The organism is Micromonospora sp. NPDC005324, assembly GCF_040607155.1.
Classification (GTDB): domain Bacteria; phylum Actinomycetota; class Actinomycetes; order Mycobacteriales; family Micromonosporaceae; genus Micromonospora; species Micromonospora trifolii.
Map to the genome: position 1 here is coordinate 57672 of NZ_JBEXGE010000025.1, position 50543 is coordinate 108214.

Here is a 50543-nt window from a genome sequence, read left to right on the forward strand (position 1 = left end):
ACGTCGGGGGCGGTGGCCGGACCTGGCCGTGGCCCAGCGGAACGCCCTGGCCGGGGCGCAGCGGGCCGGCGACCGGCCAGGGCAGGCGAACGCCCACCGCGACCTCGCCCGGGTGCTGTCCCGGCTGGGTCGGGTGAACGAGGCGGCGCGGAACTACCGGCAAGCCCTGGTGATCTTCGCGGAGCTGGGTGACCACACCGGGCAGGCGCGCACCCACCGGGCATTCGGCGCGATGCTCGACGGGCTCGGCCGGCACGCCGAGTCGCTGGAACAGAGCGAGCGGGCCCTGGCGCTGTACCGGGCCGCCGGACACGTCGCCGGGGAGGCCAGCGCCCGCAACGCTGTGGGGTGGGCGTACGCCCAGCTCGGCCGGTACGAGCCGGCGCTCGGACACTGCCGGGAGGCGTTGGCGCTGCTGCGGACGACAGGCGACCGGCACGGTGAGGCGAACACCTGGGACAGCCTCGGTTTCATCCACGCCCGGCTGGCTGAGCACCGGGCGGCGATCCGCTGCTTCCAGCGGGCCCTCGGGCTCTACCGGCGGGTCAGCGACCGCTACGACGAGGCGGACACCCTGTCCCGCCTCGGCGAGAGCCGGCAGGCGGTGGGGGACGCGGCCGGCGCCACGCGTACCTGGCGGCGAGCCCTGGGCATCCTCGACGATCTCGGGCACCCGGACGCCGAGCGGGTGCGGGAGCTGTCGGCCGGGGAGCCGGTCGGTGACGCTGGGCACACCGGCGGTGGTTGAGCGAGGTGCGCCGCCCGGCGCCCGGCCGGGCACTCCGTAGACTGGTACGGCACCGCTCGTCCGCCCGAAGAAGGAGCCGTCCCGCGTGACCGTCCAGCCCATCCGTCTGTTTGGGGATCCGGTGCTGCGCACGCCGGCCGATCCGGTCGTCGACTTCGACGCCGAGCTACGTCGGCTCGTCGCCGACCTCACCGACACGATGCGTGAGCAGAACGGCGCCGGCCTGGCCGCGCCGCAGCTCGGTGTGAGCCTGCGGGTGTTCACCTTCGACGTCGACGACGTCCTCGGGCACCTGATCAACCCGGTGCTGGAGTTCCCCGACGAGGAGGAGCAGGACGGCCCGGAGGGCTGCCTGTCCATCCCCGGGCTCTACTTCGACACCAAGCGTCGGCAGAACGTGGTCGCCAAGGGCTTGAGCTCGTTCGGCGACCCGATGCAGATCGTCGGCACCGGCCTGATGGCGCGCTGCGTGCAGCACGAGACCGACCACCTCGACGGTGTGCTCTTCCTGGACCGACTGGACCCGGAGGGGCGCAAGGAAGCCATGAAGGCGATCCGCCAGGCCGAGTGGTACGACGCCGCGGCACCGCCCACTGTCAAGCTCAGCCCGCACATCAGCGACCCCTTCGGTCTGGGGCGCTGACCCGGATGCGCGTGATCTTCGCCGGTACGCCGGCCGTCGCCGTTTCCGCCCTGGCCGCCGTCGCCGCCTCCCGACACGAGCTGGTGGCCGTGGTCACCCGGCCCGATGCGCCCGCCGGTCGCGGACGGGGCCTGTCCCGCTCCCCGGTTGGCGCGTGGGCCGACGAGCACGGCGTCGAGGTGCTCACGCCGGCCCGCCCCCGTGACCCGGAGTTCCTCGACCGGCTGCGTGAGCTGGAGCCGGCCTGCGTGCCGGTGGTCGCCTACGGCGCGCTGGTGCCGCCGGCGGCGCTGGAGATCCCCCAGCACGGCTGGATCAACCTGCACTTCTCGTTGCTGCCCGCGTGGCGCGGCGCCGCACCCGTGCAGCACGCTGTGCTGCACGGTGACGAGCTGACCGGGGCCAGCGTCTTCCAGCTGGAGGAGGGCCTGGACACCGGCCCGGTCTACGGCACGCTGACCGACGAGATCCGCGCCGCCGACACCTCCGGTGACCTGCTGGGGCGGCTCGCCGACTCCGGCGCCGGGCTGCTGGTGGCGGTGCTCGACGCGATCGCCGACGGCACCGCCCGCGCCGAGCCGCAGCCGGCCGACGGGGTGTCGCTGGCGCCGAAGCTGACAGTTGACGACGCGCGGGTGCGCTGGAACGACCCGGCCTTCGCCGTGGACCGGCGGATCCGGGCCTGCACGCCCGCACCGGGCGGCTGGACCACGTTCCGCGACGAGCGGGTGAAGCTCGGCCCGGTCGTCCCGGTGCCCGACGGCCCCGAGCTGAAGCCGGGGGAGTTGCTGGTGGAGAAGTCCCGGGTGCTGGTTGGCACGGCGACCGTGCCGGTGCGTCTCGGCGAGGTCCGTGCCGCGGGCAAACGGGCGATGGACGCGACCGACTGGGCGCGCGGCGTCCGGGTCGGCACTGGAGAGGATTTCGCGTGACGGCACCGGAAGGAACCCGCCCGACGCGCTCCGGCTCGTGGGCCGATCGTGGCGGAGATCGTCGTCCGGTCCGGCCGCCGATGGACCGCCCGCGTCGCGCCGCGTACGAGGCGGTGGCGGCGGTGCACCGGGACGACGCGTTCGCGAACCTGGTGCTGCCGCTCATCCTGCGGGAGGAGGGGCTGTTCGGTCGCGACGCGGCCTTCGCCACCGAGCTGACCTACGGAACCCTGCGCCACCTGGGCACGTTGGACGCGATCCTGACCGACGCGGCCGGCCGGGACGTGGCCCGGATCGACCCGCCGGTACGCGACGCGCTGCGGCTCGGGGCGTACCAACTGCTGCACACCCGCGTGCCGGCGCACGCCGCGGTCTCGTCGACGGTGGACCTGGTCCGTTCGGTCGCACCGGGCGCTACCGGTTTCGCCAACGCGGTGCTGCGCGAGGTGTCCAGCCGTGACGCGGACGCCTGGGTGGCGAAGCTCGCCCCACCGATGGAGACCGACCCGGTCGGGCACCTCGCGTTGGCGTACAGCCACCCGCAGTGGATCGTGCGGGCCTTCTCCGAGGCGCTCGGCGGCGATCTGGGTGAGACGGAGCGCCTCCTGATCGAGGACAATGAGCGCCCCCCGGTGCACCTGTGTGCCCGGCCCGGGTTGATCGACCCGGTCGAGCTCGCCGATCAGGTCGGCGGTGCGCCCGGTGCCTTCTCGCCGTACGCCGTCTATCTTCCCGGCGGGTCACCGGGCGACATCCCGGCGGTGGTCGACGGCCGGGCCCACGTGCAGGACGAGGGCTCCCAGTTGGTGGCCACCGCGCTCGCCGACGCGCCGCTGGACGGCCCGGACGGGCGTTGGCTGGACCTGTGCGCCGGCCCGGGCGGCAAGGCCGGGTTGCTCGGCGCGCTGGCCGCGCAGCGAGGTGCCCGGGTGACAGCGGTGGAGGTCGCCGAGCACCGCGCCCGGCTGGTCTCCCTGGCGACCCGGGACCTGCCGGTCGCCGTGCTGACCATGGACGGCCGCGAGGTCGGCGGCGACCCGAAGCTGCCGGAGCAGCACTTCGACCGGGTGCTGGTCGACGCGCCGTGTACCGGTCTGGGCTCGCTGCGTCGCCGACCGGAGTCGCGTTGGCGTCGCCAACCGTCCGACCTGCCGCCGCTGACCCGGCTGCAACGGGAACTGCTCGGCGCGGCGCTGCGGGCGGTCCGCCCGGGTGGCCTGGTCGCCTACGTCACCTGCTCGCCGCACACCGTCGAGACGCACGTGACGGTGACCGAGGCGGCCCGCCGTAGCGGGGTCGCTGTCGACTTCGTGGACGCCCGCCCGCTGCTGCCGGCCGGCATGCCCGGTCTCGGCGACGGGCCGACCGTGCAGCTCTGGCCACACCGCCACGGCACCGACGCGATGTTCCTCGCCGTCCTGCGCCGAGGCTGACCCGTTGCACGCGTCCGGCCGGTCGGTGACCCGGCTGGCCGGACGCGGTGACGCCCTAGGTGACCGGAAGGCCCTTGGTGCCGGCATTCCTCATCGAGCGGGTCAGGTTCCGGTCGGAGATCCAGAGGAAGCACTGCACGCCCCGGTTCCCGTTGCGCCACTCCTCCTCGTACGGCTGGTAGTAGATCGTGCCGGCGCGGAAGTCGAGCTGGGAGTTGTCCGGCACCTTGGTGTACTTGGCGATCATCGTCTGGCAGGCCCGGTGGGTCCGCTTGGTGTTGCGGGTGAACTCGGTGTAGCTGGTGTCCGGCGCCTGCCAGACGCCGACGAACTCGGCGTGGTGCTTGGCGGTGCAGGAGACCGGCGCCATCTCGTCGATGTCGTCCTTGACCATCTTCGGGTTGAAGCAGCGGTACGCCAGCGGGGCCGCTCCGGACAGCGCGCCCCGGAGGCTGCCGGTGCGCAGGTCGACAGCGGTGTCGTCGATGCTGGCGATCTCGGTGACGTCGCAGCGGTACCAGCGGGCCCCGCCCGACCAGGCCTGCGGCGACGGCAGCACGACGGTCAGGCCGAGCCGCCCGGAACGCCAGTCGGCTCCCACCGCCTTGTTGACCGCCGTGTCGCACCCGGTCTGCGCGGCCCGCATGCCGGCCGAGCCGGGCTGCGGGGGCGTGCCGCCCTCGGCGCCCGGGCCGGTGAGGGTGCCGACGTGCATGGTCTCCACCCGGTGCGCCTCGGTGCACGCCGTCGGGTTGTAGCCGGTCAGGAAGCCGACCTGCTGGGAGCTCTGGTGGCAGACGTCGGCAGCGGGGACGAACTGCTGCGCCGCGACGGGCGCCGGCCAGTCGTCGATGAGGTCACTGTCGACTCCGGCGGGTGCGCCGCAACCGGCCAGCGCCAGGGCCAGCGCCCCACCCCCGGCGAACGCCGCCAACCACCGTCGCATCCCGACCTCCCGCCGCTGCTGGCCGCCGACCGGACCCAGCCGGTCGATAGCGCCACGGCGCAGCAGCATACGGCAACGATGCTCAGATCGCGGGCAGTCCCTCGGGGCCCGCGCCGCGCATCGAGCGGGTGAGTTTGCGGTCGTCGCTCCACAGGAAACAGCGCACCCCACGGTCGCCCTCCTCCCACTCCCGCTGCGACGGTGGGTAGTAGATGGACCCGGCCCGGTACGGCAGCTCGCTGTTGTTGGGCACCGCCGCGTACTCGGCGATCAGCGCCATGCAGCGCCGGTGTGCCTGCTCGGCGGACTTGGCGAACTCCGCCCAGCTCATGTCCCGCTCCTCGTAGACGCCCACGAACTCGGCGCGGTGCGGCTCGGTGCAGAGCACCGGCGCCATGTAGTTGAGGTTGTCGCCGATCAGCTTGGGGTCGAAGCAGCGGTGCGTCAGGGGCGTGTCGCCGATCAACGCGCCGCGCAGGCTGCCGGTGCGGTTCACCGGCCGGGTGTTGTCGATGCTGCCGGTCTCGCTGAGGTCGCAACGGAACCAGCGGGCGCCCCCGGCCCACGCGGGCGCGGACGGCAACGCGAGGGACAGTGCGAGTCGGGCCGTGTGCCAGTCGCCGCCGAGCACCTCCCGGGCCCGCTGGTCGCACTCGGCGCGGGCCGTGCGCAGCGCCGACGATCCGGGTTCCGGTCGGGCCTCGGTCAGCGCGTCCGGCCCGACGAAGGTGCCGACGTGGATGCTCTCGGCCAGGTGGTTACGCGCGCAGTCCACCGTCTCGTACGTGCTGGCCTGCACGACAGTGGTGATCCGCGGCAGGCAGGTGTCGGTGGCGGGGGTGAACGGCTTCGGAACCCGCAGCGTCGGCCAGTCGTCGGTGAGGTCACCGTCCGCGCCTCGCGCCGGCGCGCAGCCGGCCAGCAGCATCGTCGTGACGCTGGCCAGCACCAGCGCTGGAAGCCACCGTCGCATCGTCCGCCCTCCCGGGAGCTGGCGGCCGGTCGCCGCGCCCCGCGGCGAGACCCCGGCGGGCGTGCAGCCTATGGCACCGTCCCGGTTGGAGTGTCGTCGCGTTTCCGTCGATCGGCCAGTGGCTGATGTCTGTTCGTCCGGATTCGGGGGTCCGGAGCGTTCAATTCTGCACCAGTGGTCACCGCTGGGTCACAGCGCGTCCCCAACGGTGCCGCGATGCGGGTGGCGGGTGGCCACGTTCGTACACTGGCCCCGTGACCGTACCGCCGCCGATCGTCGCGCCAAGCATCCTGGCCGCCGATTTCGCCCGCCTCGCCGAAGAGGTCCGTGCCGTCGAGGACGCCGCGGACTGGTTGCACGTCGACGTGATGGACAACCACTTCGTGCCGAACCTGACCATTGGGCTGCCCGTGGTGCAGAGCCTGCGGGCTGTCACGGCGATGCCCTTCGACGTGCACCTGATGATCGAGGACCCGCGCCGGTGGGCCCCCGGGTACGCCGACGCCGGGGCGTACAACGTCACCTTCCACGCGGAGGCGTCCGACGACCCGGTGGCGCTTGCCAAGGACCTGCGTTCGGCAGGTGCGAAGGCGGGCCTGGCCATCGACCGGGACACCCCGATCGAGCCCTACCTGGACCTGCTGCCCAGCTTCGACACCCTGCTGATCATGACGATCAAGGCGGGCTTCGGTGGGCAGCGGTTCATTCCGCAGCTGCTGGAGAAGGTGCGGACGGCTCGGCAGCACGTGTCGGCCGGGCACCTGGAGCTGCGCATCGAGGTGGACGGCGGGATCGCCGCCGACACCATCGAGCAGGCGGCCGCGGCGGGCGCCGACGCGTTCGTGGCCGGCACCGCCGTGTACGGGGCCGCCGACCCGGCGGAGGCGGTACGGCACCTGCGGGCACTGGCGGAGCGCGCGGCGCCCGGGGCCTGAGGTGGAGCCCGAGGCCGACCGCAAGGACATCATTCTCGTCGTGGACGACGACGAGGACATCGCTCGCTTCGTCGAGTTCAACCTGCGGTTGCACGGCTTCGAGGTGATCCACGCCAGCGACGGCCAGGAGGCACTGGAGGTCATCGAGCGCCAGCGGCCGGACCTGGCCGTGGTCGACCTCATGATGCCCCGGATCGACGGGCTGGAGCTGACCCGCCGGTTGCGCGCCGACCCGATGACCTCCGCCCTCCCGGTGATCATGCTGACGGCCAAGGGGATGACCGTCGACAAGGTGCACGGGCTCAGTGCCGGCGCGGACGACTACCTGGTCAAGCCGTTCGACACCGCCGAGTTGGTGGCCCGGGTCTCGTCAACGCTGCGCCGCAACAAGGAGTTCCGCGAGGTCTCCCCGCTGACCGGGCTGCCCGGCAACAGCCGGATCCGTCGGGAGATCAGCGACCGGGTCCGCAACGGCGTGGACTACGCCGTCGGCTACGTCGACATCGACCGGTTCAAGAGCGTCAACGACCGGTACGGCTTCGTGCGTGGCGACGACTTCATCTCCGCGCTGGCCCGCAGCCTGCACCGGGCGGTGGTGGGCGTCGGGCTGCCACCGGCCTTCCTCGGTCACGTCGGCGGCGACGACTTCGTCATCGTCTGCGCCCCGGACCAGGTGCGCCCACTGACGTCCCGGGCGGTCGTCGATTTCGAGAACGCCGCCGACACGCTCTACGACCCGACCGACCGGGAGCGCGGCTTCGTCGAGTTGAAGGATCGACGCGGCAACATCCGGCGGGCGGCCCTGGTCACGCTCTCCATCGGGGTGTCCCTCTCCGACGCCGGCAAGCGCTTCACCGACCCGCTCGAAGCGATAGCGGTGGCCTCGGAGATGAAGACGGTGGCCAAGAGTCAACCGGGCTCGTACGTGGCCGTGGACCGGCGTCGCGGCGTCACCTGAGCGTGATACCGCTGTGAAGTAGCTCGCCTAGGTGGCGGCAGAGCCGGATCGGCGTGTAAGACTTCCCGTGTACCCACCACGCGCTGGCGGGACTCGGTGAAATTCCGAACCGGCGGTGATCCACGGTCCAACCGTGGTCAGCCCGCGACCCGGACGGCTCTGCTGTCCGGTGGACCTGGTGAAAATCCGGGGCCGACGGTTGGGGGCGGTTCGTCCGCGCCCAGACAGTCCGGATGGGAGACAGCGCGCGGGACGGACGGGTCCGAGCCGGCCGCTGGCTTCAGCGTGCCGTGCCGACCCCCCGGGGCGGCTGTGCCGTTCCCGGAATCCGCCACCGCCTGCCCGTGGCCCCATGGCCACCGCCTCCCTGACCGCCCGCGCGCGGATCGGCGAGTGAGAGGGCAGGGGCAGGGCGATGGCCAGCGTCTCCGTTGATGAGGCGATGCGGCGTGCGATCGAGTTGGCAGCGCGCGGGCTCGGCACCACCAGCCCCAACCCGGTGGTCGGGTGCGTGCTCCTCGACTCCGACGGCGAGGTCGTGGGCGAGGGTTTCCACGCGTACGCCGGGGGGCCGCACGCCGAGATCGTCGCCCTGGCGCAGGCCGGGCGGCGGGCCAAGGGCGGCACAGCCGTCGTCACTCTGGAACCCTGCGACCACACCGGCCGCACCGGCCCCTGCAGTTCCGCGCTGGTCCAGGCCGGGCTGGGCCGGGTCGTGATCGCCGTACCCGACCCCAACCCGGTCGCTTCCGGGGGCGCCGCCACCTTGCGTGCCGCCGGGGTGCGGGTCGATCTGGGGGTACGCGGCGAGGAGGCCGAGGCCGGCAACGTCGCGTGGCTGACCTCGATGCGCCGGGGCTGGCCGTACGTGATCTGGAAGTACGCCGCCACGCTCGACGGGCGCTCCGCCGCGATGGACGGCACCAGCATGTGGATCACCTCGGAGGCGGCCCGGATCGACGTGCACGCGCTGCGCGGCACTGTCGACGCGGTCATCGCCGGGGTGGGCACCGTGCTCGCCGACGACCCCCGGTTGACCGCCCGCAACCTGCGCGACGGCAGCCTGGCCATCCGGCAGCCGCTGCGGGTGGTGGTGGACAGCTCGGGGCGTACCCCGGCTGACGCCAAGGTCCGCGACGGCGCCGCACGCACGTGGATCGCGACCACCGACGAGGTCGGCGCCGACCCGGACGGCCGGGTCGACCTGTCGGCGCTGCTCGCGGCGTTGCACCAGCGCGGGGTCCGCGCGGTGCTGCTGGAGGGCGGCCCCCGGCTGGCCGGCGCGTTCCTGGAGGCCGGCCTGGTCGACAAGATCGTCGGGTACGTCGCGCCGCGGTTGCTCGGCGCCGGCCCGACAGCTCTGGTCGACGCGGGAGTGACCACCATCGCCGAGGCCATCGATCTGGAGTTCGTCGACGTTACGCAGATCGGTCCGGATCTCCGGATCACCGCTTTGCCCCGCAAACGGGAGGGCTGACATGTTCACTGGCATCATCGAGGAATTGGGCGAGATCGTCCGGGTAGCGCCGACGGCAGGCGATTCGGCGCTGCTGGGTGTACGCGGCCCGCTGGTCACGTCCGACGCCCGGCACGGCGACTCGATCGCCGTCAACGGTGTCTGCCTGACCGTTGTGGAGGTGGCCGACGGGGTCTTCACCGCCGACGTGATGGGGGAGACGCTGCGCCGCTCCGCGCTGGGCGCGCTGCGCCCGGGCGACCCGGTCAACCTGGAGCGGGCCGCCGCGCTCGGTAGCCGCCTCGGCGGGCACCTTGTGCAGGGCCACGTCGACGGCGTCGGTGAACTGACCTCCCGGGAGCCGGCCGAGCAGTGGGAGACCGTCCGGTTCCGGCTGCCGGCCGCCCTGTCCCGCTACGTGGTGGAGAAGGGCTCGATCACCATCGACGGTGTCTCGTTGACAGTGGCCTCCGTCGGCGCGGACGAGTTCGCCGTCGGGCTGATCCCGACCACGCTCAAGCTGACCACGCTCGGCGCCAAGGGCGTCGGCGACCCGGTCAACCTGGAGGTCGACGTGCTGGCCAAGTACGTCGAGCGGCTGCTCGGCGACCGGCTCGCCGACGGTTCCGGGGCGGCCTCGACCACGGGTGGGGTGGCCTGATGGGCCCGCTCAGCTGGCTGTTGGACGCCCAGGTGCAGGTCGCCGGCTCGCCGGTGCTGGCCCGGGAGATCGTCGGCAACGCGTTCGGGCTGGTCTCGGCGCTGCTCGGGCTGCGCCGGCTGGTCTGGGCGTGGCCGGTCGGCATGATCGGCAACGCGCTGCTCCTCACCGTCTTCCTCGGCGGGGTGTTCGCCACCCCGCAGGCTCACGACCTGTACGGGCAGGCCGGCCGGCAGGTGTTCTTCTTCGCGGTCAGCGTCTACGGCTGGTGGCGCTGGCAGCGCAACCGTCGCAGCGACTCCGGTCAGGCCGCTGTCGTGCCGCGCTGGGCCACCGGACGGGAACGACTGACGCTGCTGGTGGTCGCCGTGATCGGCACCGCAGCGGCGTACCCGCTGCTCAAGGCCCTGGGCTCGTGGGGTCCGCTGCCCGACGCCTGGATCCTCACCGGCAGCCTGCTGGCCACGTACGGCATGGCCCGCGGCTGGGTGGATTTCTGGCTGCTCTGGATCGCTGTCGACGCGGTCGGCGTGCCGCTGCTGCTGCGCGGCGGGTTCTACCCGTCGGCCGTCATGTACCTGATCTACGGCGCCCTCTGCGTCTGGGGCTTCGCCGCCTGGTGGCGCACCTCGCGCGCCACGGCCACCGTCCGTACGCCCATCTACCGGGAGGCTGTCGCGTGACCAGCTTTGGGGATATCGAGCAGGCGATCGCGGACATCGCGGCCGGCCGGCCGGTCGTCGTTGTCGACGACGCGGACCGGGAGAACGAGGGCGACCTGATCTTCGCGGCCGAGTTGGCCACGCCGGAGCTGATGGCGTTCATGGTGCGCTACACCTCCGGCTACGTCTGCGTGGCGCTGACCGAGAGCGAAGCCGACCGGCTCGACCTGCCGCCGATGCACCACACCAACCAGGACCGGCGCGGCACCGCGTACACGGTGACGGTGGACGCCCGCGAGGGGGTCAGCACCGGCATCTCGGCGGCCGACCGCGCGCACACCAGCCGGCTGCTCGCCGACGCGGCGACCGACCCGACCGATCTGGCGCGCCCCGGGCACGTGGTGCCGCTGCGCGCTCGCGAGGGCGGGGTGCTGCGCCGGCCGGGGCACACCGAGGCGGGGATCGACCTGACCCGGCTGGCCGGGCTGCGTCCCGCCGGCGTGCTCTGCGAGCTGGTCAACGACGACGGCACCATGATGCGCCTGCCGGACCTGGAGAAGTTCTGCGCCGAGCACGGCCTCACGCTGGTCACCATCGCCGACCTGGTCGCCTACCGGCGGCGTACCGAGAAGCAGGTCGAGCTGGTCGCCGACGCCCGGATGCCGACGCGGCACGGGGTGTTCCGGGCGCTCGGCTACCGCGCCGAGCACGACCCGGCCGAACATGTCGCGATGGTGCTGGGTGACCTCGGTGACGGCCAGGACGTGCTGGTCCGGGTGCACTCCGAGTGCCTGACCGGGGACGTGTTCGGCTCGCTGCGCTGCGACTGTGGGCCGCAGCTGGAGGCCGCGCTGGCTCGGGTCGGGCAGGAGGGCCGGGGCGTGGTGCTCTACGTCCGTGGGCACGAGGGGCGCGGCATCGGGTTGCTGCACAAGCTGCAGGCGTACCAGTTGCAGGACCTGGGCCGCGACACCGTCGACGCCAACCTCGACCTGGGCCTGCCCGCCGATGCCCGCGACTACGGCACCGGCGCGCAGATCCTCTACGACCTGGGCGTGCGGTCGATGCGGCTGCTGACCAACAACCCGGCCAAGCGGGCCGGGCTGGAGGGGTACGGGTTGACCATCACCGGTCGCGAGGGGCTGCCGGTCGGCGCTCACCCGGAGAACATGCGCTACCTGCGCACCAAGCGGGACCGGATGGGTCACCTGCTGGACGAGTTGGACGAGGTGTCCGAGGCGCCGCTGGGGCGTCCGGTTGCCAACGACGAGATCGGAGCATGACGATGGCGGGTTTCGGTGAGCCGGGAGTCGAGGCGGTCGACGCCGCGGGGCTGACCGTCGGGGTCGTTGCCGCCCGCTGGCACGGCGAGCTGACCGACCACATGCTGGAGCGTGCGGTGGCAGCCGCCGAGGCGTGCGGCGCGCGTTCCGTGGTCGCCCGGGTCGCCGGCTCGGTCGAGCTGCCGGTGGTCGCGCAGGCCCTCGCCCGCCGCTGCGACGTGGTGGTCGCCCTCGGCGTGGTGGTCCGTGGGTCCACCGCCCACTTCGACTACGTGTGCCGTTCGGTCACCGACGGGCTGACCCGGGTGGCGCTGGACGAGGGCAAGCCGGTGGCGCACGGGGTGTTGACAGTGGAGACCATCGAGCAGGCCCGCGACCGCGCCGGTCTGCCCGGCTCGGCGGAGGACAAGGGCTGGTCCGCCACGGTGGCGGCGCTCGACGCGGCGCTGGCCGTGCGGACGGTGGCGGCGGGCAACGCCCAGCGGGTCGGCTTCGGCGGCTGACGCCTCTGCCGCCTCTGAAGGCGGGCCCTCAGAGCCGACCGGCCTCGATGATCCGGCGCAGGAACTGCCGGGTACGAGGCTGGGTCGGCTCGCCGAGCACCTGCTCGGGCGGGCCGCTCTCGACGACCCGCCCGGCGTCGAGGAAGCACACCTCGTCGGCGACCTCCCGGGCGAAGCCCATCTCGTGGGTGGCCAGCACCATTGTCATGCCGTCGGCCTTCAGGTCGCGGATCATCGCCAGGACCTCGCCGACCAGCTCCGGGTCGAGCGCGGAGGTGACCTCGTCGAGCAGCATCAGCCGAGGTGAGTTGGCCAGCGCCCGGACGATCGCCACCCGCTGCTGCTGCCCGCCGGAGAGCCGGTCCGGGTAGGCGTCCGCCCTGGCGCCGAGCCCCACCCGGTCGAGCAGCTCCCGGGCCTGAGCCTCGGCCTCCGCCCGGCCCCGCCGGTGTACGCGGCGCGGCGCGAGGGTGATGTTGTCCAACACGCTCAGGTGTGGAAAAAGGTTGTACGCCTGGAACACCATGCCGATCCGCCGCCGGACCCGGTCCGGGTCCACCCGGGGATCGGAGATGTCCTCCCCGTCCAACTCGATGGTGCCGTCGTCGAGTTCGTCGAGCAGGTTGACGCAGCGCAGCAGCGTCGACTTGCCGGACCCGGACGCGCCGATCACCGCCACCACCTGATGCTCGGCGACGGTCAGGTCGAGGTGGTCGAGCACGGCGTGCCCGCCGAACTCCTTGCGCAGCCCTCGACAGCGCAACAACGCCATGGGTCAGCCTCCCGACTGTCGGCGGGCCGAGCGCAGCGTCACCCAGTCGGTGACAGCGATCAGCGGGATCGCGAGCAGCACGAAGAGCACCCCCGCCACGACGTACGGCGTGTAGTTGAACGTCTGGGCGGTGGCGATCTGCGCGGCGCGGACCGCGTCGATCGGCCCGGCCAGCGACACCAGCCCGACGTCCTTCTGCAACGCGACGACGTCGTTGAGCAGGGGTGGCGCCACCCGGCGGACGGCCTGCGGCAGGACCACGTGCCGCATCGTCTGCCGGTAGGTCAGGCCCAGTGAGCGGGCCGCGGCGAGTTGGCTGGAGTGCACCGACTCGATGCCGGCCCGGAACACCTCGGCGAGGTAGCCGCCGTAGGTGAGGACCAACGCGATCCCACCCAGCACCAGCACCGGCGGCATGCCCTGCAACCGCAGCCCCGGCACGCCGAGGGTGAGCAGGTACAGCACGATGATCAGCGGTAGGCCGCGGAAGGTGTAGGTGTAGCCGGCGGCCAGCGCGCGGACCGGGAAGAAGACCGGCCCGCGCAGCGTCCGCAGCACGGCGATCACCAGCCCGAGCAGCAGCGCGCCGACCGCACAACAGACCAGCAGTCGTACGTTGAGCCAGAGCCCGCTCAGCACCGTCGGCAGCGCGTCGCGGGCGATCTGCGGATCCAGGAACGACCGCCGGACCCGGTCCCAGCCCGGCGCCCCGGTCACCGCGATCACCAGCAGCGTGCCGAGCGCCGCCGTCGAGGACGCCGCGACGAGCACGCTGTGGATGGTCTGCCGACGCCGGTACGCCGACCGCCGCAGCTGCGCCTCCGACGGCACATGATCCAGATGCGTCACCGCAGCTCGGCCGCCCCCGCCACCTGGGCGAGCCACTTCTGCTCCAACTCCTTCAGCGTGCCCGCCGTGGTGAGCTGACCGACCGCTTCGCTCACGCAGGAGGTCAGTGGGGAGTTCTTGTCCAGCAGCAACCCGAACGCCTCGGGCGTACCGACCTGCGGCACCTGCCCGACGATCACCGCGTCGGTGATCTCCGCGCCGGTGATGTAGAAGGCGGTCGGAAGATCCACCACCAGACCGTCCAACTGCCCGTTCTGCAGGGCCTTCTTGGCGTCGTCGTTGCTGTTGTAGACCTGCGGCTTGGCGGTCGGCCTGATCACGTCGGTGATCGCCTGGTAGCTGGTGGTGCCGACCTGCGCGCCGAGCCGTGCGTCCCGCAACTCGGCCAGCGACCTGCGGCCGGCGATCTTCGAGGACTTCAACGCGATGACGGTCTGCCGCACCAGGTAGTACGGCGCGGAGAAGTCGACCGCCTGCTTGCGCTCGTCGGTGATGGAGAACTGGTTGATGTCGAAGTCGAAGTCCTTCGGTCCCGGCGCGATGGCGGTGTCGAACTTGACCCGGGTCCAGGTGACGTCGCCGCGGGCGTAGCCGAGCTTCTCGGCCACCGCGTACGCGACGGCGGATTCGAAGCCCTCGCCGCTGTCCGGCTTGTCCTTGGCGAACCACGGTTCGTACGCGGGCTGGTCGGTGGCGATGGTCAGCTTGCCCGGCGTACGCGTGGGCAGGCTGTCCTTGGCGCAGGACGGTGCTGCGGTGACGACGGGGGTGGGTTTCTCGACCTGTGGCGCGCATCCGGCGGTGGCTACGACGACGACGCCGGCGAAGGTGAGCGCGAAAAGACGTGAGCTGCTGGCCATGGCGGACAGCGTAGAGGTCCATGGGCATCGATCGACAATTGTCCCACCATGTTGGTAGGGAATCGTCCGCTTGCTGGATTCCGGCGGACCCGGACGCGGGGTGTCGCCCGGGGGGCTGGAAGAATCGTTCCCCGTGAAGACGTTCGAGGAGTTGTTCGCCGAGCTGCAGGCCAAGGCCGCCGCCGGCACCCCGGGCTCGGGCACCGTCGCCGCGCTGGAGAAGGGCGTGCACTTCATCGGCAAGAAGGTCGTCGAGGAGGCGGCCGAGTCGTGGATGGCCGCCGAGCACGAGGGGCCGGAGCGCACCGCCGAGGAGATCTCCCAGCTGCTCTACCAGGTCCAGGTGCTGATGCTCGCCAGCGGTCTCGAGCTCAAGGACGTCTACCGACATCTGTGAGTGCCCCCACCCCTGTTGATCGCCAACCGGATCGAAGGAGCACTCCGTCATGCTGCGTGTCGCCATTCCCAACAAGGGCACCCTGGCCGAGCCGGCCGCCCAGATGCTGCGCGAGGCGGGCTACCGCCAGCGCACCGACCCCAAGGACCTCGTCTGCCGGGACGAGGCCAACGACGTCGAATTCTTCTACCTGCGGCCGAAGGACATCGCCACCTACGTCGGCTCCGGTGACCTGGACCTCGGGATCACCGGCCGGGACCTGCTGATCGACTCGGCCGCGCCGGCCGAGGAGGTCGTCGACCTCGCCTTCGGCCGGGCCACCTTCCGCTTCGCCGCCCGCCCCGACGACATCGCCTCCGTGCAGGAGTTGGGCGGTCACCGGATCGCCACCGCGTACCCGGGGCTGGTCGAGCGGCACCTCGGCGAGGTGGGCGTCAAGGCCGACGTGATCCGCCTCGACGGCGCCGTGGAGAACGCCGTACGCCTCGGTGTCGCCGACGTGATCGCGGACGTGGTGGAGACCGGCGCGACCCTGCGCCAGGCGGGCCTTGTGGTCTTCGGCGAGCCGCTGCTGCGCTCGTCGGCGGTGCTGGTCCGGCGCGCCGGCGCGCCCGCGCAACCGCAGGCCGACCAGTTGCTGCGTCGGCTGCACGGTGTGCTGGTGGCCCGCCGCTACGTGATGCTCGCCTACGACGTGCCGGCCGGTCTGCTGGACCGGGCCAGCGGGCTCACCCCGGGCATCGAGTCGCCCACCGTGTCGCCGCTGCACCGCGAGGGCTGGGTGGCGGTGCAGGCGATGGTGCTCCGCGACGACGTGCACCGCATCATGGACGAGCTGTACGAACTGGGCGCCCGCGCCATCCTCGTCACCAACATCCACGCCTGTCGCCTCTGACCGTTCGTCCGCGCCGCTGGACCGGGTCCGTGCGCCCGTTCCAGTGATGCCTCGCCGATCATGGAGTTGTGGTGGGCGACAAAGCGCCCGCAGGACGCCAAACCAGGCACCACAACTCCATGATCCTGACCCTGCTCCGCGATCTTGCACTTTCTGCTCCGACACAAGGCGCATATCAACCTGTACCGACGACCGAAACCGCAAGATCGGCGATCCTTTCCCTCGCCACCGGGCAGAGGGCCCGGGGGTTGGTGGGTGGTGGGTCGGCGGGTGGTGCGTTTGATGGGCGAGTGCGGGTGGCAGACTGGTGAGGTGAGTGAAACCGAACTGGTCCGCCTGAAGCCCCGCCGCATCCGCGTGGTCTGCTGGTCGGCGGCGGCCGCCCTGGTGGTGGTGTTCGGTCTGGTCGCCACGTCGCTGAGTGGCCCGACCGGCGACGGTTACGGCAGCTTCCAGCGCGGCGACCAGATCGCCATGATCGGCCTGGGCATCTTCGGGGCGCTGGGCTTCCTGCTGTTCACCCGTCCCCGGGTGGAGGCGGACGCCCGGAGCATCCGGGTGCGTAACGTCATCAGCTCCTACGAGCTGCCCTGGGAGGTTGTCCGGGGCGTCCGCTTCGACCGGGGCGCGCCGTGGGCCAGCCTGGAGCTGCACGACGACGACCTGCTGCCGATGGTCGCGTTGCAGGCCGCCGACAAGGAGCTGGCCGTCGACGGGGTCCGCGCGCTGCGCCGGCTGCACGAGGCCCACCAGGTCCGCCTCGCCGAGCGCGCCGTCGGCCGCTGACCTCGGTGAAACCGCCCACCGCCGGCAATCGTGGGGCGGTGACAGGGCGGCGTGGCGGCGCGACGCACTGGCCGCCCACGCTCGTGCCTGGACGCAGGTCGTGCCCGGTTTGAGGGTGGCCGGGGCGCCGGTGTAGTGTTATCGAGTCGACCAGGCTGTCTCCGCGTGCGAGCAGACAGCCTTGAAAGTGGGGCGCCTGCTCCCACCCGAGTCACCGCTACGGTGTCCGGGTCCGGTCACCGGTTCCGGGCATGTCCCGGCGCCGGATGCGCGATCCTTGTGATCGTGCTGCTGACCGGTCGAGCGGGCCCTGGCATTCGCCGGGGCCTTCTGCTTTTCGGGTCGGTTCCCTCCCGGGAGCCGCAGGGGTCGGCGACAGAGCAGAAACGACTCGAGGAGGCCCCATCAGCGTCGAACCACGCGTGAACGAGCAGATCCGGGCACGTGAGGTCCGACTGGTCGGCCCAGAGGGTGAGCAGGTGGGCATCGTCCCGCTGGAGCGCGCTCTTCAGCTGGCCGCGGACGTCGATCTGGACCTGGTCGAGGTTGCGCCGATGGCGCGCCCGCCGGTGTGCAAGCTCATGGACTTCGGCAAGTTCAAGTATGAGAGCGCACTCAAGGCGCGCGAAGCGCGGCGTAATCAGCAGCAGACCGTCATCAAGGAAATGAAGCTTCGGCCGAAGATCGACCCGCACGACTACGAGACCAAGAAGGGTCACGTGGTGCGGTTCCTCAAGGCGGGCGACAAGGTCAAGGTGACGATCATGTTCCGCGGTCGCGAGCAGAGCCGCCCGGAGCTGGGTTACCGGCTCCTGCGCCGGCTCGAATCCGAGATCACGGAACTGGGATACGTCGAGGCCGCTCCGAAGCAGGACGGTCGAAACATGATTATGGTTCTCGCCCCGCATCGGGCCGTCAAGGCCTCCGCGGTCGCCGCTACGGCGTCTCGCGGCGGACCTCGGGACCGGGCGGACGAGTCCGCTCCGGCAGCCGATGAGACCGCGGCGGTCGGCGAGACCGCAGCAGCCGGTGACACCGGCCTCGCCGCCGACACCAGCGGCGAGTAACAGGGGAGAAGACGTTCCACATGCCGAAGATGAAGAGCCACACGGGTATGGGTAAGCGGGTCAAGGTGACCGGCAAGGGCAAGATCGTTGCCCAGCAGGCCGGCCTCCGCCACAACCTGGAGAAGAAGCCCTCCTCCCAGACCCGCCGGCTGACCGGCACGGTCGTGCTGGCCAAGGCCGACGTCAAGCGCATCAAGAAGCTGCTCGGCCGCTGACGCGCGCCACCTTACGTAATTAGGAGTTGAGATGGCACGCGTCAAGCGGGCTGTAAACGCCCAGAAGAAGCGTCGTACCCTGCTGGAGTCCGCGAGTGGTTACCGCGGTCAGCGCTCCCGCCTGTACCGCAAGGCCAAGGAGCAGGTGCTGCACTCGATGCAGTACGCCTACCGGGACCGTCGCGACCGCAAGGGCGACTTCCGGCAGCTGTGGATTCAGCGGATCAACGCGGGCGCCCGGGCCAACGGGATGACCTACAACCGTCTGATCCAGGGCCTGCGTCTGGCCGGCATCGAGGTCGACCGCAAGATCCTGGCCGACATGGCTGTCAACGACGCCGCCTCTTTCACGGCGATCGTCGAGCTGGCCCGGGCCGCGGTCACGGCCGAGGGCACCGGCGGCGCGGCGGCTCAGGCCGCCTGATCCCCACGCACCAGAACGAGGCGTCTCCCGTGTCGGCACCGCCGTCCGGGGGGCGCCTCAATCGTGCCGGAGGAGCGCACATCATGGCTTTCACCCCGCGTACCCCCAGGGTTGTCGCCGCCCGCCGCCTGCAACGCCGCCGGGACCGCGACGCCACCGGCCGTTTCCTGGCCGAGGGCCCGCAGGCGGTCCGCGAGGCCCTCGCGCGGCCGCAGGTGGTCACCGAACTTTTCGGTACGACCACAGCGCTCGACAGGTATCCGGAGTTGGCCGCCACGGCGGCCCGCGCCGACGTGCCGGTCTCCGAGGTGACCGACGACGCCCTCGCGGCGCTGACCGAGACCGTCGCCCCACAGGGGTTGGTCGCCGTCTGCCGGCACCTGGACGTCTCACTGGAGCAGGCCCTCGCGGGTGCGCCCCGGCTGGTGGCGGTGCTCGCCGAGATCCGCGATCCGGGCAACGCCGGCACCGTGCTGCGCACCGCCGACGCGGCCGGCGCGGGTGCGGTGATCTTCGCCGGAGACGCCGTCGACCCGTACAACGGCAAGTGTGTGCGGGCCTCGGCCGGCAGCCTCTTCCACGTCGACGTGGTGCGCGCCCCCGACCCGGTCACGGTGATCGACGCGCTGCGCGCCGCCGGGCTGTCGATCTTCGCCACCACCGGGTACGGCGACAACGACCTGGACGACCTGACCGACTACGGTCGGCTCGTCGGGCCCACCGCCTGGCTGTTCGGCTCCGAGGCGCACGGGCTGTCCGAGGAGTTGACCGCCGCCGCCGACACCACGGTGCGGGTGCCGCTGTACGGGCGCGCGGAGAGCCTCAACCTGGCTGCCGCCGCCGCGGTCTGCCTGTACGCTTCAGCGAGAGCGCAGCGCTGAGGGGTGATTGCCTCCGGCGCGACTGACAGCAGGGGAGAGCGTCCGTCCATGAACGCGACACGGCGTTCGTTTAGCCAGCCCGCCGGTGTCGGCGGGCGGCGGGCCTGACCTGCTCCCTGCGTAACTCCTACCGGCGGGCTGCGGCACAGCCGCGCGTCCGTAGACTCGCCTAGCCGCCCCGGTGAGGGCTGGCGCCGCCGTGAGGGAGTGCCCGTACGCCATGAGCTACCGCAACGATCCGTACGACCCGAAGCAGGTCGCCCTGCTCGACCCCGCCGCCCTGGCCGAGGCCGTCGCGGACGCCACGAAGGCGTTCGAGGCCGCCGCCGACCCGGACGCGCTGACCGCGCTGCGTTCGGTGCACCTGGGTGACCGGTCACCGGTCTCCCTCGCGCGCCGGGAGATCGGCGCGCTGCCGCCGGCCGCGAAGTCCGACGCCGGCAAGCGGGTCAACGAGGCCCGCCGGGCGATCGAGTCCGCGTACGCCGAGCGCGCCGAGGTGGTGGAGCGCGAGCAGGCCGAGCGGGTGCTGGTCGAGGAGCGGGTTGACGTCACACTGCCCTACGACCGGCGTCCCCGTGGTGCCCGGCACCCGTTGAGCACCCTGATGGAGTCGATCAGCGACCTCTTCGTCGGGATGGGCTACGAGGTGGCCGAGGGGCCCGAGGTCGACCTGGAGTGGGTCAACTTCGACGCGTTGAACATCCCCGCCGACCACCCGGCACGCGGGTTGATGGACACCTTCCACATCGCACCGGAGGGCTCGGGCCTTGTTCTCCGAACGCACACCTCGACGGTGCAGACCCGTACGATGCTCAGCCGCAAGCCGCCGATCTACGTGATCGTGCCGGGCCGCGTCTACCGCACCGACGAGATCGACGCCACCCACAGCCCGGTGTTCCACCAGGCCGAGGGCCTGGTGGTCGACAAGGGCATCACGATGGCGCACCTGCGGGGCACGCTGGACCACTTCGCCCGGGCGATGTTCGGTCCGGAGGCGAAGACCCGGTGGCGGCCGCACTACTTCCCGTTCACCGAGCCGTCGGCCGAGTTCGACGTGTGGTTCCCGGAGCACCGTGACGGCCCACAGTGGGTCGAGTGGGGTGGCTGCGGCATGGTCAACCCCCGGGTGCTGCGCGCCTGCGGCGTCGACCCGGAGGTCTACTCCGGATTCGCCTTCGGCATGGGCATCGACCGGACCCTGATGGTCCGGCACGGGGTCAGCGACATCCGCCATCTCTTCGAGGGCGACGTGCGGTTCAGCCGCGCGCTCGGGACCGGGGCGTAGGCGATGCGGGTACGAGACACGGGAACGGTGGTCTGACGTCATGCGAGTTTCTGTCAGTTGGCTGCGGGAGTACGTCGACCTCCCCGCCGACCTGCCCACCGGTGACCTGGAGCAGGCCCTGGTCGACCTCGGCATCGAGGTCGAGTCAGTGGTGGACCTGGCCGGGACCGTCACCGGCCAGCTCGTCGTCGGTGAGGTCCGCGAGATCGAGGAGCTCACCGGCTTCAAGAAGCCGATCCGGTTCTGCCGGGTCGACGTGGGTGCCGCCAACGGCACCGGCGAGCCGCAGGAGATTGTCTGCGGGGCCCGTAACTTCGCACCGGGTGACCGGGTGGTGGTGATCCTGCCCGGCGGCGTACTGCCCGGCGGCTTCGCCATCGGCGCCCGCAAGACGTACGGGCACAACTCGGCGGGCATGATCTGCTCGGCCAAGGAGCTGGGCCTCGGCGACGACCACTCCGGCATCATCGTGCTGGGCCCGGACGTCACGGCCAAGCCGGGCGACGACGCGCGCCCGGTGGTCGGCCTCGACGACGTCGTGCTCGATCTGGAGATCACCCCCGACCGGGGGTACGCGCTGAGCCTGCGCGGCCTGGCCCGGGAGCTGTCGCACGCGTTCGACGTGCCGCTGCGCGACCCGGCCCTCGCGCCGGCCCCGGGCGGCACCGAGACGCCCGCGTACCCGGTGGAGGTCCGCGACACTGTCGGCTGCGACCGGTTCACGGCCCGACTGGTCCGCGGGGTCGACCCGACCGCGCCGACACCGTCCTGGATGCAGCAGCGGCTCGTCACCGCCGGCATCCGCAGCATCTCGCTGCCCGTCGACATCACCAACTACGTGATGCTGGAGCTGGGCCAGCCGATGCACGCCTTCGACGCCGACCGGATCGCCGGGCCGCTGGTGGTCCGTCGCGCCGACGCGGGGGAGAAGCTGACCACCCTCGACGGGGTCAAGCGGGTGCTCACCGCCGACGACATGGTGATCTGCGACGCTGGGCTGCCCAACGCCCACGCAGGCGAGGGCGCCGGCGTCCCGATCTCCCTCGCCGCGGTGATGGGCGGCGAGACCAGCGAGGTCGTCGCCGGCACCACCGTGGTGCTCTTCGAGGCGGCGCACTGGGACCCGGCGATGGTCGGGCGCACCGCCCGCCGACACAAGCTGTTCAGCGAAGCCGCGAAGCGCTGGGAGCGGGGCGTCGACCCGGCCGTTGCGCTGGTCGCGCTGGAGCGTGCCGTGCGGCTGCTCACCGAGCACGGCGGGGGCACGCCGAGCGCGGAGATCCTGGACATCGACCACGTCCGGCCGCGTACCCCGATCAGCCTTCCGGCGGACCTGCCGACCCGGCGGGTCGGCGTCGAGTATCCGCCGGCGCGGGTGGTCGCCCTGCTGGAGCGGGTCGGCTGCACTGTCGCGCAGGGCGCGGACCGGCTGTCCGAGGACCCGGGCGCGGTCGGCGTGGCCAGCGGCGTCGGGACCGTGCTGAGCGTCACCCCGCCGACCTGGCGGCCCGACCTGACCGACCCGGCCGACCTGGTCGAGGAGGTCGTCCGCCTCGACGGGTACGACAGGGTGCCGTCGGTGCTGCCCACCGCGCCTCCGGGCCGCGGTCTGACCCCGCGACAGCGTCGCCGCCGGGCCGTCGCCGGGTCGCTGGCCGAGCGGGGGTACGTGGAGGTGCTCGCGCACCCGTTCGTGTCGCCGGAGCTGGCCGACCAGCTCGGCCTGCCGGCCGACGACCCGCGCCGGCCCGCGGTGCGGCTGGCCAACCCCCTGTCCGAGGAGGAGCCGCTGCTGCGCACCACGCTGCTCGGCCCGCTGCTCGGCATCCTCAAGCGCAACCTCGGCCGGGGGCACCGCGACCTCGCCCTCTACGAGATCGGTGCGGTCTTCCACCCGCGCGTGGGCGCCGGCAGCCCGCCGGCGATGGGCGTGGACCGGCGCCCCACCGACGAGGAGTTCGCGGCCGCCGACGCTGTGGTGCCGGCGCAGCCGGTGCACGTCGCGGTGGTGCTCTCCGGCGACCTGGACCCGGCCGGCTGGTGGGGGCCGGGTCGACCGGCCGGCTGGGCGGACGCGATCGAGGCGGCCCGTGACGTGCTGGCCGCCGCCGGGATCCCCGACGAGCGGGTCGAGGTGCGCGCCACCGAGTACGCCCCGTGGCACCCGGGTCGCTGCGCCGAGCTGCGGGTCGACGGCTCGGTCGTCGGACACGCCGGCGAGCTGCACCCGGTGGTGGTCGCGGCGTTGGAGCTGCCCCGCCGTACCAGCGCGATGGAGCTGAACCTCGACACGCTGCCGTCGACCCCGGTGACGCCCGCGCCGACGGTCTCCGGCTTCCCGCCCGCGCTGATCGACGTGGCGCTGGTGGTGGACGAGTCGGTGCCGGCGGAGCAGGTGCGCCGGGCGCTGGAGGCGGGCGCCGGTGAGCTGCTGGAGGACGTGCGGCTGTTCGACGTGTACTCCGGCGCGCAGCTCGGCGCCGGCCGCCGCTCGCTGGCGTACAAGCTCACCTTCCGCGCACCGGACCGGACGCTCACCGTCGAGGAGGCGGTCGCGGCACGGGACGCGGCGGTCGCCGTCGCGGCGGAGCGCCTCGGCGCCACCCTGCGCGGCGCCTGACCGCGTTGACCGGCCCTTCCTGTCGCCGCTGGGAGGGCCGGTCAGTCCTCGTTGGATTCCAGGTCGCCGAGGCGTCGCAGCCTGGTCAGGTCGCGCACGGTCATCCGGCGGTAGTCGGTGTCGACCAGGCCTTCCGCCCGTAGCTCCCGTAGCACCTTCTGGATCGAGGTCTCGGACGCGCCGCAGATAGTGGCCAGGTCGGGCTGGGTGAGCCGAACGTCGATGACGATGCCGTCGAGCCCCTGCTGACCGTGGGTACGGCAGAGCTCGGCGACAACCCGGGCGACACGCAGTTTCACCGGGTACGAGGTGAAGTCGATCCGCCGGCGATTGGACCAGCGCAGCCGGTCGGAGACCATCGCCGCGAGTTCGAGGGCGGCGTCCGGGTTCTCCTTGAGGAACCGCTTGAACCGGTCCGGCTGGATGACGCTGTACATCGCCGGCCCGCAGGTGGTGACGGTGGCGGACCGGGGCTGGTCGTTGAGCGCCGACATCTCGCCCACGAGATCGCCGCCGACCCGGAGCGACAGCAGCGCGGAGCGGCCGTCCGGCAGCGTGGCGGTGACCTTGGTCAGCCCCTCTTCGAGGAGCACCAAGTGCGATTCGCGGATGCCCTGGTGGATCACGATCTGCCCGGCCGGAACCTGACGACGGACACCCAACCCCAGCAGGATCGTGCGCACTGGCGGCGTGAGTCGTTGAAGGAATGTGCCGTAGGGCCATTCGCCGCCGGATGGCTCACATGGTGGTCGCATTCGCGGCCTCAGCCTCCTCAATTGACAGCCGCCGAAGCGTAGCCGTTCCTGTGCGTAGCGCAACGCCCCTGTTTCGGCGATGATTTCGACCAGCAGGCGGATGGCTGCCAACGTCAGCACCGCGGTCGGTGACCACTCGAGGGTGGGCAGTAGCAGCTCACGCAGATCCGTTCTCATGCGATGAGCACACCGTCTGCGGCTTTGACAGATTCCCGCACAGGACGGGATGACCGTTTCCTGACAGCCGCGGTGATGCCGTATTTCTACGGGATCCCGATCGCTCATGGCCGCTTCGATGGTCCCTGCGGTGCTCGCCGGTCGGCGAGCCGGGTGACGAAGGGCGGGAGCTTGATGCAACATCCCGAGCGGCGGCTGTTGATCTCGGTGGATATGGAGCGGTACAGCAGACGCGGCAACCTGCAGCAGTATGAGGCGCAACGGCATTTCCGGGAGTTGCTGCACGAGGCCGCGGATGCCGTCGGTCTGGAACGGGTGGCGTGGACCACCCAGCAGGCGGGCGACGGTGAGTTGGCGATCGTGCCTCGTGAGGTGTCGGAGTCCCGGGTCATCGGCAGGTTCGTGCCGGAGCTGAACCGGCGGTTGCGCATTCACAACAGCAGTCGTCTTCCGGTCGCCCAGATTCGGCTCAGGGTGGCGGTGCACCAGGGGTTGGTGCACCTGGACGGTGCGAACGGTTTTCCCGGCAACGCCGTGGTCTTCGTCTGTCGTCTCTGCGAGGCAGCGCCGGTGAAGAAGGCCCTGGCCGCCTTCCCCGACGCGGGCGTGGCGCTTGTCGTCTCGACCGAGATCTTCCGTGATGTCGTCACCGAGTATCCGGAGGAGATGCGACCGGAGCGTTTTGTGCGGATCGAGGTCTCCCATCCGGACAAGGAGTTCCGGGAGTACGCGTGGCTGTGCGTCGTTGATGAGGACCTCAGCGGCGTTGCGGTCCGGGGCGTCCTGCCGACCGAGGGCGACGGCGCCGGGCAGGCCGTGCCGAAACCGGCGGAGACCGCGGAGGCGAAGACGGCCGCCAGGTCGGCGGACCACGGGGGAATTCGCACCGGCGACATCCGGGTCAAGGGACCGAACGCGATCGGCCAGGGTGCGACAGCGATCGGCTCGGTGGGCCGCGACGCGAACATCGGTACGAAGCGGGACGACTCCTGATGAGCGGTCGGTACGCCCCTGCCTCCGCGAGCGGTGACCCGGACCTGGACGACCTCTGGCCGGACCTGTCGGAGGAGCCGGCAGGCAATGGCCCGCCCGGCGACGTTGTCGATCGTGAGCTCGGCGGATCTCCCGACGGGCTTCCGTCCACGGGTCCGGTCGATGATGACGACGAGCGGGGCTCAGCGCAGGAACCGGTCGAGGATTCGTCGGACGACGAGATGGTGGACGAACCCGAAGACCTCGTCGACCCCGCCGACGTGCTGCGCCGACTGGCCGGTCTGCTGGGTGGCTCGACGATCGATGTCGGCGATGTCCGGGTTCAGGGGCAGAATGCGACAGGTCAAGGCGCCGTCGCCATCGGTACGGTCAATCTCAGCACCGGACGGTCTGACGGCTCCGGACGCGTGTGGTTCGAAGCCCTGGTCGAGGCCCACGTCCGCGACATCGCCGGCGGGTACGCGGGCACGGCGAGCGACAAGCGGCTCGACCACCAGCTCCGGCGCGACCAGTTGGTCTGTCTGTCCGGGCCGGCCGGCAGCGGACGGTTCACCTCGGCCGTCCTGGCGGTGGCCCGCAGATACGGATCCGGCCGGGTTTGCGTGCTTGGTGTCGAGCAACTGGCTGATCTGCTCGACAGGGAGACGTCGTTGCCCGCCGGGAACGGCTACGTCCTCCGGCTGAGCGAGGCGGTGCTCCGCTCGGTCGACGGATTTACGCTTGTGGCGCTGGCTGCCAGGGCTGTGGCCGCGGACACGACGCTGGTTCTGATCGGGGACTTCTCGCAGCGGGGGCACGAGGTTGTCGGCCATCTCGTGGAGCACCGCCCGGCCCCCGCAGCCGAGGTCTTTCGGGCGCAACTCCGTCATCAGCTCGGCGGGCGGTGCGTGGCCTGGTGCGCGCACCCCTGCGACGGGCGTTGCCTCCACCGATACGTGGATCTGGAATGCGTGGGTCATCCGCTGCTCTCGGACTACCTGGCTGGAGAACCCCTACCCGGGGAAGTCCTCAAGGTCGTCAGGACGATCGCACGGACGGTTCCCACGGCCGAGGCCCTGACCGAGCGGCTGGAGCAACTGCTGCCGCTGCAACTGCGGGAACGGGCGGCCGAAATCCTCGACGTCCGACGAAGCGGCGAGGAGATCCACGGGTTCACCGACGAGGAGGTACGGGCCTTCCGCCTCGCCTGCGCGGTGCTCGCCGGCCAGCCGGTGGCGGAGATACACCAGGCGGCCCGCCATCTGGCCAGGCCAACCTTCGACGAGTTGACGTCAGCCGGTACGCCCCTTCGAGGGTCGGCGATCGAGGCGCTGCTGGGGTCCGCGCTGGGCCAGACCGTCACCTGCCTGAGCGACGCACGCGTACCGGGCGGGTTCCGGATCGACTTCGCCGCCGGCACGGAGCTGCTCAGGTCGGCGTTGCTGGAGGTCGCGTGGCTGGAATGGTGGTCGCCCGGACAACTCCTCGACTGGCTGGCGGATCTGATCCGTAGGGATGAACCGTCGGTCCGACAGGCCGCCGCCGGAGCGATCGGTTGGTCGGCGACCCGAGACGTACAGGCAGCCCTCGAGACGGTGGGGCAGTTGGCCCGGGAGCGCCGGGCCGGGGTCCGGCAGGCGGCGGCGATCGTGCTGGTCGCCATGGCCATGCAACCTACCCTGCACCACCGGGTCCGGACCGAGATCGATCGCTGGGCCGCCGGCCCGGCCGCCCACCTACGGGACACCGTGGCGCGTGCCTACAGCCTTGGACTGGCCCAGCTCTGGCCGGAGGCGGCGCTCGTGCAGTTGCGCCAGGTGGCGCACGCCCGGATGCAGCGGTGGAACAACTCCGTCGTCCGCGGGCTGGTCGAGGTGTACCGCAACGGGCACGCGGCGAGCGTGGTGCCCGCGCTTGTGGACTGGACCGCGTCCACCGACCCCGAGGTGCAACTCCACGCCGCGCGCACCCTGCGGGTGCTCGCCGACCGTTGGGCCGAACCGCCCAGGGAGCACTGGCCGGAGCTGCTGTATCTGGTCGATCAGCGCACGATCAGCGTCACCGACCTGGCCACGCTCTGGGCGAGCGCCCTCAGCCTGCCCCGGACGGCGTACCGCGCGTGGCGGGCCCTCGGCTTCTGGCTGGACCGCGCGGACCGGCAGGTGGCCGTCGCGGGCCACTGCCTGGAACTCCTCCGTCACGTGATCGCGGGACAGCCCGCGCTGCGTCATCGCCTGGATCATCAGCTTCGCCATGTCTGGCGTCCTGTCATGCCCCACAACGACCTGCTGAACGACGTACGACGACTGATCGACGAGGAGACACCATGAGTACGGACCCCGCCGGTCGTCCCGGCACCCGACCCCCGGTACCCCGGCAGCTGGGGCGCCGTCGTTGGTGGCACGCGTTGTTCCCGCCCGCCGAGCTGCCGCTCCCGCCGGCCCCGCCACCGCCGGTCGTCCCCACCACTGTGACGTTCCGCCAGGAGGCCCCGGCGCCGATCCTGGTGCCGGCCAAGGGGGACGCGTTCGACTTCCGCCTGCACACCACCTACGACTGGGTCGCGCAGAACATGACCTACGACGAGCTCCGGTTCCGCGCAGAGCGTTATCTGGGCTGGGCTAGCGGAATCGTCCGCGAGCGGGCGGTGGACCTGGCGCGCGACCACGAACCCCACCGTTCCCACGACCTCGAGCGCGCGCTGAACAACCGTCTCGGTGGCCAACGCTGGCCGCGCGAGGGCAACCTGCCGTACTTCGGTGTGCTCCTCCGGGTCAGTCCGGACGAGCGGGTTCGGGAGCGGCTGCGGCCGTACTGGGAGGACCGGATCAAGCTTGAGTGTGAGCACGAGTTGCAGAAGATCCGAGCGGCCCAGGCGGACGACCTGACCCGCCGTTGGTGCGCGGTCCTGCAGAATCTCGAGGACGATCCGGTCACCGCGCACGCTGCGCGGCTGACCGGTGAGCAGTTCGCCGAGGTGTTCCGTCGGTACGTGGAGGAACGTCGGGAGGCCGTCCCCGGTCTCGTGAAGCTCCTCCATGAGGCGGTGCGGGGACATGGCGATCTCGGTATGGGGCCCAGCGAGTACACGGAGGCGTGGGACGCGGCCCTCAGGACGTACGAGCGCCAGCACGGATTGTCCGAGCGGGCGAACTGACCCGTTGGTGTCCTCCGGCGGGCTGTCCCGCCGGAGGACACTGGCTCCGGCGGCATGGGACGGTTGCTCATTGCCATGCATTCGACTGCATTAAGTTGCAGTCGTTAGTCGTGTTTGTTAATCTTCTCTGCATAGTCATGCGGAGGTAGGTATGGGGATTCGCATCGCGGTCGCCGGGGCGAGCGGGTACGCCGGGGGCGAGCTGCTGCGCCTGATCGCCGGGCACCCGGAGTTCGACCTGGTCGCCGCCACCGCGCACAGCCAGGCCGGGCACCGCGTCGACGTGGTGCACCCGCAGCTCACCGGGCTCGACCTGGTGCTCGGCGAGACCGATTCGACCACCCTGGCCGACGCGGACCTGGTCTTCCTGGCCCTGCCGCACGGTCAGTCGGCTGCCCTCGCGGCCCAGCTCCCGGCCGAGGTGCGGATCGTCGACCTGGGTGCCGACCACCGGCTCGCCGACCCGTACGCCTGGGCCCAGTACTACGGCGGCACGCACGCCGGGCAGTGGACCTACGGTCTGCCCGAGCTGCCCGGTCAGCGGGAGCTGATCGCCGATTCCACCCGGGTGGCGAACACCGGCTGCTACGCCGCCGCGATCACCCTGGCCCTCGCGCCGCTGATCGCCGACGGCGCGGCCAGCCCCGCCGACGTGGTGGTGGTCGCCGCCTCCGGCACCTCCGGCGCCGGCCGGGCGGCCAAGCCGCACCTGTTGGCCAGCGAGGTGATGGGCGACCTGTCGCCGTACCGGGTGGGCACCCACCAGCACGTCCCGGAGATCAAGCAGGCCACCGGCGCGACCGGCCTGTCGTTCACCCCGGTCCTGGCGCCGATGCCGCGCGGCATCCTGGCCACGGTCACCGCGGTGCCGGCGCGCGGCGTCGACCCGCAGGAGGTGCTGGCGCGGGCGTACGCGGACGCGCCGTTCGTGCACGTGCTGCCGGAGGGCCGTTGGCCGCACACCGCTGCCACAGTGGGCTCCAACTCGTGTCACCTGCAGGCCGCCGTCGACGTCGACTCGGGTCGTCTGATCGTGCTCAGCGCGTTGGACAACCTGGGCAAGGGCGCGGCCGGTCAGGCCGTACAGAACGCCAACCTGATGCTCGGCCTGCCGGAGACGACGGGCCTGTCGATCTGGGGGACCGCGCCGTGAGTGTCACCACCCCTCGGGGGTTCCGGGCGGCCGGTGTGGCCGCCGGCCTCAAGACCAGCGGCGGCGCGGACGTCGCCCTGGTGGTCAACGACGGCCCGAACGCCGGAGTGGCCGGCGTCTTCACCACCAACCGGGTCAAGGCCGCGCCGGTGCTCTGGACCCAGCAGGTGGTGCAGGGCGGCGTGGTCCGCGCCGTGGTGCTCAACTCCGGTGGGGCCAACGCCTGCACCGGCCCGGCCGGCTTCCAGGACACGCACGCCACCGCCGAGCACACCGCCGCCGCGCTGACATCGGTCAGCCCCGGGTTGATCCTCGGCGCCGGTGAGGTCGCGGTCTGCTCGACCGGCCTGATCGGTGAGCGGCTGCCGATGCCGAAGCTGCTGCCGGGCGTCCGCTCGGCGATCCGTGGGCTGTCCCGCGACGGTGGCGCGGCCGCCGCCGAGGCGATCATGACCACGGACACCCGGCCGAAGACCACTGTGGCCCGGGGGAGTGGCTGGACGGTCGGCGGCATGGCCAAGGGCGCCGGGATGCTCGCGCCCGGGATGGCCACCATGCTCTGCGTGCTGACCACCGACGCGGTGGCCGGGCCGGCGACGCTGGACGAGGCGTTGCGGGCGGCCACCCGGGTCAGTTTCGACCGGGTCGACTCCGACGGCTGCATGTCCACGAACGACACGGTGCTGCTGCTGGCCAGCGGGGCGAGCGGCATCGAGCCGACGCCGGCCGAGTTGGCCGCCGCCGTCACCGCGGCCTGTCACGACCTGGCCCAGCAGTTGGTGGCCGACGCCGAGGGTGCCACCAAGCAGATCGCCATCGACGTGGTCGGCGCGGCGGACGAGGACGAGGCGGTCGAGGTGGGCCGTACGGTGGCCCGCAACAACCTGGTCAAGACGGCGCTGTTCGGCAACGACCCCAACTGGGGTCGGATCCTCGCCGCCGTCGGCACGACCGCCGCCGCGTTCGAGCCGGACGAGGTGGACGTGGCGGTCAACGGGGTGTGGGTGTGCCGGGGCGGGGCCGCCGCCGAGGACCGCTCGAAGGTCGACCTGACCGGGCGGGACGTGACCATCCGGATCGACCTGCACGCGGGTACGTCGGCCGCCACGATCTGGACCAACGATCTGTCCCACGCGTACGTGCACGAGAACTCGGCCTACTCCACATGAGTCTCAGTAGCGATCTGGCTCGCGCCCAGGTCAAGGCGGAGACCCTGATCGAGGCGCTGCCCTGGTTGGCACGCTTCTCCGGCTCGACGGTGGTGGTCAAGTACGGCGGCAACGCGATGACCGATCCGGAGTTGCAGCGGGCGTTCGCGGCCGACATGGTCTTCCTGCGCTACGCCGGCCTGAAGCCCGTGGTGGTGCACGGAGGTGGTCCGCAGATCTCCGCCATGCTGGGTCGCCTCGGCATCGCCAGCGAGTTCCGGGGTGGTCTGCGGGTGACCACCGCCGAGGCGATGGACGTGGTCCGGATGGTGCTGGTGGGTCAGGTGGGCCGGGAGCTGGTGGGTCTGATCAACTCGCACGGTCCGTACGCCGTCGGCCTCTCCGGCGAGGACGCCCGGCTGTTCACGGCGGTGCGGCGTCCGGCGTACGTGGACGGGCTGCCGGTCGACGTGGGCCAGGTCGGGGACGTCGAGTCGGTCGACGTGTCAGCGGTGACCGACCTGATCGAGGCCGGTCGGATTCCGGTGATCTCCACGGTGGCGCCGGACGTGGACGGGGTGCTGCACAACCTCAACGCGGACACCGCCGCCGCCGCGCTGGCCATCGCGTTGCGGGCCCGCAAGCTGGTAGTGCTCACCGATGTGGCCGGCCTGTACGCGGACTGGCCGGACACCACCAGTCTGGTCTCCGAGATCGCCGCGGACGACCTGGCCAAGCTGCTGCCCAGCCTGGAGTCGGGGATGGTGCCGAAGATGGAGGCCTGCCTGCGGGCGGTGCGTGGGGGAGTGCCCGCCGCGCACGTCGTCGACGGTCGGGTGGCGCACTCGACGTTGCTTGAGGTGTTCACCTCGGAGGGGTTCGGAACGATGGTGGTGCCGGGAGACGGGACGGACGCGACATGAGCACGTTGGCGCAGCGGTGGAAGCAGTCCATGATGGACAACTACGGCACGCCGCCGATGGCGTTGGTCTCCGGTGCCGGTGCCGTCGTGGTCGACGACGCCGGCCGGGAGTACCTCGACCTGGTGGGTGGCATCGCGGTCAACGCCCTCGGTCACGCCCACCCGGCCGTGGTGGCGGCGGTGTCGAAGCAGGTCGCGACCCTCGGGCACGTCTCCAACCTCTACGTGGCCGAGCCGCCGGTCGCCCTCGCCGAGCTGCTGTTGGCGCTCGCCGGCCGGCCGGGCCGGGTGTTCTTCGCCAACTCGGGCGCGGAGGCGAACGAGGCGGCGTTCAAGCTCTCCCGGCGCACCGGCCGCACCCACGTGGTGGCCACCAGGGGCGGCTTCCACGGCCGCACCATGGGCGCCCTCGCGCTGACCGGCCAACCGGCCAAGGCCGACCCGTTCCGGCCGCTGCCCGGCGAGGTGACCCACGTCGACTACGGCGACGTCGCCGCCCTCGACGCGGCCGTCTCGGACGCCACCGCCATGGTGATCCTGGAGCCCATCCAGGGTGAGAACGGCGTGCTGGTCCCGCCAGCCGGCTATCTCGCCGCGGCCCGGCGGATCACCGCCCGACACGGCGCGCTGCTGGTCCTCGACGAGGTGCAGACCGGGGTCGGGCGTACCGGGCACTGGTTCGCGCACCAGGCCGAGGGTGTGGAGCCGGACGTGGTCACCCTGGCGAAGGGGCTGGGTGGCGGGCTGCCCATCGGCGCGACGTTGGCCTTCGGCCCCGCCGCGGACCTGCTCACCCCCGGCTCGCACGGCACCACGTTCGGCGGCAACCCGGTCAGTTGCGCGGCGGCGCTCGCCGTGGTGGCGACCATCGCCAACGAGGGCCTGCTCGACAACGTCAAGCGGGTCGGTGAGCGGCTGCGTCGCGGCATCGAGGCGCTCGACCACCCGCTGATCGGCGGCGTACGCGGTGCCGGTCTGCTGCTCGGCGTGGCGCTCACCGCGCCGGTGTCGTCGGTGCTGACCGAGGCTCTGCGGGAGGCCGGCTTCCTGGTCAACCCGGTGCAGCCGGGTGTGATCCGGCTGGCGCCGCCGCTGATCCTCACCGCCGCCCAGGCGGACGCCTTCCTCGCGGCGCTGCCCGCCGCACTGGACGTGACCGCCCCGGCGGCCGCCGGCGCGCAGATCGCACCAGCCACTCTGACCACCACGACGGGGACGACTCGATGACCCGGCACTTCCTGCGTGACGACGACCTCTCACCGGCCGAGCAGTCCACGGTCCTCGACCTGGCGGCGCGGATGAAGGCGGACCGGTTCGGCCACCGGCCGCTGGTCGGCCCCCGCTCGGTGGCGGTGCTCTTCGACAAGCAGAGCCTGCGGACCAGGATCTCGTTCGACGCCGGGATCGCCGAGCTGGGCGGGCACCCCCTGGTGGTGGACACGCAGGTCACCCACTTCGGTCGCGGTGAGTCGCTCGCCGACGCGGGGCGGGTGCTGTCCCGCTACGTCGCGGCGATCGTGCTGCGGACCCACGGTGACGAGCGGATCGCCGAGGTCGCGGCGGGCGCCACCGTCCCGGTGGTCAACGCGCTCACCGACGGTTTTCACCCGTGCCAGCTGCTGGCCGACCTGCTCACCATCCGGGAGCGGTGCGGTGGCACGGCCGGCCGGACCCTGGCGTACGTGGGCGACGGCGCGAACAACATGGCGCAGTCGTACCTGCTGGCCGGGGCGACGGCCGGTATGCACGTGCGGATCGCCGGCCCGGCCGGGTTCGCGCCCGACGCGACCGTTGTGGAACGGGCCGCCCAGATCGCGGCGGAGACCGGCGGGTCGGTGCGGGTGCTGACCGACCCGGCCCAGGCGGTACGCGACGCCGACGTGCTGGCCACCGACACCTGGACGTCGATGGGGCAGGAGTCCGACGGGTTGGACCGGATCACCCCGTTCCTGCCGTACCAGATCAACAAGGAGCTGCTCGGTCAGGCAGCGCCGGACGCGATAGTGCTGCACTGCCTGCCCGCACACCGTGGCGAGGAGATCACCGACGAGGTGCTCGACGGCCCGCAGAGCGCGGTCTTCGACCAGGCGGAGAACCGGCTGCACGTGCAGAAGGCGCTGCTGACGTTCCTGCTGGGCACCGCGACGGGGGGCGACGCGACGGGTGGCGACGCGACCGGCGACGCCGCCACCGGAGGGTCCCGATGACCGCCCCGCTGACCCGCGCGGCCCGGCACGCCCGGATCGTGGAGCTGATCCGCGAGCGGACGATCCGGTCGCAGACCGAGCTGGCCGACCTGCTCGCCGCCGACGGCGTGGGCGTCACCCAGGCCACCCTCTCGCGGGACCTGGAGGAGTTGGGCGCGGTCAAGGTGCGCGGTGGCGACGGCCCGGCCGTCTACCTGATCCCCGAGGACGGGCAGCGACCGTTGCGCGACGCCGAGGCCGCGCCGGCCCGGCTGGTACGGCTGCTGCGCGAACTGCTCAACGGGGTCGACTCCAGCGGCAACATCGCCGTGCTGCGGACACCGCCGGGCGCAGCCCAGTACCTGGCCAGCGCGTTGGACCGGGCGGGCCTGCCCGAGATCGTCGGCACCATCGCCGGCGACGACACCATCCTCGTCGTGGCACGTGAGGCCGTCGGCGGGGCCGCACTCGGAGACAAGCTCGCCGGTTGGGCCCGCCGGGACGACACCGTTGAAGGGACCACCACGTCATGACCGAGCGGGTCGTGCTCGCGTACTCCGGCGGGTTGGACACCTCCGTCGCCATTCCGTACCTGTCCGAGCAGACCGGCGCCGAGGTGATCGCGGTAGCTGTCGACGTCGGGCAGGGCGGCGAGGACCTCGACGCCATCCGGCAGCGTGCGCTGGACTGCGGCGCCGCCGAGTCCGAGGTGGTGGACGCGCGCGACGAGTTCGCCGCCGACTACTGCCTGCCGGCCATCCGGGCCAACGCGCTCTACATGGACCGCTACCCCCTGGTGTCGGCGCTGTCCCGGCCGCTGATCGTCAAGCACCTGGTGGCGGCGGCGCGCAAGCACGGCGGCACCATCGTCTCGCACGGCTGCACCGGCAAGGGCAACGACCAGGTGCGGTTCGAGGTGGGCCTGAACGCGCTCGCCCCCGACCTGAAGATCATCGCGCCGGCCCGGGACTTCGCCTGGACCCGGGACAAGGCGATCGCCTTCGCCGAGGAGAAGGGGCTGCCGATCGACGTGTCGGCCAGGTCCCCCTACTCGATCGACCAGAACCTGTGGGGTCGTGCGGTGGAGACCGGCTTCCTGGAGGACATCTGGAACGCCCCCGTCGAGGACCTCTACTCGTACACCTCCGACCCGACCCAGGAGCGCGACCCCGACGAGGTCGTCATCACCTTCGACGGCGGTGTGCCGGTGGCGATCGACGGTGAGACGGTCACCCCGTACCAGGCGATCCTGGAGCTCAACCGGCGCGCCGGCGCCCAGGGCGTGGGCCGGCTCGACATGGTCGAGGACCGCCTGGTCGGCATCAAGAGCCGCGAGGTGTACGAGGCGCCCGGCGCGATCGCGCTGATCACCGCCCACCAGGAGTTGGAGGCGGTGACCGTCGAGCGGGACCTGGCCCGGTTCAAGAAGGGCGTCGACCAGCGCTGGGGCGAACTCGTCTACGACGGGCTGTGGTTCTCGCCGCTGAAGGCGTCGCTGGACGCGTTCATCGACGACGCGCAGCGGCAGGTGAGCGGCGAGGTGCGGATGATCCTGCACGGCGGCCGGGCCACTGTGACCGGCCGGCGCTCCGAGGCGAGCCTCTACGACTTCGGAATGGCGACCTACGACACCGGCGACACCTTCGACCAGTCTCTGGCCAAGGGCTTCGTGCAGCTGTGGGGGCTGCCGAGTCGGATGGCCGCCGCTCGGGACGCCCGGCTGGGAGGGCACTGACCATGGGGACCACAATGGGCGGGGTGGACGACAAGAGCCTGACCGAGAACAGCGCCGCCACCAACCGGACGAGCCTCTGGGGTGGCCGGTTCGCGGGTGGCCCCGCCGAGGCGCTCGCCCGACTGTCGGTGAGTGTGCAGTTCGACTGGCGCCTGGCCCCGTACGACATCGCCGGTTCCCGGGCGCACGCCCGGGTCCTCGCCGGCGCCGGCCTGCTCGACCCGGAGGAGCTGGGCCGGATGCTGGCCGCGCTGGACGACCTGGAGGCCGCCTGCGCCTCCGGCTCGTTCCGCCCCACCATCGACGACGAGGACGTGCACACCGCGCTGGAGCGGGGTCTGCTGGAGCGTCTCGGCAGCCTCGGTGGCAAGCTGCGCGCCGGCCGGTCCCGCAACGACCAGGTCGCCACCGACCTGCGGCTCTATCTGCGCGACCACGCCCGGGGCGTGGCCAGCCGCCTGGTCGAGCTGGCCGAGGCGCTGGTCGAGCAGGCCGAGCGGCACATCGACACCGCCGCGCCGGGCATGACCCACCTCCAGCACGCCCAGCCGGTCACCTTCGGGCACTGGCTGCTCGCCCACGTGCAGCCGCTGCTGCGCGATCTGGAGCGGCTGCGCGACTGGGACCACCGGGCGGCGATCAGCCCGCTCGGCGCGGGCGCCCTGGCCGGTTCCGGGCTCCCACTGGACCCGATGGCCGTGGCCAAGGAGCTGGGCTTCCGTACGTCGTTCGCCAACTCGATGGACGCCGTCGCCGACCGGGACTTCGTGGCCGAGTTCCTCTTCACCACCGCCCTGATCGGGGTGCACCTGTCCCGTCTCGGCGAGGAGGTGGTGCTCTGGACCTCGCACGAGTTCGGCTGGGTGGAGCTGGACGACTCCTTCGCCACCGGCTCGTCGATCATGCCGCAGAAGAAGAACGCGGACATCGCCGAGCTGGCCCGGGGCAAGTCGGGGCGTCTGGTCGGCGGCCTGATGACAGTGCTCACCATGCTCAAGGGCCTGCCGATGACCTACGACCGGGACATGCAGGAGGACAAGGAGCCGGCCTTCGACGCGGTCGACACGCTGGAGCTGCTGCTTCCCGCCCTGGCGGGAATGATCTCCACGATGACGGTCCGGGTGGACCGCCTCGTCGCCGCCGCCCCGGTCGGCTTCTCCCTCGCCACCGAGGTCGCCGACTGGCTGGTCCGACGCAACGTGCCGTTCCGCGACGCGCACGAGATCACCGGCCAGCTGGTGGCGCTCTGCGCGGCTCGGGAGTGCGAGCTGAACGACGTCTCCGACGAGGACCTGGCCACGATCAGCGGGCACCTCGACCCGTCGGTGCGGGACGTGCTCTCGGTCCGTTCGGCTCTCGCGGCCCGGACCACCCCCGGTTCCACCGGGCCTGGCCCGGTCGCCGACCAGCTCGCCGCCGCGGCGGACCGGCTGGCCAGCTGGCGGGAGTGGGCCGCCGAGCGGGTCGTTCCGCGCTGAGCTGCGCCGTGGCGTCGGCGCTGGCCGCCGGCGCCGCGGCGGTTCAGGCCGTCGGGCGCTCCCGCTTGGGGAGCTTGGCCACCACCATGTCATACGACGAGTCGACAGCCTCGGTCAGCTCCTCGTCGTCGATCCCGCCGTCCAGGCGCAGCGTGTTCCACCCGGACCGGCCGATGTAGGCCATCACGCTGGCGTCGTCGGGGTGCCGGTGCAGCCACTCGTCGGCCACCTCCCTGGTCGGCCCGCACTTGATGCCGACCGTCGGCTTGCCACTGTCGCTGCCGAGGAACGCGAAGATCCGGCCGCCCACCTTCACCACCTCGTCGCCCTCCCACGGCTGGTCCAGCCACGCTCCCGGCTTGGCCAGGCAGTACGCCAACATCTCCGCGCGCTCCATGGGTGCCTCCTCGTCGTGCGCACAGTGTGCCCGCCCAACCGCCGTCGCAGGCGCGGCGTGCCGATCCGGGCGTCGGTTCGGGACGCGCCGGATCAGCCGGTCTGCTCGGCCGAGCGGGAGGCGACCCGCTCGTAGCGCTGTCGGGCCGCCTGTGCGCTTCCCAGCCCCAGCCCGTACGCGATCGCCTGCCAGGTCAGCCCCCGGTCGCGGGCCAGCGTCAGCAGGCCGGCCTCCAGGGCGTCCAGTTCGGCGCGCACGTGTGGCAGCAGGGTCAGCGCGGCGGTGAGGTCGGCAGCGTCGACCGGTTCCTCGGCCGGCTCCCGCTCGGCTCCGCCCGCAGCCAGCGCGGTGACCAGGGCCACCGCCTCCCACGGGTCCAGTACGTGCGGGTGGGCCCAGCGCCCGCGCTGAGTTTCGGTGCCGGCGTGCCGCTCGCTGATGCGTTGCAGCGCCTCGTAGGTGCGGTGGGCGCGGGCGCGGGACGGGTCCGGCGCAGTGAACAGATTCTCGGTCGTCATATCCCGAGCACAGCCTATGAACGCGTTCTTGTCAACATTTTGTTGAAGCGTGGCGGCGCGGCTGGGCCGTGCCGCCACGCCCTGGGTCAGAGCGCCAACTCGAACCGGTGCTCGTCCGTGAGCGAGTTGCACAAGGCGTCACAGGAGTTCCCGGTCACCACGCCGAACGCCACGCCAGGAGCGAACGGGAGGTCCGTCGCGGTCACCGCGATCCGCACCCTCTGGGTGGTCCCGTCGCAGACCACCTTCCGGGTGGTCGTACCGGTCCGCATCGATTCCCCGATCGCCTGGGCGACCTTCACCGTCAGGTCGACCCCCGTCCTCTGCGAGCAGGTCAGGGTGATCGGGACGAAGACCGCCGCGCCACTGGCGTCGATCTTGCCGCTGCCGCTGAGCGCGACCGCCGTCAGCGGGGCGCCGTCGACTGCGGCAGCCGCCCGCAGCGGGGCGTTGGCGTTGGCCGACGGGGCGAGGACGAGCGAGGCGCCGGCCGCGGCCAGGACGATGGCGATGAGAGGTCGACGGATTCTGCGTACGGTCATTGTTGTTTCCCCTCCGGATGCGCCGTCGCGCCCTGCGACGGCACCCGTAACACCCGTCGGTCCCGAGGCGGGTTTCGGCTCCTGAAATGGCGAGACGGTGAACACCGGGTGGCCTCCGGTGACCCGGCCGGATCCGGCGGCGGGATGGCGGGCGGAACGCTGGGTACCGTTCGGGTCATGGACCTGTTGCCCGGTGACCCCACCACCGACGCCGATCTTGCGGTGCTGGCGGACCTGCTCGCCGGCCCACTGCTGCCGGCGGCGCGCGGGCTGCTGGGCTGCCGGTTGTACGCCGGCGGGGTCACCGCCCGGATCACCGAGGTCGAGGCGTACGCGGGAAGTGGCGGCGATCCCGCCTCGCACGCCCATCGGGGCCGCACCCCGCGCAACGCCGTGATGTTCGGCCCCGCCGGGTACGCCTACGTCTACTTCACCTACGGGATGCACTGGTGCGTGAACGTGGTCACCGGGGTCGAGGGGGAGGCCTCCGCCGTGCTGCTGCGCGCCGGTGAGGTGGTCGACGGGCTGGCCACGGCACGGGAGCGCCGGCCGGCCATCCGGCGCGACGTGGATCTGGCCCGTGGGCCCGCCCGGCTCTGCTCCGCGCTCGGCATCGACCGCGAGGCGTACGGGGCGTACCTGCTCGGTGACGGCCCGGTCCGCCTGCGCCCCCCGGCCCGGCCGGTGCCGCCGGAGACGGTGGTCGCGGGCCCCCGGGTCGGCGTGACCGGCGCGCACGACCTGCAGTGGCGGTTCTGGCTCGACGGCGACCCCACTGTCAGCGCGTACCGCCGGCACGTGCCCCGCATCCGGCGCTGAGCGCGCCCCCGGCGTGTGGGTGGCGGAGGTTGTCGGGGGGTGTGGCCATAATCACCGGACCTGCTCACCGACGGTTCGGAGGACGTCATGGCAACGCTGCTCGCGATCGGCACAGCCAAGGGATTGTTTCTCGCCACCAGCACCGACGACCGGCGCAGTTGGGAGATCACCGGTCCGCACTTTCCGATGACCGGTGTCTACGCGGTCGCTGTCGACACCCGTCGTTCCACCCCGCGGCTGCTCGCCGGCATGACCAGCTCACACTTCGGCCCCAGCGTCGCCACCAGCGACGACCTCGGCGCCTCCTGGGACGAGCCCGACCAGGCGCCGGTCGCGTTCCCGGCCGACACCGGCGTCTCCCTCGGGCGGGTCTGGCAGCTGATGCCGGCCGGCCCCGACGAGCCGGACGTCGTCTGGGCCGGCACCGAGCCCTCGGCACTGTTCAAGTCCACCGACGGCGGCCGCAGCTTCGAGCTGGTCCGTTCCCTCTGGGACCACCCGCACCGGCCCCAGTGGGAGGCCGGCTTCGGTGGTCAGGCCGTGCACACGGTGCTGCCGCACCCGCGTGACCCGGCTCGGCTGCTGGTCGCCATGTCCACCGGCGGGGTCTACCGCTCGGAGGACGCCGGGGCGAGTTGGGCGCCGGGCAACACCGGCATCCGCGCCTACTTCATGCCCGACGAGTGGCCGGAGTTCGGCCAGTGCGTGCACAAGGTCGCCCGGGACGCGGGCAACCCCGAGCGGCTCTACGCGCAGAACCACCACGGCGTCTACCGCTCCGATGACGACGGCCGCACCTGGTCCTCCATCGCCGATGGGCTGCCCAGCGACTTCGGCTTCCCGATGGTGGCCCACCCGGGGCGCGGCGGCATGGTGTGGACCTTCCCGTTGGTGGCCGACGGCGAGCGGTTCCCGACCGACCACCGCTGCCGGGTGTTCCGTTCCGCCGACGCCGGCGGCAAGTGGGAGCCGCTGTCGGTCGGGCTGCCCGAGGGCCCGTTCTATCCGGCGGTTCTCCGGGACGCGATGTGCGCCGACGACGCCAGCCCCGGTGGGGTCTACTTCGGCACCCGCTCCGGCTCGGTCTTCGCCAGCCGCGACGAGGGCGACTCCTGGTCGTCGGTCGCGGCGCACCTGCCCGATGTGCTCTGCGTTCGCGTCGCGGAGGTCTGAGCGTGGTCACCGTGCTGCTGCCCGGCCCGCTGCGCGGCGAGGCCGGGGGCGCGAGTCGGCTGAACGTCACCGCCGCCGGGACGCTGCGGGCGGTCCTGGACGAGATGGCCGTCGCGTACCCCCGGCTGGCCCGGCGCATCCGCGACGAGCGTGGCGAGCTGCGCCGCTACGTCAACGTCTTCGTGGACGGGGAAGACTGCCGGCACTCCGGCGGTCTGGCCACCCCGGTCAAGGACGGCGCTGAGGTGCAGGTGCTGCCCTCGGTGGCGGGCGGCTGACCGGGCCTCCGCCACCGAGGGGTTCTCCGACGCCATGTCCGGTTACGGGCGTGACCGGCGCCACTGCGAGACGTCCCACCGACGGAATAGTTGCGTCGTCAAATAAGTTGTGAGCTGCGTCCGGGTACCACGACGGCACCCGGTTGACACGCGAGGAGCTGGTCATGCAGTTCGGAATCTTCACCGTCGGTGACGTCACTGTCGATCCGACCACCGGCCAGGAGCCGACCGAGCATGAGCGGATCAAGGCGATGGTCGCGATCGCGGTGAAGGCCGAGGAGGTCGGTCTGGACGTCTTCGCCACCGGCGAGCACCACAACCCGCCGTTCGTGCCGTCGTCACCGACCACCATGCTCGGCTACATCGCGGCGCGCACCGAGCGGCTGCTGCTGTCCACCGCCACCACGCTGATCACCACCAACGACCCGGTGAAGATCGCCGAGGACTACGCGATGCTCCAGCACCTCTCCGGCGGGCGGGTGGACCTCATGATGGGCCGCGGCAACACCGGCCCGGTCTACCCGTGGTTCGGCAAGGACATCCGCGCCGGCATCCCCCTGGCCATCGAGAGCTACGACCTGCTGCACCGGCTGTGGCGCGAGGACGTGGTCGACTGGAAGGGCAAGTACCGCACCCCGTTGCAGTCGTTCACGTCGACGCCGCGCCCGCTCGACGGCTTGCCCCCGTTCGTCTGGCACGGCTCGATCCGCAGCCCGGAGATCGCCGAGCAGGCCGCGTACTACGGCGACGGCTTCTTCGCCAACCACATCTTCTGGCCCAAGGAGCACACCCAGCGGATGATCGCGCTCTACCGCCAGCGGTACGCGCACTACGGCCACGGCTCCGCCGACCAGGCGATCGTCGGCCTCGGTGGGCAGGTCTTCATGCGCCGCAACTCGCAGGACGCGGTCCGGGAGTTCCGGCCCTACTTCGACAACGCCCCGGTCTACGGGCACGGGCCGTCGCTGGAGGAGTTCACCCGGGAGACCCCGCTGACAGTGGGCAGCCCGCAGCAGGTCATCGACCGCACCCTCGGCTTCCGCGATTACGTCGGTGACTACCAGCGGCAGCTGTTCCTGATGGACCACGCCGGGTTGCCGCTGAAGACCGTGCTGGAGCAGCTCGACCTGCTCGGCGAGGAGGTCGTGCCGGTGCTGCGCAAGGAGTTCGCCGCGCTGCGTCCGGCGCACGTGCCGGCGGCGCCGACGCACGCCTCGCTCATCGCCGCCGCGGGCGGCGCCAAGGACAGCACCGTGCACGCCGTCGACGACGTGACGGGCAAGGCGCCGGAGGGGGCGACCCGATGACCCGCCGCACCCTGGCCGTCGTCTCGGCGGGGCTGAGCCAGCCCTCGTCGACCCGGCTGCTCGCCGACCAGCTCGCCGCGGCCACCCGCGACGAGGTGGTCCGGCGCGGCTCCGACGTGGAGCTGCACGTCGTCGACCTGCGCGAGTACGCCCACGACGTGGTGAACAACATGCTCACCGGGTTCGCGCCGGCAGCGCTGCGCGAGGTCGTCGACACGGTGACCGGGGCGGACGGGCTGATCGCCGTCACCCCGATCTTCAGCGCCTCGTACAACGGGCTGTTCAAGTCCTTCTTCGACGTGTTGGATTCCGAGTCGCTGGTCGACCGGCCGGTGCTGATCGGCGCGACCGGCGGCACCGCCCGGCACTCGTTGGCACTGGAACACGCCGTCCGCCCGATGTTCGCCTACCTCCGGTCGGTGGTCGTCCCGACCGCTGTCTTCGCCGCCCCGGAGGACTGGTCCGACGGCACCGCTGACGGCGCGTTGCGCGCGCGGATCCGGCGCGCCGCCGGGGAGCTGGCCGACCAGATCGAGCGCCGGCCACCGGCCACCGGGCCGGCCGACCCGTTCGCCCTCACCACCGACTTCCTGCAGATGCTCGGCCGAGGTGACGGCGCGCCGGTCAGCTGACCGGGTGGGCGACCAGCACCGGGCAGTGCGCGTGCTGGATCGCCGCCTGACTGACCGACCCGAGCAACAGACCGGCGAACCCGGCCCGGCCCCGGGTGCCCACGACCAGCAGCGACGCCATGCCGCTGGCCTCGACGAGCCCCTGGGCCGCGCCGGCCGCCCGGACCGGATGCTCACGCACCACCAGGTCGGGGTGTTCGGCGCGCGCCGCGGCCGAGGCGTCGGCCAGGAGTCGCACCGCCTCGGCCTGGTGCGCGGCCTGCGACTCCTCGACCTCCTCGGGCACCGTCCGGTCCCCGTCCGGAGGGCCGACGTGCACCAGCACCAGCGGCACGTCCCGCAGCGCCGCCTCGTCGGCGCCGAGGCCCACGGCGAGTCGGGACGGCTCGGACCCGTCCACGCCCACCAGCACCGGGCCGTCCACCGGGATCGGCTGCTCGTCCGGGCGGACCACCAGCACCGGGCAGTGCGCGTGCGCGGCCACCTGCGCGCCGACGGAGCCGAGCAGCAGCCCGGTGAACCCGCCCAGGCCACGGCTGCCCACCACTACCAGCTCGGCCCGCCGGGACTCCTCGATCACTGTGGCCCCCGGGCCGCCGAGGACCTGGCGCACCTCGACGGCGAGGCCGGGCCACCGACCGGTCAGCTCGGCCGCCGTGCGCTCCAACATCTGCTGCGCCTCCTCGGACGGCGCCGGCACCCCGAGGTCGTACGGGTTGAGCGGCACCCCGTAGCCGGCCGGATGCAGGTAGCCGTGCACCAGGAGCAGCGGTCGGGACCGGAGCAGGGCGGCCCGCGCCGCGTGTTCGGCGGCGACGAGGCTGGACGGCGATCCGTCCACGCCCACCACGACAGGTCGGTTCATCCGCGCTCCCTGGGTCGGTCAGGTCATTGTCGACCGCTCGGCCGCGCCGCAACGGCCGGACGCGCCGGTCCCGGCGGCGCGTCGACTTGGCACTTGCACGTAATTACGTATGTTCGTAGTATCGACGTATGGACACCGTGGAAGACCGGCTCGCCGCGCTGGAGGCACAGGTTGCCGCGTTGAGCGAACGGCTCGCCACCGCACCGCCGACGCCGCCCGCGCCCGAGGGCACCTTCTGGGCGCTCGACGGCCTCAAACAGCGTCTGCCACCCGACGGGACGGGCGCGGTGCTCTACACCGGCACCGTCCGCGTCGCCGGCCAGCACTACGACTGGCAGTACGGCCGCACTGTCGACGACCTGCTCGCCGCCGACTGGACGGAGCTGGCCAGCACCCTCTCCGCGTTGGCCCACCCGGTGCGGCTGCGGTTGCTGCGGGAGATCATCGGCGGCCGGCAGAGCACCAGCGAGCTGGCCGAGATCGAGGAGTTGGGCACCACCGGCCAACTGCATCACCACCTGCGCCAGATCACCGCCGCCGGTTGGCTGCGCAGCGCCGGCCGAGGTCGGTACGCGGTTCCCGCCGAACGCGTGGTGCCGCTGCTGGCCATCCTCACCGCCGCTGGCCGCTGAGCACACGCGGCTCGGCCGCCCATCCGACGATCCCATCTGAGGAGCCACCATGCGCCGGACGACAGTCACCACCCTCCTCATCGCACTGATCGCCGGCCTGGTCGGGGTGGCGTTGATGCCTCGGGTGCCCCGGCTCGGCGCGCAGACCACCGGCGATCACGATCTGGCCGCCGCCGCACGGTCGGCCACGCCCGATCCGTCGGGGCGCCGTGGGCTTGCCGTGGCCCTGGTCGAGAACGGCCGGATCCGCACCGCCGGCCTGGGTGACCGGGACCCCGCCGGTCAGCCCGTCGAGCCCGGCACCCCGTTCGAGATCGGCTCGGTCACCAAGGCGCTCACCGGCATGCTCCTTGCCGACCAGGTCGCCGCCGGTGTCGTCGGCCCCGACGACCGGCTCGGCAGCGCCTGGCCCGAGGTCACCGGCCCCGCACGCGACGTCACGCTCGCCGAACTCGCCAGCCACCGCGCCGGCCTGCCCCGGCTCGCCCCCGGCTCGCCGCTGGGGTGGGCACGCATCCTCTGGTCCAACGTCTCCGGCGGAAACCCCTACGCCGGGCAGGGCGTCGACACCATCCGCAGCGCCGCCGACCGGGTCAGCACCGACGACGACGAGCGCGGCGAGGTCCACTACTCCAACCTCGGGCCGTCAGTGCTCGGTCACGCCCTCGCCGCGAAGGCCGGCGTCGCGTACCCCGAGTTGCTGCACGCCCGGCTGCTCGGGCCGCTCGGCATGACGGCCACCGTCGTCGCCACCCGCGACGACGACCTGCCGGCCGGCCGCGCCCAGGGCAGCCGGGCCGGCGGCCGGCCGCTCGAAGCGTGGGCGGGAGCCGGTTACGCGCCGGCCGGTGCCGGGCCCCTGGTCCACGGCGGAGGACCTCGGCCGGCTGCTCGCCGCGACCCTCGCCGGCACCGCGCCCGGCGCAGACGCCGCCACCGCCCGCTTCCGCGAGGACGACGACACCCGCATCGGGTACGGCTGGTTCACGACCCGGCACGGCGATCGCGAGGTGGTCTGGCACAACGGCGCTACCGGCGGGTTCCGGTCCTACGTGGGCTTCGAGCGGGCCACCGGCCGTGCTGTGGTGGTGCTCGGCAACACCGACAAGGGCGTCGAGCCGATCGGGCTGCGGCTGCTCGGGATGCCACAGAGGGAGGCCGACTCAGCGGCGTCGATGGTGCTGCCGTGGATCGGCGCCGGTCTCGCGGTGGCCTTCACCTTCCTCGGCGGCCTCTCCCTGCTCGGCACCGCCCGCCGTCGCCAACTGGACCAGGTGACGCTGCTGGCGGCGGCGGTCTGGGCGTTCGCCTATCTGGGATTGGGGCACCGGTTGGGGGACTGGTCGGTGGTGCCGGCCTGGCTGTGGCCGCTCGGGGCCGGCCTGTCGGCGGCGGGGGTGGCCCTGGCGGCGACCCGGTGGCGCACCCTGCCGATGGTCGACGCGCAGGTGCCGTGGCGTCGACTGCTGTCGGTGGCGAGCTCCCTGGGCGCCGCCGTGCTGGCGGTCGTCGCCGTCGCCGGCTGACTCCGCGCCGCCGCCTCGTGTCACAGCCGTTGCGTACCCTCGGCCAATGACCTCCGATCCGCTGCTGCGTCCGGTCCGTGAGGACGACCTCGTCGAGTTCTTCCTGCACCAGCAGGACCCGGAGGCCAACCGGATGGCGGCGTTCGGCCCCAAGGACCCGTCCGACCGTCGGGAGTTCGCCGCACACTGGGCCCGGGTGCTCACCAACCCGGCGAACCTGGTCCGCACCGTCGAGGTCGACGGCGAGGTCGTCGGCTACGTGAGCGCTTTCCCGGCCGAGGGGCGGACCGAGGTCAGCTACTGGATCGACCCGGAGCGCTGGGGTCGGGGTCACGCCACGGCGGCCCTGGCCGCCCTGCTGCGCGAGCTGCCCCGCCCGGTGTACGCCCGCGCCGCCAAGGACAACGCCGCCTCCCTCGCGGTGCTCCGCAAGTGCGGGTTCGGTGTGGTCGGTGAAGACTCGGGGTACGCCAACGGCCGCGGCGAAGACGTCGAGGAGTGGCTGCTCGAGCTGCCCGCCGACGGCCCTGACCTGGGCGGGCACTAGTCTCGCGGCGTGAACTGGTTGGATCTCGTCGGCTGGGCCGGCTCCGCGGTGCTGGTCTGGTCGCTGCTGCAGTCGCGCATCCTGCGGTTGCGGGCGCTCAACCTCATCGGCTGCTTCGTGCTGATCGGCTACAACGCCGCGATCGAGGTCTGGCCCGGCGTCGGGCTCAACGTCGTGCTCGCGGTGATCAACATCTGGTACCTGCGCGGGATGCTCGCCACCCGGCACGACGAGAAGACCTACCAGGTGGTGGAGGTCGGCGTCGGCGACCAGTTCCTCGCGCACACGCTGCGGGTGCACGCCGCCGACATCGCCCGGTTCAACCCCGGCTTCCACTGGGACCCGGACGCGTCGGGGCGCTCGGCGTTCCTCGTGGTCACTGCCGACGAGGTGGTCGGGGTGGTGCTGTCGCACGCCGAGGCGTCCGGCGTCGCCCAGATCGACCTGGACTACGTGACCCCGAAGTTCCGTGACTTCACCCCGGGCGAGTTCGTCTACCGGCGCAGCCACCTGTTCACCGAACGGGGCTTCCACCGGGTGGTCAGCCCGCCCCGGATGGTCGCCCCCTACTACCACCGGCTCGGCTTCCGCCCGGAGGGCGACTCGTACGTCCTCGACCTGCCGGCGTCACCGACGTCCCAGTCGGCGTAGCGTCACGGAAGCCCCAGTCGGCGTAGCGTCACGGACGCCCCAGTCGGCGTAGCGTCACGGACGCCCCAGTCGGCGTAGCGTCGCCGGGGCAGGATTCGGCCGGCGTCGGACGGGGCAAAGGAACGCCTACGCCGGGCGGGCTCGCCGACCGGCCGGTGCCGCGCGTAGCGGCCGGTGCCACCACCACGAGGGAGCGAACCGGGCGTGCAGAGCTACGGGAGCCAACTGGCCCTGGTCGGAGTCCTGGTCGTGATCAACGCGCTCTTCGCGGGCAGCGAGATGGCGTTGGTGTCGCTGCGAGACAGCCAGATCCAGCGGTTGGAGCGCACCAGCCGCGCCGGACGGGTGCTGGCCCGGCTCGCCAAGGACCCGAACCGCTTCCTGGCCACCATCCAGATCGGCATCACCCTCGCCGGTTTCCTGGCCTCCGCCGCCGCGGCGGTCTCGCTGGCCAAACCCCTGGTCCCGCTGCTCGGGGTGTTCGGCGGCGCCGCCGAGACGGCGGCGATCGTGGTGGTCACCCTCGCGCTGACCTTCGTCACCCTGGTCTTCGGTGAGCTGGCGCCCAAGCGGATCGCCATGCAGTCCGCCGAGCGGTGGGCGCTGCTGGTGGCCCGCCCACTCGACCTGCTCGCCAGCCTCACCCGGCCAGCCGTCTGGGCGCTCGGCGCCACCAGCGACGTGGTGGTCCGCCTGGCCGGGCTCAATCCCAAACACCAGCCGGAGGAGATCGGCCCGGACGAGCTGCGCGACATCGTCGCCGGCAACCACGGCTTCACCAAGGAGCAGCGCATCATCATCGCGGGCGCCGTCGAGATCGCCGACCGGCGGTTGCGGGCTGTCCTCGTACCCCGGTTGCAGGTCTTCACGCTCGACAGCGGGACCACAGCGGAGGCCGCGCGACTCGTGCTGGCCGCCACCGGGCACTCCCGGGCTCCGGTCGTGCGCCACGGCGGCCTGGACGACACGGCCGGAGTGATCCACCTGCGTGACCTGGTGGGCGTGCCCGACGACCGCCCGGTCGACGAGATCGCCCGACCGCCGATGCTGCTGCCCGATTCGCTACCGGTGGTGGACGCGTTGCGCCAGTTCAAGGCCGAGCGTCAGCACATCGCGCTCGTCGTGGACGAGCGCGGCGCCGTCGACGGCATCGTGACGCTGGAGGACATCCTGGAGGAGATCGTCGGCGAGATCTACGACGAGACCGACCGGGATGTGCGCTCGGTGCGGCGCGACCCCGACGGCGCGCTGCTGCTGCCCGGCACCTTCCCGGTGCACGACCTCCCGGACATCGGCGTCGAGCTGCCGTCGCGCCCGGATGGCGACTACACCACCGTCGCCGGGCTGGTGCTGGCCCGGCTCGGACACATCCCCACCGTCGCCGGGGAGGACGTCACGCTGGACGGTTGGGTGCTGGTGGTTGCTGGCATCGACCACCGGGCGATCACCGAGGTACGGGTCAGCCGCGTACCCGATGAAGCCGACGGCGACGCCGACACCGACCAGGCCGCGGAGCCGGTGCTGGACGAGGCGCGCAGTTGATCCGTCCGGCGAGTCCCGTGGCTCAGGCGGGCGAGAGGTTCTGCAGCCGGACCTGACCACGGGCCACCAGCCGCTCGTCGGCATCGGTGATCTCCACCTGCCACAGCTGCTGGCTGCGGCCCCGGTGCACGGGGGTGCCGACCGCCCTCAGCTCGCCGTCCCGGACGGCCCGCAGGAAGTCGGTCTGGTTCGACACCCCGACCACTGTGCCCCGGTCGGCCAGCCAGAGGGAGCCGCCCACGCTGGCCGCGGTCTCCACGACCGAGCAGTACACCCCGCCGTGCTGGATGCCGAACGGCTGGTGCAGCTCCGGGCGGACCTGCCAGCTGATGACCACCCGGTCGGCGCTGGCCTCCTCGAACGTGAGGCCGAGCAGGGCGACGAAACCGCCCGTCAGATCCGGAATCTCCATGGCAAATCCCTCCTCGATCAGCGGGGCGCAAGCCTAGCCGGGCGGGTTGCGCCAAACCCGGTACGGGTCGGTGCCGGGGATGGGGGAGAATCGGTGACCGTGACCGACAGCAGCCCTCCGCCGCCCGGGCGGGACTCCCTGACCGACGACCTGCTCTGGCGTGGCCTGATACAGGACTCGACCGGCCTCGACGAGCTGCGCGAGCTGCTCGACAGCGGGACTGCCGCCACCTATTACGTGGGCTTCGACCCCACCGCCCCGAGCCTTCACGTCGGCAACCTCATGCAGGTCACCACGGCCCGCCGGCTGCAACTCGCCGGCCACCGCCCGTTGCTGCTTGTTGGTGGGGCGACAGGGCAGATCGGTGACCCGAAGGAGAGCGCCGAACGGACCCTCAACCCGCCCGACGTGATCGCCGGATGGGTCGAGCGCATCCGTGACCAGCTCGCGCCGTTCGTGTCGTACTCCGGCGAGAACGCGGCCCAGTTGGTCAACAACCTGGAGTGGACCGGCGAGATGTCGGTGGTCGAGTTCCTCCGCGACGTGGGCAAACACTTCCCGGTGAACAAGATGCTCGCGCGGGAGGTGGTGCGGGCCCGCCTGGAGACCGGCATCAGCTTCACCGAGTTCAGCTACCAGTTGCTTCAGGGCAACGACTTCTTCGAGCTGCACCGCCGGCACGGCTGTCAGCTCCAGTTCGGTGGCTCCGACCAGTGGGGCAACATCACCGCTGGCGTCGACTACGTACGCCGGCGGGGCGCAGGGCCGGTGCAGGCGTTCACGACGCCGCTCGTCACCAAGTCCGACGGCACGAAGTTCGGCAAGAGCGAGGGCGGCGCCGTCTGGCTCGACCCCACGATGACCAGCCCGTACGCCTTTTACCAGTTCTGGCTCAACGTCGAGGACCAGGAGGTGGACCGCTACCTGCGGTACTTCAGCTTCCGGACCCGGGATGAGCTGGAAGAGCTGGCCAAGGCGACCGCCGAACGGCCGGCGGCCCGGTTGGCGCAGCGGGCGCTCGCCGAGGAGCTGACCACCCTGGTGCACGGCGCCGACGAGACCCGACAGGCGATCGCCGCGAGCCAGGCGCTCTTCGGCCGCGGATCGTTGGACGAGCTGGCGCCGGAAACCCTGCGCGCGGCCCTGACGGAGGCGGGTCTCGTACGCCTCTCCGGCGAATTGCCGGATGTGGCGGGTCTGCTGCGCGACTCCGGTCTGGTCAGTGGCCTCAAGGAGGCCCGTCGGGTGATCGCCGAGGGCGGCGCCTACGTCAACAACAACCGGGTGACCGCTGTGGACGCCGGGGTGTCGCCGGCCGACCTGCTGCATGGGCGATACCTGGTGCTGCGCCGAGGAAAACGTTCGTTCGCGGGCGTTGAGCTGGGCGAATAGCCGCCTGTCGACGATGTGACGGGGGACGCGTCCGGCGGATTTGACGATCATCCCGCCGGACGCGTAACTTTCTCTCTGCCAGCGCGGAACGGACGAAACAGGCGAAAGCCCAAAACGGCCGGAGCGCAGGTCAACGGCCTGGGGGTCGGGTGGGTACGCCTACCGGAGCCCCCAACCGGGAGGTGCCACCAGAAACGCCGCGAGGCGGATTTGGCGCGGCGAAACCGACCGGGTATGGTTACGAACCGGTAGGGCACCGGGCGGGTCGCGGGAAACCGCGACGGCCGGCCTACCGAATCCATGACGAGAACGGCGCAAGCCGGTTACGACATGGTGCCCGCATTATCGGGTGAAGCACGACGAACCGCGAGATATCGGTTTGACACGGCGGAAACGAGCGGGTAACGTAGTAAAAGTGCCTGGCGCTGAAAGCGTCGGGG

At 72.0% G+C, this 50543-nt stretch carries 53 protein-coding genes, 2 pseudogenes and 1 riboswitch (1 of these 56 only partly in view); of the genes and pseudogenes, 43 read left to right on the top strand and 12 right to left on the bottom strand.

All coding sequences use genetic code 11. The annotated features are described in order from the left end of the window. From ABZS40_RS24230 to ABZS40_RS24245, 4 genes are all read left to right on the top strand, one after another. Positions 1 to 748, top strand: partial view of a tetratricopeptide repeat protein gene (locus tag ABZS40_RS24230; RefSeq protein WP_354945689.1) — the final stretch only. 1700 nt of this gene lie to the left of the window's left edge; 748 of the gene's 2448 nt are visible here — the last part of the coding sequence; the start codon falls outside the window, past its left edge; the stop codon is at positions 746 to 748. Positions 749 to 833: 85 nt separating this feature from the next. Beyond that, positions 834 to 1391: a peptide deformylase gene (def, locus tag ABZS40_RS24235; protein WP_354945691.1), complete on the top strand. Its 558-nt coding sequence runs from the start codon at positions 834 to 836 to the stop codon at positions 1389 to 1391. Positions 1392 to 1396: 5 nt separating this feature from the next. Then, positions 1397 to 2323 (top strand): methionyl-tRNA formyltransferase, encoded by a 927-nt coding sequence (gene fmt, locus ABZS40_RS24240; protein WP_354945692.1) that lies wholly within the window; start codon positions 1397 to 1399, stop codon positions 2321 to 2323. After that, positions 2320 to 3756 carry a transcription antitermination factor NusB gene (locus ABZS40_RS24245; protein ID WP_354945693.1) on the top strand — a complete coding sequence of 479 codons (1437 nt, stop codon included), beginning with the start codon at positions 2320 to 2322 and terminating at the stop codon, positions 3754 to 3756. The genes fmt and ABZS40_RS24245 overlap by 4 nt, the downstream gene beginning before the upstream one ends. Positions 3757 to 3811: 55 nt before the next feature. Here the strand turns inward: ABZS40_RS24245 and ABZS40_RS24250 are convergent, their stop codons facing one another. Next, positions 3812 to 4702, bottom strand: a complete 891-nt coding sequence (locus ABZS40_RS24250) for a septum formation family protein (protein ID WP_354945742.1) — start codon at positions 4700 to 4702, stop codon at positions 3812 to 3814. 82 nt (positions 4703 to 4784) lie between these two features. Beyond that, a complete protein-coding gene (locus ABZS40_RS24255) occupies positions 4785 to 5675 on the bottom strand; it encodes a septum formation family protein (protein ID WP_354945694.1) in 891 nt (296 codons plus the stop codon). Between the two features lie 254 nt (positions 5676 to 5929). On the opposite strand from ABZS40_RS24255, the gene rpe reads away from it, so the two are divergent. The 7 genes from rpe to ribH all read left to right on the top strand — a co-directional run bounded on the left by rpe (position 5930) and on the right by ribH (position 12133). After that, a complete protein-coding gene (gene rpe / locus ABZS40_RS24260; RefSeq protein ID WP_238679548.1) occupies positions 5930 to 6610 on the top strand; it encodes a ribulose-phosphate 3-epimerase in 681 nt (226 codons plus the stop codon). Between the two features lies 1 nt (position 6611). Beyond that, positions 6612 to 7568, top strand: a complete 957-nt coding sequence (locus ABZS40_RS24265) for a response regulator (protein ID WP_238679549.1) — start codon at positions 6612 to 6614, stop codon at positions 7566 to 7568. Positions 7569 to 7646: 78 nt separating this feature from the next. Then, a riboswitch (FMN riboswitch) is annotated at positions 7647 to 7817 on the top strand. 166 nt (positions 7818 to 7983) lie between these two features. Beyond that, on the top strand, positions 7984 to 9045 hold the full coding sequence (ribD, locus tag ABZS40_RS24270; protein WP_354945695.1) for a bifunctional diaminohydroxyphosphoribosylaminopyrimidine deaminase/5-amino-6-(5-phosphoribosylamino)uracil reductase RibD: 1062 nt from the start codon (positions 7984 to 7986) through the stop codon (positions 9043 to 9045). A 1-nt stretch (position 9046) separates the two neighbouring features. Then, entirely contained in the window at positions 9047 to 9685 is a 639-nt protein-coding gene (locus ABZS40_RS24275) for a riboflavin synthase (RefSeq protein ID WP_354945696.1), read from the top strand. Next, positions 9685 to 10368, top strand: a complete 684-nt coding sequence (gene pnuC, locus ABZS40_RS24280; protein ID WP_354945697.1) for a nicotinamide riboside transporter PnuC — start codon at positions 9685 to 9687, stop codon at positions 10366 to 10368. Before ABZS40_RS24275 ends, pnuC begins: the two co-directional genes overlap by 1 nt. Then, entirely contained in the window at positions 10365 to 11630 is a 1266-nt protein-coding gene (locus tag ABZS40_RS24285) for a bifunctional 3,4-dihydroxy-2-butanone-4-phosphate synthase/GTP cyclohydrolase II (protein WP_354945699.1), read from the top strand. The genes pnuC and ABZS40_RS24285 overlap by 4 nt, the downstream gene beginning before the upstream one ends. A 2-nt stretch (positions 11631 to 11632) precedes the next feature. After that, positions 11633 to 12133 carry a 6,7-dimethyl-8-ribityllumazine synthase gene (gene ribH, locus ABZS40_RS24290; protein WP_210785464.1) on the top strand — a complete coding sequence of 167 codons (501 nt, stop codon included), beginning with the start codon at positions 11633 to 11635 and terminating at the stop codon, positions 12131 to 12133. A gap of 28 nt (positions 12134 to 12161) precedes the next feature. On the opposite strand, the gene ABZS40_RS24295 is transcribed toward ribH, so the two are convergent. The 3 genes from ABZS40_RS24295 to ABZS40_RS24305 are packed head-to-tail and all read right to left on the bottom strand — an operon-like array spanning position 12162 to position 14614. Beyond that, entirely contained in the window at positions 12162 to 12905 is a 744-nt protein-coding gene (locus ABZS40_RS24295; protein WP_354945700.1) for an amino acid ABC transporter ATP-binding protein, read from the bottom strand. Between the two features lie 3 nt (positions 12906 to 12908). Next, positions 12909 to 13754, bottom strand: coding sequence for an amino acid ABC transporter permease (locus tag ABZS40_RS24300; RefSeq protein ID WP_354945701.1), 846 nt, complete (start codon positions 13752 to 13754; stop codon positions 12909 to 12911). Continuing rightward, complete coding sequence (locus tag ABZS40_RS24305; RefSeq protein ID WP_354945702.1) at positions 13751 to 14614, bottom strand: ABC transporter substrate-binding protein; 864 nt, start codon at positions 14612 to 14614, stop codon at positions 13751 to 13753. The genes ABZS40_RS24300 and ABZS40_RS24305 overlap by 4 nt, the downstream gene beginning before the upstream one ends. Before the next feature lie 133 nt (positions 14615 to 14747). Between ABZS40_RS24305 and ABZS40_RS24310 the strand changes: the two genes are divergently transcribed. From ABZS40_RS24310 to pheT, 9 genes are all read left to right on the top strand, one after another. Next, positions 14748 to 15011, top strand: coding sequence for a phosphoribosyl-ATP diphosphatase (locus tag ABZS40_RS24310; RefSeq protein ID WP_013732805.1), 264 nt, complete (start codon positions 14748 to 14750; stop codon positions 15009 to 15011). 49 nt (positions 15012 to 15060) lie between these two features. Beyond that, positions 15061 to 15906 carry an ATP phosphoribosyltransferase gene (hisG, locus tag ABZS40_RS24315; protein WP_354945705.1) on the top strand — a complete coding sequence of 282 codons (846 nt, stop codon included), beginning with the start codon at positions 15061 to 15063 and terminating at the stop codon, positions 15904 to 15906. 312 nt (positions 15907 to 16218) lie between these two features. Next, entirely contained in the window at positions 16219 to 16692 is a 474-nt protein-coding gene (locus ABZS40_RS24320; RefSeq protein ID WP_238686768.1) for a PH domain-containing protein, read from the top strand. A 422-nt stretch (positions 16693 to 17114) separates the two neighbouring features. Further along, complete coding sequence (infC, locus tag ABZS40_RS24325) at positions 17115 to 17759, top strand: translation initiation factor IF-3 (RefSeq protein ID WP_354945706.1); 645 nt, start codon at positions 17115 to 17117, stop codon at positions 17757 to 17759. Positions 17760 to 17779: 20 nt separating this feature from the next. Next, positions 17780 to 17974 carry a 50S ribosomal protein L35 gene (rpmI, locus tag ABZS40_RS24330; RefSeq protein WP_354945707.1) on the top strand — a complete coding sequence of 65 codons (195 nt, stop codon included), beginning with the start codon at positions 17780 to 17782 and terminating at the stop codon, positions 17972 to 17974. Positions 17975 to 18005: 31 nt separating this feature from the next. Beyond that, on the top strand, positions 18006 to 18398 hold the full coding sequence (gene rplT, locus ABZS40_RS24335; RefSeq protein WP_354945708.1) for a 50S ribosomal protein L20: 393 nt from the start codon (positions 18006 to 18008) through the stop codon (positions 18396 to 18398). A 29-nt stretch (positions 18399 to 18427) separates the two neighbouring features. Then, on the top strand, positions 18428 to 19279 hold the full coding sequence (locus tag ABZS40_RS24340) for an RNA methyltransferase (RefSeq protein WP_354945709.1): 852 nt from the start codon (positions 18428 to 18430) through the stop codon (positions 19277 to 19279). Positions 19280 to 19499: 220 nt separating this feature from the next. Then, positions 19500 to 20567, top strand: coding sequence for a phenylalanine--tRNA ligase subunit alpha (gene pheS / locus ABZS40_RS24345; protein WP_030335722.1), 1068 nt, complete (start codon positions 19500 to 19502; stop codon positions 20565 to 20567). Positions 20568 to 20607: 40 nt separating this feature from the next. Continuing rightward, complete coding sequence (gene pheT / locus ABZS40_RS24350; protein ID WP_354945710.1) at positions 20608 to 23187, top strand: phenylalanine--tRNA ligase subunit beta; 2580 nt, start codon at positions 20608 to 20610, stop codon at positions 23185 to 23187. 41 nt (positions 23188 to 23228) lie between these two features. On the opposite strand, the gene ABZS40_RS24355 is transcribed toward pheT, so the two are convergent. Next, entirely contained in the window at positions 23229 to 23870 is a 642-nt protein-coding gene (locus ABZS40_RS24355) for a Crp/Fnr family transcriptional regulator (protein ID WP_354945711.1), read from the bottom strand. A gap of 423 nt (positions 23871 to 24293) precedes the next feature. Here ABZS40_RS24355 and ABZS40_RS24360 point away from each other — a divergent pair, with 423 nt between their 5' ends. The 11 genes from ABZS40_RS24360 (at position 24294) to argH (ending at position 36870) form a co-directional block, all read left to right on the top strand. Continuing rightward, complete coding sequence (locus ABZS40_RS24360) at positions 24294 to 25112, top strand: hypothetical protein (RefSeq protein ID WP_354945712.1); 819 nt, start codon at positions 24294 to 24296, stop codon at positions 25110 to 25112. Continuing rightward, entirely contained in the window at positions 25112 to 27421 is a 2310-nt protein-coding gene (locus ABZS40_RS24365; RefSeq protein ID WP_354945713.1) for a HEAT repeat domain-containing protein, read from the top strand. Before ABZS40_RS24360 ends, ABZS40_RS24365 begins: the two co-directional genes overlap by 1 nt. Then, on the top strand, positions 27418 to 28248 hold the full coding sequence (locus tag ABZS40_RS24370) for a hypothetical protein (protein WP_354945714.1): 831 nt from the start codon (positions 27418 to 27420) through the stop codon (positions 28246 to 28248). The genes ABZS40_RS24365 and ABZS40_RS24370 overlap by 4 nt, the downstream gene beginning before the upstream one ends. Before the next feature lie 151 nt (positions 28249 to 28399). Beyond that, positions 28400 to 29401 (top strand): N-acetyl-gamma-glutamyl-phosphate reductase, encoded by a 1002-nt coding sequence (gene argC / locus ABZS40_RS24375; protein ID WP_354945715.1) that lies wholly within the window; start codon positions 28400 to 28402, stop codon positions 29399 to 29401. Further along, entirely contained in the window at positions 29398 to 30570 is a 1173-nt protein-coding gene (gene argJ, locus ABZS40_RS24380; RefSeq protein WP_354945716.1) for a bifunctional glutamate N-acetyltransferase/amino-acid acetyltransferase ArgJ, read from the top strand. Before argC ends, argJ begins: the two co-directional genes overlap by 4 nt. Further along, positions 30567 to 31472 (top strand): acetylglutamate kinase, encoded by a 906-nt coding sequence (gene argB, locus ABZS40_RS24385; RefSeq protein WP_238679569.1) that lies wholly within the window; start codon positions 30567 to 30569, stop codon positions 31470 to 31472. The genes argJ and argB overlap by 4 nt, the downstream gene beginning before the upstream one ends. Continuing rightward, positions 31469 to 32698 (top strand): acetylornithine transaminase, encoded by a 1230-nt coding sequence (locus ABZS40_RS24390; RefSeq protein ID WP_354945717.1) that lies wholly within the window; start codon positions 31469 to 31471, stop codon positions 32696 to 32698. Before argB ends, ABZS40_RS24390 begins: the two co-directional genes overlap by 4 nt. Next, a complete protein-coding gene (argF, locus tag ABZS40_RS24395; RefSeq protein ID WP_354945718.1) occupies positions 32695 to 33678 on the top strand; it encodes an ornithine carbamoyltransferase in 984 nt (327 codons plus the stop codon). The genes ABZS40_RS24390 and argF overlap by 4 nt, the downstream gene beginning before the upstream one ends. Further along, positions 33675 to 34190, top strand: coding sequence for an arginine repressor (locus tag ABZS40_RS24400; RefSeq protein WP_354945719.1), 516 nt, complete (start codon positions 33675 to 33677; stop codon positions 34188 to 34190). Before argF ends, ABZS40_RS24400 begins: the two co-directional genes overlap by 4 nt. Continuing rightward, positions 34187 to 35392, top strand: coding sequence for an argininosuccinate synthase (locus ABZS40_RS24405; protein WP_354945720.1), 1206 nt, complete (start codon positions 34187 to 34189; stop codon positions 35390 to 35392). Before ABZS40_RS24400 ends, ABZS40_RS24405 begins: the two co-directional genes overlap by 4 nt. 14 nt (positions 35393 to 35406) lie before the next feature. Continuing rightward, positions 35407 to 36870 carry an argininosuccinate lyase gene (argH, locus tag ABZS40_RS24410; RefSeq protein ID WP_354945744.1) on the top strand — a complete coding sequence of 488 codons (1464 nt, stop codon included), beginning with the start codon at positions 35407 to 35409 and terminating at the stop codon, positions 36868 to 36870. Positions 36871 to 36913: 43 nt separating this feature from the next. Here the strand turns inward: argH and ABZS40_RS24415 are convergent, their stop codons facing one another. The 3 genes from ABZS40_RS24415 to ABZS40_RS24425 all read right to left on the bottom strand — a co-directional run bounded on the left by ABZS40_RS24415 (position 36914) and on the right by ABZS40_RS24425 (position 38327). Next, the gene (locus tag ABZS40_RS24415; protein ID WP_124818781.1) at positions 36914 to 37267 is read right to left on the bottom strand and encodes an MmcQ/YjbR family DNA-binding protein; all 354 of its coding nucleotides are present in this window, start codon (positions 37265 to 37267) and stop codon (positions 36914 to 36916) included. Between the two features lie 92 nt (positions 37268 to 37359). Then, complete coding sequence (locus ABZS40_RS24420; protein WP_354945721.1) at positions 37360 to 37785, bottom strand: DNA-binding protein; 426 nt, start codon at positions 37783 to 37785, stop codon at positions 37360 to 37362. Between the two features lie 86 nt (positions 37786 to 37871). Next, on the bottom strand, positions 37872 to 38327 hold the full coding sequence (locus ABZS40_RS24425) for a hypothetical protein (RefSeq protein ID WP_354945722.1): 456 nt from the start codon (positions 38325 to 38327) through the stop codon (positions 37872 to 37874). A gap of 177 nt (positions 38328 to 38504) precedes the next feature. On the opposite strand from ABZS40_RS24425, the gene ABZS40_RS24430 reads away from it, so the two are divergent. The 5 genes from ABZS40_RS24430 (at position 38505) to ABZS40_RS24450 (ending at position 42536) form a co-directional block, all read left to right on the top strand. Then, positions 38505 to 39146, top strand: a complete 642-nt coding sequence (locus ABZS40_RS24430) for a DNA-3-methyladenine glycosylase (RefSeq protein WP_354945723.1) — start codon at positions 38505 to 38507, stop codon at positions 39144 to 39146. 87 nt (positions 39147 to 39233) lie between these two features. Beyond that, a complete protein-coding gene (locus ABZS40_RS24435) occupies positions 39234 to 40319 on the top strand; it encodes an exo-alpha-sialidase (RefSeq protein WP_354945724.1) in 1086 nt (361 codons plus the stop codon). Positions 40320 to 40321: 2 nt separating this feature from the next. Next, positions 40322 to 40597, top strand: a complete 276-nt coding sequence (locus tag ABZS40_RS24440; RefSeq protein ID WP_354945725.1) for a ubiquitin-like small modifier protein 1 — start codon at positions 40322 to 40324, stop codon at positions 40595 to 40597. Positions 40598 to 40761: 164 nt separating this feature from the next. Continuing rightward, on the top strand, positions 40762 to 41904 hold the full coding sequence (locus ABZS40_RS24445) for an LLM class flavin-dependent oxidoreductase (RefSeq protein WP_354945726.1): 1143 nt from the start codon (positions 40762 to 40764) through the stop codon (positions 41902 to 41904). Beyond that, positions 41901 to 42536 (top strand): FMN reductase, encoded by a 636-nt coding sequence (locus ABZS40_RS24450; RefSeq protein ID WP_354945728.1) that lies wholly within the window; start codon positions 41901 to 41903, stop codon positions 42534 to 42536. Before ABZS40_RS24445 ends, ABZS40_RS24450 begins: the two co-directional genes overlap by 4 nt. On the opposite strand, the gene ABZS40_RS24455 is transcribed toward ABZS40_RS24450, so the two are convergent. Next, positions 42529 to 43401, bottom strand: coding sequence for a universal stress protein (locus ABZS40_RS24455; protein ID WP_354945730.1), 873 nt, complete (start codon positions 43399 to 43401; stop codon positions 42529 to 42531). The genes ABZS40_RS24450 and ABZS40_RS24455 overlap by 8 nt on opposite strands. A gap of 128 nt (positions 43402 to 43529) precedes the next feature. Between ABZS40_RS24455 and ABZS40_RS24460 the strand changes: the two genes are divergently transcribed. Next, positions 43530 to 44033 (top strand): helix-turn-helix domain-containing protein, encoded by a 504-nt coding sequence (locus ABZS40_RS24460; RefSeq protein ID WP_354945731.1) that lies wholly within the window; start codon positions 43530 to 43532, stop codon positions 44031 to 44033. 115 nt (positions 44034 to 44148) lie between these two features. Beyond that, positions 44149 to 44730, top strand: a pseudogene (locus ABZS40_RS24465) (serine hydrolase domain-containing protein); the annotation flags it as partial. On the opposite strand, the gene ABZS40_RS24470 reads toward ABZS40_RS24465, so the two are convergent. After that, positions 44680 to 44901 carry a hypothetical protein gene (locus ABZS40_RS24470; RefSeq protein ID WP_354945748.1) on the bottom strand — a complete coding sequence of 74 codons (222 nt, stop codon included), beginning with the start codon at positions 44899 to 44901 and terminating at the stop codon, positions 44680 to 44682. The pseudogene ABZS40_RS24465 and the gene ABZS40_RS24470 sit on opposite strands and share 51 nt — an antisense overlap. Between ABZS40_RS24470 and ABZS40_RS24475 the strand changes: the two are divergent. From ABZS40_RS24475 to ABZS40_RS24490, 4 genes and pseudogenes are all read left to right on the top strand, one after another. Beyond that, positions 44864 to 45559: pseudogene (locus ABZS40_RS24475) on the top strand (serine hydrolase); the annotation flags it as partial. The gene ABZS40_RS24470 and the pseudogene ABZS40_RS24475 overlap by 38 nt on opposite strands. Positions 45560 to 45605: 46 nt before the next feature. Next, positions 45606 to 46106, top strand: a complete 501-nt coding sequence (locus ABZS40_RS24480; RefSeq protein ID WP_354945733.1) for a GNAT family N-acetyltransferase — start codon at positions 45606 to 45608, stop codon at positions 46104 to 46106. 9 nt (positions 46107 to 46115) lie between these two features. After that, entirely contained in the window at positions 46116 to 46757 is a 642-nt protein-coding gene (locus ABZS40_RS24485; RefSeq protein WP_354945734.1) for a hypothetical protein, read from the top strand. A gap of 204 nt (positions 46758 to 46961) precedes the next feature. After that, positions 46962 to 48299: a hemolysin family protein gene (locus ABZS40_RS24490; protein WP_354945735.1), complete on the top strand. Its 1338-nt coding sequence runs from the start codon at positions 46962 to 46964 to the stop codon at positions 48297 to 48299. 22 nt (positions 48300 to 48321) lie between these two features. On the opposite strand, the gene ABZS40_RS24495 is transcribed toward ABZS40_RS24490, so the two are convergent. After that, entirely contained in the window at positions 48322 to 48711 is a 390-nt protein-coding gene (locus tag ABZS40_RS24495; RefSeq protein ID WP_354945736.1) for a PaaI family thioesterase, read from the bottom strand. 99 nt (positions 48712 to 48810) lie between these two features. Between ABZS40_RS24495 and tyrS the strand changes: the two genes are divergently transcribed. Then, positions 48811 to 50103, top strand: coding sequence for a tyrosine--tRNA ligase (gene tyrS / locus ABZS40_RS24500; RefSeq protein WP_354945746.1), 1293 nt, complete (start codon positions 48811 to 48813; stop codon positions 50101 to 50103). Positions 50104 to 50543: the final 440 nt, after the last annotated feature.

Excerpts from the sequence above, each read along its gene's own strand:
- ABZS40_RS24420 (WP_354945721.1), bottom strand. The coding sequence starts at position 37,785 with ATGACGACCGAGAATCTGTTCACTGCGCCGGACCCGTCCCGCGCCCGC.
- pnuC (WP_354945697.1), top strand. The coding sequence starts at position 9,685 with ATGGGCCCGCTCAGCTGGCTGTTGGACGCCCAGGTGCAGGTCGCCGGC.
- argC (WP_354945715.1), top strand. The coding sequence starts at position 28,400 with ATGGGGATTCGCATCGCGGTCGCCGGGGCGAGCGGGTACGCCGGGGGC.
- ABZS40_RS24250 (WP_354945742.1), bottom strand. The coding sequence starts at position 4,702 with ATGCGACGGTGGTTGGCGGCGTTCGCCGGGGGTGGGGCGCTGGCCCTG.
- argH (WP_354945744.1), top strand. The coding sequence starts at position 35,407 with ATGGGCGGGGTGGACGACAAGAGCCTGACCGAGAACAGCGCCGCCACC.
- rpmI (WP_354945707.1), top strand. The coding sequence starts at position 17,780 with ATGCCGAAGATGAAGAGCCACACGGGTATGGGTAAGCGGGTCAAGGTG.
- rplT (WP_354945708.1), top strand. The coding sequence starts at position 18,006 with ATGGCACGCGTCAAGCGGGCTGTAAACGCCCAGAAGAAGCGTCGTACC.
- ABZS40_RS24370 (WP_354945714.1), top strand. The coding sequence starts at position 27,418 with ATGAGTACGGACCCCGCCGGTCGTCCCGGCACCCGACCCCCGGTACCC.
- ABZS40_RS24365 (WP_354945713.1), top strand. The coding sequence starts at position 25,112 with ATGAGCGGTCGGTACGCCCCTGCCTCCGCGAGCGGTGACCCGGACCTG.
- ABZS40_RS24425 (WP_354945722.1), bottom strand. The coding sequence starts at position 38,327 with ATGACCGTACGCAGAATCCGTCGACCTCTCATCGCCATCGTCCTGGCC.
- fmt (WP_354945692.1), top strand. The coding sequence starts at position 1,397 with ATGCGCGTGATCTTCGCCGGTACGCCGGCCGTCGCCGTTTCCGCCCTG.
- ABZS40_RS24405 (WP_354945720.1), top strand. The coding sequence starts at position 34,187 with ATGACCGAGCGGGTCGTGCTCGCGTACTCCGGCGGGTTGGACACCTCC.
- argB (WP_238679569.1), top strand. The coding sequence starts at position 30,567 with ATGAGTCTCAGTAGCGATCTGGCTCGCGCCCAGGTCAAGGCGGAGACC.
- ABZS40_RS24275 (WP_354945696.1), top strand. The coding sequence starts at position 9,047 with ATGTTCACTGGCATCATCGAGGAATTGGGCGAGATCGTCCGGGTAGCG.
- argF (WP_354945718.1), top strand. The coding sequence starts at position 32,695 with ATGACCCGGCACTTCCTGCGTGACGACGACCTCTCACCGGCCGAGCAG.
- ABZS40_RS24305 (WP_354945702.1), bottom strand. The coding sequence starts at position 14,614 with ATGGCCAGCAGCTCACGTCTTTTCGCGCTCACCTTCGCCGGCGTCGTC.
- ABZS40_RS24360 (WP_354945712.1), top strand. The coding sequence starts at position 24,294 with ATGCAACATCCCGAGCGGCGGCTGTTGATCTCGGTGGATATGGAGCGG.
- ABZS40_RS24455 (WP_354945730.1), bottom strand. The coding sequence starts at position 43,401 with ATGAACCGACCTGTCGTGGTGGGCGTGGACGGATCGCCGTCCAGCCTC.
- ABZS40_RS24415 (WP_124818781.1), bottom strand. The coding sequence starts at position 37,267 with ATGGAGCGCGCGGAGATGTTGGCGTACTGCCTGGCCAAGCCGGGAGCG.
- ABZS40_RS24435 (WP_354945724.1), top strand. The coding sequence starts at position 39,234 with ATGGCAACGCTGCTCGCGATCGGCACAGCCAAGGGATTGTTTCTCGCC.
- ABZS40_RS24450 (WP_354945728.1), top strand. The coding sequence starts at position 41,901 with ATGACCCGCCGCACCCTGGCCGTCGTCTCGGCGGGGCTGAGCCAGCCC.
- hisG (WP_354945705.1), top strand. The coding sequence starts at position 15,061 with ATGCTGCGTGTCGCCATTCCCAACAAGGGCACCCTGGCCGAGCCGGCC.
- ribD (WP_354945695.1), top strand. The coding sequence starts at position 7,984 with ATGGCCAGCGTCTCCGTTGATGAGGCGATGCGGCGTGCGATCGAGTTG.
- ABZS40_RS24255 (WP_354945694.1), bottom strand. The coding sequence starts at position 5,675 with ATGCGACGGTGGCTTCCAGCGCTGGTGCTGGCCAGCGTCACGACGATG.
- ribH (WP_210785464.1), top strand. The coding sequence starts at position 11,633 with ATGGCGGGTTTCGGTGAGCCGGGAGTCGAGGCGGTCGACGCCGCGGGG.
- pheS (WP_030335722.1), top strand. The coding sequence starts at position 19,500 with ATGAGCTACCGCAACGATCCGTACGACCCGAAGCAGGTCGCCCTGCTC.
- ABZS40_RS24460 (WP_354945731.1), top strand. The coding sequence starts at position 43,530 with ATGGACACCGTGGAAGACCGGCTCGCCGCGCTGGAGGCACAGGTTGCC.
- ABZS40_RS24445 (WP_354945726.1), top strand. The coding sequence starts at position 40,762 with ATGCAGTTCGGAATCTTCACCGTCGGTGACGTCACTGTCGATCCGACC.
- ABZS40_RS24495 (WP_354945736.1), bottom strand. The coding sequence starts at position 48,711 with ATGGAGATTCCGGATCTGACGGGCGGTTTCGTCGCCCTGCTCGGCCTC.
- ABZS40_RS24480 (WP_354945733.1), top strand. The coding sequence starts at position 45,606 with ATGACCTCCGATCCGCTGCTGCGTCCGGTCCGTGAGGACGACCTCGTC.
- ABZS40_RS24400 (WP_354945719.1), top strand. The coding sequence starts at position 33,675 with ATGACCGCCCCGCTGACCCGCGCGGCCCGGCACGCCCGGATCGTGGAG.
- pheT (WP_354945710.1), top strand. The coding sequence starts at position 20,608 with ATGCGAGTTTCTGTCAGTTGGCTGCGGGAGTACGTCGACCTCCCCGCC.
- ABZS40_RS24430 (WP_354945723.1), top strand. The coding sequence starts at position 38,505 with ATGGACCTGTTGCCCGGTGACCCCACCACCGACGCCGATCTTGCGGTG.
- ABZS40_RS24295 (WP_354945700.1), bottom strand. The coding sequence starts at position 12,905 with ATGGCGTTGTTGCGCTGTCGAGGGCTGCGCAAGGAGTTCGGCGGGCAC.
- ABZS40_RS24390 (WP_354945717.1), top strand. The coding sequence starts at position 31,469 with ATGAGCACGTTGGCGCAGCGGTGGAAGCAGTCCATGATGGACAACTAC.